The sequence below is a fragment of the Enterobacter sp. MGH120 genome, assembly GCF_001037725.1.
GTDB classification, from domain to species: domain Bacteria; phylum Pseudomonadota; class Gammaproteobacteria; order Enterobacterales; family Enterobacteriaceae; genus Enterobacter; species Enterobacter hormaechei_C.
This window is the reverse complement of record NZ_KQ089940.1, coordinates 56,680-114,350: the sequence shown is the minus strand read 5'-3', so window position 1 is coordinate 114,350 and position 57,671 is coordinate 56,680. Positions and strand designations below refer to the sequence as shown.

49 protein-coding genes, 1 rRNA gene and 2 other annotated features (2 of these 52 only partly in view) are annotated in these 57,671 nt (G+C 55.6%); of the genes, 38 read left to right on the top strand and 12 right to left on the bottom strand.

All coding sequences use genetic code 11. From position 1 onward, the window contains the following. Nucleotides 1-81: a sequence feature (23S ribosomal RNA rRNA prediction is too short), on the top strand (it extends 153 nt beyond the left edge of the window). Between the two features lie 30 nt (nt 82-111). Then, nucleotides 112-984: a sequence feature (23S ribosomal RNA rRNA prediction is too short), on the top strand. Between the two features lie 80 nt (nt 985-1,064). The 5 genes from rrf to aceK all read left to right on the top strand — a co-directional run bounded on the left by rrf (nt 1,065) and on the right by aceK (nt 7,339). Further along, nucleotides 1,065-1,180, top strand: a 5S ribosomal RNA gene (rrf, locus tag SK54_RS00530). Between the two features lie 218 nt (nt 1,181-1,398). Continuing rightward, a complete protein-coding gene (gene metA, locus SK54_RS00525; RefSeq protein WP_017382604.1) occupies nt 1,399-2,328 on the top strand; it encodes a homoserine O-acetyltransferase MetA in 930 nt (309 codons plus the stop codon). 270 nt (nt 2,329-2,598) lie between these two features. Next, entirely contained in the window at nt 2,599-4,200 is a 1,602-nt protein-coding gene (gene aceB, locus SK54_RS00520; RefSeq protein WP_040117081.1) for a malate synthase A, read from the top strand. A 31-nt stretch (nt 4,201-4,231) separates the two neighbouring features. After that, entirely contained in the window at nt 4,232-5,536 is a 1,305-nt protein-coding gene (gene aceA / locus SK54_RS00515) for an isocitrate lyase (RefSeq protein WP_017382606.1), read from the top strand. A gap of 51 nt (nt 5,537-5,587) precedes the next feature. After that, nucleotides 5,588-7,339, top strand: coding sequence for a bifunctional isocitrate dehydrogenase kinase/phosphatase (gene aceK, locus SK54_RS00510; RefSeq protein WP_048246564.1), 1,752 nt, complete (start codon nt 5,588-5,590; stop codon nt 7,337-7,339). Nucleotides 7,340-7,362: 23 nt separating this feature from the next. Here the strand turns inward: aceK and iclR are convergent, their stop codons facing one another. Further along, the gene (gene iclR, locus SK54_RS00505) at nt 7,363-8,190 is read right to left on the bottom strand and encodes a glyoxylate bypass operon transcriptional repressor IclR (protein ID WP_003860353.1); all 828 of its coding nucleotides are present in this window, start codon (nt 8,188-8,190) and stop codon (nt 7,363-7,365) included. A 193-nt stretch (nt 8,191-8,383) separates the two neighbouring features. Here iclR and metH point away from each other — a divergent pair, with 193 nt between their 5' ends. The 5 genes from metH (at nt 8,384) to rluF (ending at nt 15,448) form a co-directional block, all read left to right on the top strand. Further along, nucleotides 8,384-12,067, top strand: coding sequence for a methionine synthase (metH, locus tag SK54_RS00500; RefSeq protein ID WP_032646865.1), 3,684 nt, complete (start codon nt 8,384-8,386; stop codon nt 12,065-12,067). Nucleotides 12,068-12,183: 116 nt separating this feature from the next. Further along, a complete protein-coding gene (locus SK54_RS00495; RefSeq protein WP_003860350.1) occupies nt 12,184-13,815 on the top strand; it encodes a Na/Pi cotransporter family protein in 1,632 nt (543 codons plus the stop codon). A gap of 95 nt (nt 13,816-13,910) precedes the next feature. Beyond that, nucleotides 13,911-14,204 (top strand): type II toxin-antitoxin system CcdA family antitoxin, encoded by a 294-nt coding sequence (locus SK54_RS00490; protein WP_017382609.1) that lies wholly within the window; start codon nt 13,911-13,913, stop codon nt 14,202-14,204. After that, a complete protein-coding gene (locus tag SK54_RS00485; RefSeq protein WP_017382610.1) occupies nt 14,204-14,521 on the top strand; it encodes a CcdB family protein in 318 nt (105 codons plus the stop codon). Before SK54_RS00490 ends, SK54_RS00485 begins: the two co-directional genes overlap by 1 nt. Nucleotides 14,522-14,575: 54 nt before the next feature. After that, nucleotides 14,576-15,448, top strand: coding sequence for a 23S rRNA pseudouridine(2604) synthase RluF (gene rluF, locus SK54_RS00480; protein ID WP_003860347.1), 873 nt, complete (start codon nt 14,576-14,578; stop codon nt 15,446-15,448). Here rluF and SK54_RS00475 read toward each other — a convergent pair whose 3' ends face one another. The 3 genes from SK54_RS00475 to lysC form a co-directional block, all read right to left on the bottom strand. Beyond that, complete coding sequence (locus SK54_RS00475) at nt 15,449-15,721, bottom strand: YjbD family protein (RefSeq protein ID WP_017382612.1); 273 nt, start codon at nt 15,719-15,721, stop codon at nt 15,449-15,451. A gap of 50 nt (nt 15,722-15,771) precedes the next feature. After that, on the bottom strand, nt 15,772-16,716 hold the full coding sequence (panS, locus tag SK54_RS00470; protein WP_015570166.1) for a ketopantoate/pantoate/pantothenate transporter PanS: 945 nt from the start codon (nt 16,714-16,716) through the stop codon (nt 15,772-15,774). A 93-nt stretch (nt 16,717-16,809) separates the two neighbouring features. After that, entirely contained in the window at nt 16,810-18,159 is a 1,350-nt protein-coding gene (gene lysC, locus SK54_RS00465; protein ID WP_006810501.1) for a lysine-sensitive aspartokinase 3, read from the bottom strand. Nucleotides 18,160-18,533: 374 nt separating this feature from the next. Between lysC and pgi the strand changes: the two genes are divergently transcribed. The 6 genes from pgi (at nt 18,534) to psiE (ending at nt 24,913) form a co-directional block, all read left to right on the top strand. Then, nucleotides 18,534-20,183 carry a glucose-6-phosphate isomerase gene (gene pgi / locus SK54_RS00460; protein ID WP_045347966.1) on the top strand — a complete coding sequence of 550 codons (1,650 nt, stop codon included), beginning with the start codon at nt 18,534-18,536 and terminating at the stop codon, nt 20,181-20,183. Between the two features lie 366 nt (nt 20,184-20,549). Beyond that, nucleotides 20,550-20,792, top strand: coding sequence for an exopolysaccharide production protein YjbE (gene yjbE, locus SK54_RS00455; protein WP_003860341.1), 243 nt, complete (start codon nt 20,550-20,552; stop codon nt 20,790-20,792). Between the two features lie 63 nt (nt 20,793-20,855). Further along, on the top strand, nt 20,856-21,494 hold the full coding sequence (locus tag SK54_RS00450) for a YjbF family lipoprotein (protein ID WP_017382614.1): 639 nt from the start codon (nt 20,856-20,858) through the stop codon (nt 21,492-21,494). After that, on the top strand, nt 21,491-22,228 hold the full coding sequence (locus SK54_RS00445; protein WP_032103670.1) for a capsule biosynthesis GfcC family protein: 738 nt from the start codon (nt 21,491-21,493) through the stop codon (nt 22,226-22,228). The genes SK54_RS00450 and SK54_RS00445 overlap by 4 nt, the downstream gene beginning before the upstream one ends. After that, nucleotides 22,228-24,324 carry a YjbH domain-containing protein gene (locus SK54_RS00440; protein WP_017382616.1) on the top strand — a complete coding sequence of 699 codons (2,097 nt, stop codon included), beginning with the start codon at nt 22,228-22,230 and terminating at the stop codon, nt 24,322-24,324. The genes SK54_RS00445 and SK54_RS00440 overlap by 1 nt, the downstream gene beginning before the upstream one ends. A 178-nt stretch (nt 24,325-24,502) precedes the next feature. Next, nucleotides 24,503-24,913: a phosphate-starvation-inducible protein PsiE gene (gene psiE / locus SK54_RS00435; RefSeq protein ID WP_000202963.1), complete on the top strand. Its 411-nt coding sequence runs from the start codon at nt 24,503-24,505 to the stop codon at nt 24,911-24,913. 96 nt (nt 24,914-25,009) lie between these two features. Here psiE and malG read toward each other — a convergent pair whose 3' ends face one another. From malG to malE, 3 genes are all read right to left on the bottom strand, one after another. Further along, the gene (gene malG, locus SK54_RS00430) at nt 25,010-25,900 is read right to left on the bottom strand and encodes a maltose ABC transporter permease MalG (RefSeq protein ID WP_003860332.1); all 891 of its coding nucleotides are present in this window, start codon (nt 25,898-25,900) and stop codon (nt 25,010-25,012) included. A 14-nt stretch (nt 25,901-25,914) separates the two neighbouring features. After that, entirely contained in the window at nt 25,915-27,459 is a 1,545-nt protein-coding gene (gene malF, locus SK54_RS00425) for a maltose ABC transporter permease MalF (protein WP_017694723.1), read from the bottom strand. A gap of 121 nt (nt 27,460-27,580) precedes the next feature. Then, nucleotides 27,581-28,771 carry a maltose/maltodextrin ABC transporter substrate-binding protein MalE gene (gene malE, locus SK54_RS00420; RefSeq protein WP_017382618.1) on the bottom strand — a complete coding sequence of 397 codons (1,191 nt, stop codon included), beginning with the start codon at nt 28,769-28,771 and terminating at the stop codon, nt 27,581-27,583. 371 nt (nt 28,772-29,142) lie between these two features. On the opposite strand from malE, the gene malK reads away from it, so the two are divergent. From malK to ubiA, 5 genes are all read left to right on the top strand, one after another. After that, nucleotides 29,143-30,252: a maltose/maltodextrin ABC transporter ATP-binding protein MalK gene (gene malK, locus SK54_RS00415; protein WP_003860329.1), complete on the top strand. Its 1,110-nt coding sequence runs from the start codon at nt 29,143-29,145 to the stop codon at nt 30,250-30,252. Between the two features lie 42 nt (nt 30,253-30,294). Next, nucleotides 30,295-31,602 carry a maltoporin gene (locus tag SK54_RS00410; protein WP_047728706.1) on the top strand — a complete coding sequence of 436 codons (1,308 nt, stop codon included), beginning with the start codon at nt 30,295-30,297 and terminating at the stop codon, nt 31,600-31,602. 114 nt (nt 31,603-31,716) lie between these two features. Beyond that, nucleotides 31,717-32,655, top strand: coding sequence for a maltose operon protein MalM (malM, locus tag SK54_RS00405; protein ID WP_015570172.1), 939 nt, complete (start codon nt 31,717-31,719; stop codon nt 32,653-32,655). A 172-nt stretch (nt 32,656-32,827) separates the two neighbouring features. Further along, nucleotides 32,828-33,325: a chorismate lyase gene (ubiC, locus tag SK54_RS00400; protein ID WP_015570175.1), complete on the top strand. Its 498-nt coding sequence runs from the start codon at nt 32,828-32,830 to the stop codon at nt 33,323-33,325. A 12-nt stretch (nt 33,326-33,337) separates the two neighbouring features. Then, nucleotides 33,338-34,204, top strand: a complete 867-nt coding sequence (gene ubiA, locus SK54_RS00395; protein WP_015570176.1) for a 4-hydroxybenzoate octaprenyltransferase — start codon at nt 33,338-33,340, stop codon at nt 34,202-34,204. Between the two features lie 92 nt (nt 34,205-34,296). Here ubiA and plsB read toward each other — a convergent pair whose 3' ends face one another. Beyond that, nucleotides 34,297-36,717: a glycerol-3-phosphate 1-O-acyltransferase PlsB gene (gene plsB / locus SK54_RS00390; RefSeq protein ID WP_003860322.1), complete on the bottom strand. Its 2,421-nt coding sequence runs from the start codon at nt 36,715-36,717 to the stop codon at nt 34,297-34,299. Between the two features lie 154 nt (nt 36,718-36,871). Here plsB and SK54_RS00385 point away from each other — a divergent pair, with 154 nt between their 5' ends. From SK54_RS00385 to SK54_RS00370, 4 genes are all read left to right on the top strand, one after another. Next, nucleotides 36,872-37,240: a diacylglycerol kinase gene (locus tag SK54_RS00385; protein WP_017382619.1), complete on the top strand. Its 369-nt coding sequence runs from the start codon at nt 36,872-36,874 to the stop codon at nt 37,238-37,240. A gap of 108 nt (nt 37,241-37,348) precedes the next feature. Beyond that, the gene (gene lexA / locus SK54_RS00380; RefSeq protein WP_003860318.1) at nt 37,349-37,957 is read left to right on the top strand and encodes a transcriptional repressor LexA; all 609 of its coding nucleotides are present in this window, start codon (nt 37,349-37,351) and stop codon (nt 37,955-37,957) included. A gap of 63 nt (nt 37,958-38,020) precedes the next feature. Continuing rightward, the gene (dinF, locus tag SK54_RS00375) at nt 38,021-39,358 is read left to right on the top strand and encodes an MATE family efflux transporter DinF (protein WP_032620641.1); all 1,338 of its coding nucleotides are present in this window, start codon (nt 38,021-38,023) and stop codon (nt 39,356-39,358) included. 119 nt (nt 39,359-39,477) lie between these two features. After that, nucleotides 39,478-39,687 carry a CsbD family protein gene (locus SK54_RS00370; RefSeq protein ID WP_003860314.1) on the top strand — a complete coding sequence of 70 codons (210 nt, stop codon included), beginning with the start codon at nt 39,478-39,480 and terminating at the stop codon, nt 39,685-39,687. A 47-nt stretch (nt 39,688-39,734) separates the two neighbouring features. Here the strand turns inward: SK54_RS00370 and zur are convergent, their stop codons facing one another. Next, entirely contained in the window at nt 39,735-40,247 is a 513-nt protein-coding gene (zur, locus tag SK54_RS00365) for a zinc uptake transcriptional repressor Zur (protein WP_006810484.1), read from the bottom strand. Nucleotides 40,248-40,364: 117 nt separating this feature from the next. On the opposite strand from zur, the gene SK54_RS00360 reads away from it, so the two are divergent. The 4 genes from SK54_RS00360 to pspG all read left to right on the top strand — a co-directional run bounded on the left by SK54_RS00360 (nt 40,365) and on the right by pspG (nt 43,789). After that, complete coding sequence (locus SK54_RS00360; RefSeq protein WP_017382621.1) at nt 40,365-40,853, top strand: cupin domain-containing protein; 489 nt, start codon at nt 40,365-40,367, stop codon at nt 40,851-40,853. Between the two features lie 192 nt (nt 40,854-41,045). Continuing rightward, nucleotides 41,046-42,332: a conjugal transfer protein TraF gene (traF, locus tag SK54_RS00355; RefSeq protein WP_198920890.1), complete on the top strand. Its 1,287-nt coding sequence runs from the start codon at nt 41,046-41,048 to the stop codon at nt 42,330-42,332. A gap of 82 nt (nt 42,333-42,414) precedes the next feature. Then, the gene (dusA, locus tag SK54_RS00350; RefSeq protein ID WP_015570180.1) at nt 42,415-43,410 is read left to right on the top strand and encodes a tRNA dihydrouridine(20/20a) synthase DusA; all 996 of its coding nucleotides are present in this window, start codon (nt 42,415-42,417) and stop codon (nt 43,408-43,410) included. Between the two features lie 136 nt (nt 43,411-43,546). Continuing rightward, a complete protein-coding gene (gene pspG / locus SK54_RS00345; protein WP_017382623.1) occupies nt 43,547-43,789 on the top strand; it encodes an envelope stress response protein PspG in 243 nt (80 codons plus the stop codon). A 184-nt stretch (nt 43,790-43,973) separates the two neighbouring features. Here the strand turns inward: pspG and SK54_RS00340 are convergent, their stop codons facing one another. Then, nucleotides 43,974-44,957 (bottom strand): quinone oxidoreductase, encoded by a 984-nt coding sequence (locus tag SK54_RS00340; RefSeq protein WP_003860300.1) that lies wholly within the window; start codon nt 44,955-44,957, stop codon nt 43,974-43,976. Nucleotides 44,958-45,017: 60 nt separating this feature from the next. Between SK54_RS00340 and dnaB the strand changes: the two genes are divergently transcribed. The 6 genes from dnaB (at nt 45,018) to SK54_RS00310 (ending at nt 50,696) form a co-directional block, all read left to right on the top strand. Next, entirely contained in the window at nt 45,018-46,430 is a 1,413-nt protein-coding gene (gene dnaB / locus SK54_RS00335; RefSeq protein WP_003860298.1) for a replicative DNA helicase, read from the top strand. Nucleotides 46,431-46,446: 16 nt separating this feature from the next. Then, the gene (alr, locus tag SK54_RS00330; RefSeq protein ID WP_023295763.1) at nt 46,447-47,526 is read left to right on the top strand and encodes an alanine racemase; all 1,080 of its coding nucleotides are present in this window, start codon (nt 46,447-46,449) and stop codon (nt 47,524-47,526) included. A gap of 109 nt (nt 47,527-47,635) precedes the next feature. Then, nucleotides 47,636-48,829 (top strand): aromatic amino acid transaminase, encoded by a 1,194-nt coding sequence (tyrB, locus tag SK54_RS00325; protein ID WP_017382625.1) that lies wholly within the window; start codon nt 47,636-47,638, stop codon nt 48,827-48,829. A gap of 268 nt (nt 48,830-49,097) precedes the next feature. Next, the gene (aphA, locus tag SK54_RS00320; RefSeq protein ID WP_015570184.1) at nt 49,098-49,811 is read left to right on the top strand and encodes an acid phosphatase AphA; all 714 of its coding nucleotides are present in this window, start codon (nt 49,098-49,100) and stop codon (nt 49,809-49,811) included. A gap of 112 nt (nt 49,812-49,923) precedes the next feature. Then, the gene (locus SK54_RS00315) at nt 49,924-50,340 is read left to right on the top strand and encodes a secondary thiamine-phosphate synthase enzyme YjbQ (RefSeq protein WP_017382627.1); all 417 of its coding nucleotides are present in this window, start codon (nt 49,924-49,926) and stop codon (nt 50,338-50,340) included. A gap of 2 nt (nt 50,341-50,342) precedes the next feature. Beyond that, complete coding sequence (locus SK54_RS00310) at nt 50,343-50,696, top strand: MmcQ/YjbR family DNA-binding protein (RefSeq protein ID WP_039272020.1); 354 nt, start codon at nt 50,343-50,345, stop codon at nt 50,694-50,696. A 3-nt stretch (nt 50,697-50,699) separates the two neighbouring features. On the opposite strand, the gene uvrA is transcribed toward SK54_RS00310, so the two are convergent. Further along, the gene (gene uvrA / locus SK54_RS00305; RefSeq protein ID WP_015570187.1) at nt 50,700-53,522 is read right to left on the bottom strand and encodes an excinuclease ABC subunit UvrA; all 2,823 of its coding nucleotides are present in this window, start codon (nt 53,520-53,522) and stop codon (nt 50,700-50,702) included. A 251-nt stretch (nt 53,523-53,773) separates the two neighbouring features. Between uvrA and ssb1 the strand changes: the two genes are divergently transcribed. Continuing rightward, nucleotides 53,774-54,304 carry a single-stranded DNA-binding protein SSB1 gene (gene ssb1, locus SK54_RS00300; RefSeq protein ID WP_006177466.1) on the top strand — a complete coding sequence of 177 codons (531 nt, stop codon included), beginning with the start codon at nt 53,774-53,776 and terminating at the stop codon, nt 54,302-54,304. 61 nt (nt 54,305-54,365) lie between these two features. Here the strand turns inward: ssb1 and SK54_RS00295 are convergent, their stop codons facing one another. Beyond that, nucleotides 54,366-54,647 carry a YjcB family protein gene (locus SK54_RS00295; RefSeq protein WP_003860282.1) on the bottom strand — a complete coding sequence of 94 codons (282 nt, stop codon included), beginning with the start codon at nt 54,645-54,647 and terminating at the stop codon, nt 54,366-54,368. A 443-nt stretch (nt 54,648-55,090) separates the two neighbouring features. Between SK54_RS00295 and SK54_RS00290 the strand changes: the two genes are divergently transcribed. Further along, nucleotides 55,091-56,491 (top strand): sensor domain-containing diguanylate cyclase, encoded by a 1,401-nt coding sequence (locus SK54_RS00290; protein ID WP_032103688.1) that lies wholly within the window; start codon nt 55,091-55,093, stop codon nt 56,489-56,491. Between the two features lie 265 nt (nt 56,492-56,756). After that, nucleotides 56,757-57,671 carry the 5' portion of an EAL domain-containing protein gene (locus SK54_RS00285; protein ID WP_015570189.1) on the top strand. 651 nt of this gene lie beyond the right edge of the window, so the window shows 915 of its 1,566 coding nt (coding positions 1-915); its start codon is at nt 56,757-56,759; its stop codon lies beyond the right edge, outside the window.

The following is a 57,671-nucleotide window of genomic DNA, read 5'->3' as shown; positions in this document are numbered from 1 at the left end:
CCGTAACTATAACGGTCCTAAGGTAGCGAAATTCCTTGTCGGGTAAGTTCCGACCTGCACGAATGGCGTAATGATGGCCAGGCTGTCTCCACCCGAGACTCAGTGAAATTGAACTCGCTGTGAAGATGCAGTGTACCCGCGGCAAGACGGAAAGACCCCGTGAACCTTTACTATAGCTTGACACTGAACACTGGTCCTTGATGTGTAGGATAGGTGGGAGGCTTTGAAGCGTGGACGCCAGTCTGCGTGGAGCCGCCCTTGAAATACCACCCTTTAATGGCTGGTGTTCTAACGTGGACCCGTAATCCGGGTTGCGGACAGTGTCTGGTGGGTAGTTTGACTGGGGCGGTCTCCTCCCAAAGAGTAACGGAGGAGCACGAAGGTTGGCTAATCCTGGTCGGACATCAGGAGGTTAGTGCAATGGCATAAGCCAGCTTGACTGCGAGCGTGACGGCGCGAGCAGGTGCGAAAGCAGGTCATAGTGATCCGGTGGTTCTGAATGGAAGGGCCATCGCTCAACGGATAAAAGGTACTCCGGGGATAACAGGCTGATACCGCCCAAGAGTTCATATCGACGGCGGTGTTTGGCACCTCGATGTCGGCTCATCACATCCTGGGGCTGAAGTAGGTCCCAAGGGTATGGCTGTTCGCCATTTAAAGTGGTACGCGAGCTGGGTTTAGAACGTCGTGAGACAGTTCGGTCCCTATCTGCCGTGGGCGCTGGAGAATTGAGGGGGGCTGCTCCTAGTACGAGAGGACCGGAGTGGACGCATCACTGGTGTTCGGGTTGTCATGCCAATGGCACTGCCCGGTAGCTAAATGCGGAAGAGATAAGTGCTGAAAGCATCTAAGCACGAAACTTGCCCCGAGATGAGTTCTCCCTGAGACCTTGAGTCTCCTGAAGGAACGTTGAAGACGACGACGTTGATAGGTCGGGTGTGTAAGCGCAGCGATGCGTTGAGCTAACCGATACTAATGAACCGTGAGGCTTAACCTTACAACGCCGAAGGTGTTTTGGCGAAGAGACAGAAGATTTTCAGCCTGATACAGATTAACAGAATTTGCCTGGCGGCTTTAGCGCGGTGGTCCCACCTGACCCCATGCCGAACTCAGAAGTGAAACGCCGTAGCGCCGATGGTAGTGTGGGGTCTCCCCATGTGAGAGTAGGGAACTGCCAGGCATCAATTAAGAAGAACCCCGTACCGTAAGGTGCGGGGTTTTTTGCTTTGTACGTTCTGAAAAGTCGGGTGGTGGCCCAGCCTTACCCGCCCTACATGCTTTCCCTCCTTGAAACTTTCTCACCTTTCGCTTGCAGACTCGACATTAACCCCGTTTCTGGGTATCGTTAGCTGTCTGGATGTCTAAACGTTTATACGTATGCTGTGAGGATTTAAGGTTATGCCGATTCGGGTGCAGGACGAGCTACCAGCCGTCAATTTCTTGCGTGAAGAGAATGTCTTCGTAATGACAACTTCGCGTGCTTCTGGTCAGGAAATTCGCCCGCTGAAGGTGCTGATCCTTAATCTGATGCCAAAGAAGATCGAAACGGAGAACCAGTTCCTGCGCTTGCTCTCCAACTCTCCGCTTCAGGTTGATATCCAGCTGCTGCGCATTGACGCGCGTGAGTCACGCAACACGCCTGCTGAGCATCTGAATAACTTCTACTGTAATTTTGAAGATATTCGCGATGAGAATTTCGATGGACTGATCGTCACCGGCGCACCGCTGGGCCTGGTGGAATTTAATGACGTTGCCTACTGGCCACAGATCAGGCAGGTGCTGGAGTGGGCAAAAGATCACGTCACGTCCACCTTGTTTGTCTGTTGGGCGGTACAGGCCGCACTGAATATCCTCTATGGCATTCCCAAGCAAACCCGCAGCGACAAACTTTCTGGCGTATACGAACACCACATTCTTCACCCGCATGCGCTGCTGACGCGTGGTTTCGATGACACTTTCCTGGCCCCGCATTCTCGCTACGCCGATTTTCCGGCACAGCTGATCCGCGATTACACCGACCTGGAGATCCTGGCCGAAACTGAAGACGGCGATGCCTACCTGTTCGCCAGTAAAGACAAACGCATCGCGTTCGTTACCGGCCATCCTGAGTACGATCCGCATACCCTCGCGTCAGAGTATTTTCGTGACGTTGAAGCGGGTCTGAATCCGGATGTCCCGTACAACTATTTCCCGAAAAACGATCCGCAAAACACGCCTCGGGCAACCTGGCGTAGTCACGGAAATTTGCTGTTCACCAACTGGCTCAACTATTACGTCTACCAGATTACGCCGTACGATCTGCGCCACATGAATCCGACGCTGGAGTAATCGTCTGCATTAAACGATCCTAAAGCGTTTCAGCTATTCAGATCAGGCACCTTCGGGTGCCTTTTTTATTTCCGAAATCCAACTCAACCCCGTGAAAAACTTTAATGTCATATTAATCAATAGGTTGTGATTATATATAAATTAAAATGGAAATTGTTTTTGATTTTGGAAAAATTATAGATAGTCTTAATTCTGCTGAGCGAAAACTACACAACGATCTTTCGCTCGCGTCGGGGGCGTGATTTTGGATCTTTGATGAGGAGCAGAACGATGACTCAACAGGCAACAACGGTCGATGAACTGACCTTTACCCAGCCGAATGGTGAACAAGAACAGCAAGTTTTGACGGCAGAAGCGGTAGAGTTTCTGACTGAACTGGTGACTCGCTTTACGCCACAGCGTAATAAACTGCTGGCGGCGCGCATTCATCAACAGCAGGAGATCGATAACGGCAAGTTGCCAGGGTTTATTTCGGAAACCGCTTCCATTCGTCATGGTGAATGGAAAATTCGCGGAATCCCTGAAGATTTACAGGATCGTCGCGTAGAGATCACCGGTCCGGTAGAGCGCAAAATGGTGATCAACGCCATGAATGCCAACGTCAAAGTATTTATGGCGGACTTCGAAGATTCCCTCGCGCCGGACTGGCAGAAAGTTATCGACGGGCAGATCAACCTGCGCGACGCCGTCAACGGCACCATCAGCTATACCAACGAAGCCGGTAAAATTTACCAGCTCAAACCGAATCCGGCGGTGCTGATCTGCCGCGTACGCGGTCTGCATTTGCCAGAAAAACACGTCACCTGGCGCGGAGAAGCGATTCCGGGCAGCCTGTTCGACTTTGCGCTGTACTTCTTTCACAACTATAAAAACCTGCTGGCGAAAGGCAGCGGCCCCTATTTCTATCTGCCGAAAACCCAGTCCTGGCAGGAAGCGGCGTGGTGGAGTGAAGTTTTCAGCTACGCAGAAGACCGCTTTGGCCTGCCGCGCGGCACCATTAAGGCCACGCTGCTGATTGAAACCCTGCCTGCCGTATTCCAGATGCATGAGATCCTCCATGCGCTGCGTGATCATATTGTGGGCCTGAACTGCGGCCGTTGGGATTACATCTTCAGCTACATCAAAACCCTGAAAAACCATGCCGACCGGGTATTGCCGGATCGTCAGGTTGTCACCATGGATAAACCGTTCCTCAGCGCCTACTCGCGCCTGCTGATTAAGACCTGCCACAAACGCGGAGCCTTTGCGATGGGCGGTATGGCGGCGTTTATCCCGAGCAAAGATGCAGAGCGTAACAATCAGGTGCTCAACAAGGTGAAAGCCGATAAAGAGCTGGAAGCCCGTAATGGCCACGACGGGACGTGGATTGCCCATCCTGGTCTGGCCGATACGGCGATGGAAGTCTTTAACCGCGTACTCGGCGACAACAAAAACCAGCTGTTTGTCACCCGTGAAGACGATGCGCCAATCGCAGAAGAACAGTTGCTGGCGCCGTGTGCGGGCGAACGCACGGAAGAGGGGATGCGCGCCAACATTCGCGTCGCCGTGCAGTACATCGAGGCATGGATCTCAGGCAACGGCTGCGTGCCGATCTACGGACTGATGGAAGATGCCGCCACGGCGGAAATTTCACGTACCTCCATCTGGCAGTGGATCCATCATCAAAAAACGCTCAGCAACAGCAAACCGGTAACCAAAGCCCTGTTCCGTCAGATGCTGGCCGAAGAGATGCGGGTCATCCAGGACGAACTGGGCGAGCACCGCTTCAGCAGTGGGCGTTTTGACGATGCCGCACGTCTGATGGAGCAAATCACCACCTCTGATGACTTAATCGACTTCCTGACCCTGCCGGGCTACCGCTTCCTGGCGTAATTCACCACATAACAATATGGAGCATCTGCACATGAAAACCCGTACCCAACAGATCGAAGAGTTACAAAAAGAGTGGACCCAACCGCGCTGGGAAGGCATTCGCCGTCCGTACAGCGCAGAGGAAGTGGTGAAATTACGCGGCTCGGTTAACCCGGAATGTACGCTGGCGCAGAACGGCGCGGCGAAAATGTGGGATCTGCTGCATGGGGGGTCTAAAAAAGGCTATATCAACAGCCTCGGCGCGCTGACCGGCGGTCAGGCATTGCAGCAGGCGAAGGCCGGCATTGAGGCTATCTATCTTTCCGGCTGGCAGGTCGCGGCGGATGCTAACCTGGCCGCCAGCATGTATCCGGATCAATCTCTTTATCCGGCGAACTCGGTGCCGTCAGTGGTGGATCGGATCAACAATACCTTCCGCCGTGCGGATCAGATCCAGTGGGCCGCGGGTATCGAACCCCACGATCCGCGTTTTATCGACTATTTCCTGCCGATCGTCGCCGATGCGGAAGCCGGTTTCGGCGGCGTGCTGAACGCCTTTGAGCTGATGAAATCCATGATTGAGGCCGGTGCAGCGGCCGTTCACTTTGAAGATCAGCTGGCGTCGGTGAAGAAGTGCGGGCATATGGGCGGGAAAGTGCTGGTGCCAACCCAGGAAGCGATCCAGAAGCTGGTTGCCGCGCGTCTGGCTGCTGACGTGCTCGGCGTGCCGACGCTGGTGATTGCCCGTACCGATGCTGACGCGGCGGACCTGATCACCTCTGACTGCGACCCGTATGACAGCGAATTCATTACTGGCGAACGTACCAGCGAAGGGTTCTATCGCACACATGCCGGTATTGAACAGGCGATCAGCCGCGGCCTGGCGTATGCCCCTTACGCCGACCTGGTCTGGTGTGAAACCTCCACGCCGGATCTGGCGCTGGCGAAGCGCTTTGCCGATGCGATTCATGCGAAGTATCCGGGCAAGCTGCTGGCCTATAACTGTTCGCCGTCCTTCAACTGGCAAAAGAATCTGGACGATACGACCATCGCCAGCTTCCAGCAGCAATTGTCAGATATGGGCTACAAGTACCAGTTCATCACTCTGGCGGGTATCCACAGCATGTGGTTCAACATGTTCGACCTGGCGCACGCCTACGCGCAGGGCGAAGGCATGAAACACTATGTTGAGAAGGTGCAGCAGCCAGAATTTGCGGCGGGCAAAGAAGGATATACCTTCGTTTCGCACCAGCAGGAAGTGGGAACCGGCTACTTCGATAATGTGACCACGATTATTCAGGGCGGGGCCTCCTCCGTCACGGCATTAACGGGCTCGACGGAAGAAGCACAGTTCTAATCTTTTCCCCCTCTCCCCCCTCGGGGAGAGGGTTGGGGTGAGGGGGAATATATGTCGCGTGGTCTGGAATTACTGATTGCCCAAACTATTTTGCAGGGCTTCGATGCCCAGTATGGCCGCTTTCTGGAAGTCACCTCCGGCGCGCAACAGCGTTTTGAGCACGCCGACTGGCATGCGGTTCAGCAGGCCATGAAGCAGCGTATCCATCTTTATGATCACCACGTAGGTCTGGTGGTGGAGCAACTGCGCTGTATCACCGACGGTAAAAGCCCGGATGCGGAATTTTTACTGCGCGTGAAAGAGCATTACACCCATCTGTTACCCGACTACCCGCGCTTCGAGATTGCGGAGAGCTTTTTCAACTCCGTCTATTGCCGGTTATTTGACCACCGCTCATTATCTCCTGAGCGGTTATTTATCTTCAGCTCCCAGCCGGAGCGCCGCTTCCGTACCATTCCGCGTCCGCTGGCGAAAGATTTCTTTCCCGATCGCGGCTGGGAAAAGCTCCTGCACCGCGTCTTAACGGATTTGCCGCTGCGCCTGCCGTGGGAGAATAAACCCCGGGATATCGGCTATATCCACGCATATCTCAGTGAAACCTTCGGCGAGGAGGTGCTCAGCCGCAGCCATTTGCAGGTTGCCAACGAGCTTTTCTACCGGAATAAGGCTGCCTGGCTGGTGGGCAAACTGGTTACGCCGACAGCCATCGTGCCGTTTCTGCTACCCATTCACCGTACCGACGACGGCGAACTGTTTGTCGATACCTGCCTGACTACCAGCGCTGAGGCCAGTATCGTATTTGGCTTCGCCCGTTCCTATTTCATGGTCTATGCCCCACTGCCTGCCGCCATGGTGGAGTGGCTGCGCGAGATCCTGCCGGGCAAAACCACCGCCGAGCTGTATATGGCGATTGGCTGTCAGAAGCATGCCAAAACGGAAAGTTATCGGGAATACCTGCGTTATGTCACCACGGCTGATGAGCAGTTTATCGAAGCGCCGGGGATCCGCGGCATGGTGATGCTAGTTTTCACACTGCCGGGCTTCGACCGCGTGTTTAAGGTGATTAAGGATAAATTTGCCCCGCAGAAAGAGATGACCGCCGCTCACGTCCGCGCCTGCTATCAGCTGGTTAAAGAGCACGATCGTGTCGGGCGAATGGCCGATACCCAGGAGTTTGAAAACTTTGTGCTGGATAAGCAGCAGATCGATCCGTCGCTGATGTTGCTGCTAATGCAGGAAGCGCCGACGAAAATTACCGATCTTGGCGATAAGATTGCGATTAACCATCTCTATATCGAACGCCGGATGGTGCCGCTAAATATCTGGCTGGAGCAGTCCGAAGGTCAGGCTTTACGAGACGCCATTGAAGAGTACGGCAATGCGATTCGCCAGCTCGCCGCCGCCAATATTTTCCCCGGCGACATGCTGTTTAAAAACTTCGGCGTCACCCGTCACGGGCGGGTGGTGTTCTACGATTACGATGAAATTTGCTACATGACCGAGGTGAACTTCCGCGATATCCCGCCGCCGCGCTACCCGGAAGATGAACTATCCAGCGAGCCGTGGTACAGCGTATCGCCGGGCGATGTGTTTCCGGAGGAGTTTCGCCACTGGCTTTGTGCCGACCCGCGCATCGGGCCGCTATTCGAAGAGATGCATGCCGATCTGTTCCGCGCCAGCTACTGGCGCGGGCTGCAAACGCGGATAAAAAATGGGCACGTGGAAGATGTCTACGCTTACCGCCGCAAGCAGCGGTTTTGCATCCGCTTTTCTCCCTCTCCCTGTGGGAGAGGGCCGGGGTGAGGGCATCAGGCGGCAATGCACGTTTAACGAATCCCACCATACGCCAGCGTCACCTCTTTCGCGGCCTTAATCACCATCGCGCCCAGCTCGGTGACGCGGTCGTCGGTCATACGTGAAATCGGCCCGGAGATGGAGATAGCGGCAAACGGCTCGCGGTGCTCGTCAAAAATGCAGGACGCGAGGCAGCGCAGCCCGAGGGCATGTTCTTCGTCATCAAACGAATAGCCGCGCTTGCGGGTCAGAGCCAGATCTTCTTTCAGATGCACCGGCGACACCAGCGTGGCGTGGGTATAGGCGTGCAGTCCTTTACGGTGCAGCAGCCCCGTTACCTGCTCTTCGCTCAGCTGCGAGAGAAACGCTTTCCCTGCGCCAGAGGCGTGCATCGGCAACTTGCCGCCAATCGGCGCGGACATGCGCATCAGCTGCGTACACTGCACCTGGTCGATAATAATCGCCTGGTGATCGCTCTGATCCAGCACGGCCAGGTTTACCGTCTCGCCGGACTCCTCCATCAGCTTGCGCAGAATCGGGTGGACAATCGCCAGCAGGTTGCGGCTTTGCAGGAAGCTGCTGCCGACAATAAATGCATGCGCCCCCACCGCCCAGTGCCCCAGCTCGCCCACCTGACGCACGAAGCCCAGCTGCTGCATGGTGGTCAGCAGACGGTGCGTGGTGGAGTTCGGCAGGCCAGCCTGCTGCGCCAGCTCCGTCAGGGCCACGCTACCATGCGATTCGGCTATCCATTCCAGCAGCTTCAGGCCGCGCGTCAGTGATTGAACCTGTCCGCCAGGTTGTGCAGCGGTGGTTGCAGCAGGTTTTCTGCCGCGTTTAGCGGGAACGGTCGTAACCATGACGAACTCCTTTTTCTGTATCGTGGAAATCATTTTCGTTTTATTTGGTGGTTTTGCAACCGCTTTCCTGACTGATCGGAGGAGTGATAGTGAACATGTCTCATGTTACCGCTGTGTGACTTTTCGACCCTGCGAGATTATGCCAGTATGGAACGCAGCCTTTTGGCCTTGTTGAGCGTTGTCGGGAGCAAGTGTGAGCAGCAAAGTAGAGCAACTGCGTGCGCAGTTAAATGAACGAATTCTGGTGCTGGACGGCGGCATGGGCACCATGATCCAGGGCTATCGTCTGAGTGAAGACGATTTCCGCGGCGAGCGCTTTGCCGACTGGCCTTGTGACCTGAAAGGGAACAATGACCTGCTGGTGTTAAGCAAACCGTCTGTTATCAGGGATATCCACAACGCTTACTTCGAAGCGGGTGCGGATATTGTTGAAACCAACACCTTCAACTCGACAACCATCGCCATGGCGGATTACCAGATGGAATCCCTGTCGGCGGAGATCAACTTTGAAGCGGCGAAGCTGGCGCGCGCCTGCGCCGACGAATGGACGGCCCGTACGCCGGACAAGCCGCGCTACGTAGCCGGGGTGCTGGGCCCAACCAACCGCACCGCGTCGATTTCTCCGGACGTCAACGACCCGGCGTTTCGGAACATCACCTTTGACCAGCTGGTGGCCGCGTATCGTGAGTCCACTAAAGCGCTGGTGGAAGGCGGCTCCGACCTGATCCTGATTGAAACCGTATTCGACACCCTCAACGCTAAAGCCGCGATTTACGCGGTGAAAGAGGAGTTCGAGGCGCTGGGCGTCGACCTGCCGATCATGATTTCCGGCACCATCACCGACGCCTCGGGGCGCACACTTTCCGGCCAGACAACCGAAGCGTTTTATAACTCCCTGCGCCACGCCGAAGCGCTCTCCTTTGGCCTCAACTGTGCGCTGGGGCCGGACGAGCTGCGCCAGTACGTGCAGGAGCTTTCGCGCATCGCAGAGTGCTACGTCACCGCCCACCCGAACGCCGGTCTGCCGAACGCGTTTGGTGAGTACGATCTGGATGCCGACACCATGGCGGCGCAAATCCGCGAATGGGCCGAATCTGGTTTCCTCAACGTCGTCGGCGGCTGCTGCGGCACCACGCCGGAGCATATCGCCGCCATGAGCCGCGCCGTCGCCGGGCTTCCACCGCGCAAGCTACCCGAGCTTCCGGTAGCCTGTCGTCTGTCCGGCCTGGAGCCGTTGACCATCGGCGACGACAGCCTGTTTGTGAACGTGGGTGAACGTACTAACGTTACCGGTTCTGCGAAGTTCAAGCGCCTGATCAAAGAAGAGAAGTACAGCGAAGCGCTGGACGTTGCTCGCCAGCAGGTAGAAAGCGGGGCGCAGATCATCGATATCAACATGGATGAGGGGATGCTCGATGCCGAAGCGGCAATGGTGCGTTTCCTCAACCTGATTGCCGGTGAGCCGGATATCGCCCGCGTGCCGATCATGATTGACTCCTCCAAGTGGGAGGTCATCGAAAAAGGGCTGAAGTGCATTCAGGGCAAAGGCATCGTTAACTCCATCTCGATGAAAGAGGGCGTCGATACCTTTATCCACCACGCGAAGCTGGTCCGTCGCTACGGAGCCGCCGTGGTGGTGATGGCCTTCGATGAAGTGGGCCAGGCCGATACCCGCGAACGCAAAATTGAGATTTGCCGCCGCGCGTACAAAATTTTGACCGAAGAGGTGGGTTTCCCGCCGGAAGACATCATCTTCGACCCGAACATCTTCGCCGTCGCGACCGGCATCGAAGAGCACAACAACTACGCTCAGGACTTCATCGGCGCGTGTGAAGACATTAAACGCGAGCTACCGCATGCGCTGATCTCCGGCGGCGTGTCGAACGTGTCGTTCTCGTTCCGCGGCAACGACCCGGTGCGTGAGGCGATCCACGCCGTGTTCCTTTACTACGCCATCCGCAACGGGATGGACATGGGGATCGTCAACGCTGGCCAGCTGGCAATTTACGACGATCTGCCAGCCGAGCTGCGCGACGCCGTAGAAGACGTGATCCTCAATCGTCGTGACGACGCCACCGAACGCATGCTGGATCTGGCGGAAAAATACCGCGGCAGTAAATCTGACGAATCAGCCAACGTTCAACAGGCCGAATGGCGCTCCTGGGATGTGAATAAGCGTCTGGAATACTCGCTGGTAAAAGGCATTACCGAGTTTATCGAGCAGGATACCGAGGAAGCGCGTCAGCAGGCCGCCCGTCCGATTGAAGTGATCGAAGGGCCGCTGATGGACGGCATGAACGTGGTCGGCGATCTGTTCGGCGAGGGCAAAATGTTCCTGCCGCAGGTGGTGAAATCCGCCCGCGTCATGAAGCAGGCGGTGGCGTATCTGGAACCCTTTATCGAAGCCAGCAAAGAGAAGGGCTCCAGTAACGGTAAAATGGTCATCGCCACCGTGAAGGGCGACGTACACGACATCGGCAAGAATATCGTCGGCGTGGTGTTGCAGTGTAATAACTACGAAATTATCGACCTTGGCGTGATGGTCCCGGCGGATAAAATCCTCAGGACCGCGCGCGAAGTGAATGCGGATCTGATTGGTCTTTCCGGGCTGATTACGCCTTCGCTTGACGAAATGGTCAACGTGGCAAAAGAGATGGAGCGCCAGGGCTTTACCATTCCACTGCTGATTGGCGGGGCAACCACCTCGAAAGCCCACACGGCGGTGAAAATCGAGCAGAACTACAGTGGGCCGACGGTGTATGTTCAAAACGCCTCGCGCACTGTGGGCGTGGTCTCCGCGCTGCTGTCCGACACCCAGCGCGATGACTTTGTCGCCCGCACCCGCAAAGAGTATGAAACCGTCCGCATTCAGCATGGACGTAAGAAACCGCGCACGCCGCCGGTTTCGCTTCAGGCGGCGCGCGATAACGATCTGGCGTTCGACTGGTCCAGCTATACGCCGCCGGTCGCACACCGTCTGGGCGTGCAGGACGTGACGGCCAGCATCGAAACGCTGCGTAACTACATCGACTGGACGCCGTTCTTCATGACCTGGTCGCTGGCGGGCAAATATCCGCGCATTCTTGAAGATGAGGTGGTGGGCGAAGAGGCGAAGCGCCTGTTTAAAGATGCTAACGACATGCTCGACAGGCTGAGCGCAGAGAAAGCCCTCAACCCGCGCGGCGTGGTGGGGCTGTTCCCGGCGAACCGCGTGGGCGACGACGTGGAAATCTACCGCGATGAAACCCGCACCCACGTGCTGGCCGTGAGCCACCACCTGCGCCAGCAAACCGAGAAAGTGGGCTTTGCCAACTACTGCCTGGCGGATTTCGTCGCACCGAAACTCTCCGGTAAAGCCGACTATATCGGCGCCTTTGCCGTAACCGGTGGTCTGGAAGAAGACGCGCTGGCGGATGCGTACGACGCGCAGCACGATGATTACAACAAAATCATGGTGAAAGCGATCGCCGACCGTCTGGCGGAAGCCTTCGCTGAATATCTGCATGAACGCGTACGTAAGGTGCACTGGGGCTACGCGGCGAATGAGAATCTCAGCAACGAGGAGCTGATCCGCGAAAACTACCAGGGCATTCGTCCGGCGCCGGGGTATCCGGCCTGCCCGGAACACACCGAGAAGGGCACTATCTGGAAGTTGCTGGACGTCGAAGCGCATACCGGCATGAAGCTCACCGAGTCGTTCGCCATGTGGCCGGGCGCGTCCGTTTCCGGCTGGTACTTCAGCCATCCGGACAGCAAGTACTTCGCCGTGGCACAGCTTCAGCGCGATCAGATTGAGGATTACGCTCTGCGTAAAGGCATGAGCGTGTCAGAGGTGGAACGCTGGCTGGCGCCGAATTTGGGCTACGACGCAGACTAACGTCACTTTTCCTTACAACAAACAGGGCACCGCTATGGTGCCTTGTCTCTTTCTTACGTTTAAACCCTTATACTGAACCTCAGGAAAACGAATAACGATAAGGAGGAATACCTACCGTGTTGACGTTGTTACACCTGCTCTCCGCAGTCGCACTGCTGGTATGGGGCACCCATATCGTTCGTACCGGCGTGATGCGCGTGTTTGGCGCACGTTTACGTACCGTTCTCAGCGGCAGCGTTGAGAAGAAGCCGCTCGCCTTCTGCGCGGGTATTGGCGTCACGGCGCTGGTGCAAAGCAGCAACGCTACCACCATGCTCGTCACCTCGTTCGTGGCGCAGGATCTGGTGGCGCTCGCCCCGGCGCTGGTGATTGTCCTTGGCGCCGACGTCGGTACCGCGCTGATGGCGCGTATCCTGACATTCGATCTCTCCTGGCTGTCGCCACTACTGATTTTTATCGGCGTCATTTTTTTCCTCGGCCGTAAGCAAAGCCGTGCCGGGCAGCTTGGCCGCGTCGGTATTGGCCTCGGGCTGATCCTGCTGGCGCTGGAGCTGATTGTGCAGGCTGTCACGCCGATCACCCAGGCCAACGGTGTGCAGGTCATCTTCGCCTCGTTAACCGGCGATATTATGCTGGATGCGCTGATCGGCGCGGTATTCGCCATCGTCAGCTACTCCAGCCTGGCAGCGGTCCTGCTGACGGCGACCTTAACCGCCGCAGGGGTAATTTCCTTCCCGGTGGCGCTGTGCCTGGTGATCGGTGCCAACCTCGGCTCTGGCCTGCTGGCGATGCTCAACAACAGCGCCGCCAACGCTGCCGCCCGCCGGGTGGCGCTGGGGAGTTTACTGTTTAAGCTGGTGGGTAGCCTGATCATTCTGCCGTTTGTGCACCCGCTGGCGAACCTGATGGATAATCTCTCTCTGCCGAAAGCGGAGCTGGTGATCTACTTCCACGTCTTCTACAACCTGGTGCGCTGTCTGGCGATGGTGCCGTTTGCCGCGCCGATGGCCCGCTTCTGCGAGCGGCTTATTCGTGATGAACCGGAGCTGGACGCGCGCCTTAAACCGAAGCATCTGGACACCTCGGTGCTGGATACTCCTGCGCTGGCCATCGCCAATGCAGCCCGCGAAACGCTGCGCATGGGCGACGCGATGGAAACCATGCTGGAAGGGCTGCAAAAGGTGATGCACGGCGAGCCGCGCGAAGAAAAAGAGCTGCGCAGGCTGGCGGACGATATCAACGTGCTGTATACCGCCATCAAGCTCTATCTGGCGCGGATCCCCCAGGACGAGCTGGCGGAAGAGGAGTCGCGCCGCTGGGCGGAAATCATCGAGATGTCGCTTAACCTGGAGCAGGCTTCGGATATTGTCGAGCGTATGGGCAGTGAAATCGCAGACAAATCCCTGGCCGCACGCCGGGCGTTTTCTGTTGAAGGGCTGAAAGAGCTGGAAGCGCTGCACGAACAGCTGGTCAGCAACCTGAAGCTGGCGATGTCGGTCTTCTTCTCCAGCGACGTGCCGAGCGCGCGCCGCCTGCGCCGCAATAAGCATCGTTTCCGCATCCTTAATCGCCGCTACTCACACGCCCACGTTGAGCGTCTGCACCAGCAGAACGTGCAGAGTATCGAGACCAGCTCACTCCACCTGGGACTGCTGGGCGATATGAAGCGTCTCAACTCGTTGTTCTGTGCGGTGGCGTACAGCGTGATGGAGCAGCCGGATGAAGACGATGAGCGGGATGAGTATTAATCTCTGAAAGCGCCTCGCAAAACCCTTTTGTGAGGCGTGACACCTTCTAAAGAGCAATTCATTCTTAAGGCCTTACATTTTTAAGGGAATAGAAAATGCTCGTTTATTACGCTACACTTCGCCAATTCATGCGCATTCCAATGGGGGTTATCATGCGCACTACTAATGGCATTAAAAAATCAGTCAATGTTTCGTTAGCACCAGAAATTCTTGAAGAAGCGCGACGTCTTAAGCTCAATCTCTCTGCTGTACTCACGGCCGCTCTACAGGAGCAGTTTCGTGCGCATCAGCGCGCAGAGTGGTTAGCAGAAAATAAAGCGTCTATAGAGGCCATTAACCAGTGGGTTGATGAAAACGGCTCCTTTAGTGACTTTCAGAGGTCATTCTGATGGAGCAATATTTTGCTTATGCGAATGAAGGTAATGGGAAAAAAGCATATCCATGGCTTATTAATATGCAGCACCCTGTTGCTAATGTGATGAAACATGTACTGGTTGCTCCCGCCGTTGAATTAAGCCAGTTGGGCGGCATTCGTCCGCCTGCGAAAGTGTGCCCTGTCGTTGAAATCGCGGGTAAGTCCTGCGTTGTCATGATGCATATGCTGTCAGGCATCTCTTCAAAAGAGTTAGGTGAACGCGTTGCCGATCTTACTAACAGCAGTGCTTCATTGCGGGATGCACTCGATTTTCTGATCAGCGGTTACTAGGACTTTTTTGTCAGGCGCAAGGTAAGGTATATTTCGCCCTTCACAGGAGAAACTATGCTGCCAACTCAATCAACCCGATTAAACAAATACATTAGCGAGAGCGGGATCTGCTCACGTCGCGAGGCTGACCGTTACATTGAACAAGGTAACGTGTTTCTTAACGGCAAGCGCGCCACCATCGGTGACCAGGTGGTGCCTGGCGATGTGGTGAAAGTGAATGGTCAGGTCATCGAACCGCGTGATGCCGAAGACCTGGTGTTTATCGCGTTGAACAAGCCGGTTGGGATTGTCAGCACTACGGAAGATGGCGAGCGGGACAACATTGTTGATTTCGTGAACCACAGCAGCCGTATCTTCCCGATTGGTCGCCTGGATAAGGACTCTCAGGGGTTAATCTTCCTGACTAATCACGGCGATCTGGTGAACAAAATTCTGCGTGCCGGTAACGACCATGAGAAAGAGTACATTGTTACGGTGAACAAGCCGGTCACGGACGAGTTCATCCGGGGAATGGGCGCAGGCGTGCCGATTCTGGGCACCGTGACGAAGAAGTGTAAAGTCAGAAAAGAGGCGCCGTTTGCGTTTCGTATCACGCTGGTGCAGGGCCTGAACCGCCAGATCCGCCGCATGTGCGAGTACTTCGGTTATGAAGTGACGAAGCTGGAACGCACGCGCATCATGAACGTCAGCCTGTCCGGGATCCCGCTGGGCGAGTGGCGTGACTTAACGGATGACGAGCTGATCGAGCTGTTCAAACTTATCGAGAACTCCTCGTCCGAAGCGAAGCCGAAAGCTAAAGCCAAACCGAAAACGCAGGCGATTAAGCGTCCGGTGGTGAAGGCACCGCAGGCGGAAGAGAAAGGGCGGGGCAAGCCGGGCAACGGAAAACGCTTTACCCAGCCGGGGCGCAAAAAGAAAGGGCGCTGATTAGCGCCTTCCACGGGTTGATGTGCTGGCGGACCAGGAAAAAGTCGCCTCTGCATCGGGTTTATAAGCCTGCTCTTTTTTCAGCTTGCGGGCTTTTTTCGCCGCGGCATCACGTTGCGCCATCAGTTTATCGATGTACTCTTTTTTAACCTGATTGGTTTCGGCGTTCGTCAGCGTGCGGCCATGCGCGATACGGGCGCGGTCGAGTAGCGTTTTCAGTTCGCGCTGCTCGGCTTCGGTCATGTCTTTCTGGGTCAAACGTGGTGTAGCCATTGCTGAAGCCTCCTGATGGGGAGGCTTCAGTGTAAAGCAAGCCGGGTCAATTAACCCTGTTTCACCGCATCTTTTTTCGGTTGGTCATCAATCGGCTTACCGGACCAGTATCCAGCTAACAGCGAACCGGACAGGTTGTGCCAGACAGAGAACAGCGCCCCCGGTAGCGCTGCCAGCGGTGAGAAGTAAATTTTACCCAGCGCCGCTGCCAGGCCGGAGTTCTGCATCCCCACTTCGATCGCCAGCGTGCGGCAGGTGGATTCGTCAAAGCCAAACAGCTTTCCGCCCCAGTAACCGCCCAGCAGACCAATAGTGTTATGCAGCACAACCGCGACGATCACCACAAAGCCCACCGAAGCAATGTGCGATGCGGAACCGGCTACCACGGCGCTGATAATGGCCAGAATGCAGACCATCGAAAACGCGGGCAGATACGGCTCAACCGCTTTCACCACCCGCGGGAAGAGATGGTGGATCACCAGCCCCAGCGCAATCGGGATCACCACGATTTGCAGGATGCTGAGCAGCATGCCCATCACGTCCACCTGGATATGCGCGTCGACGTACAGGCGGGTTAACAGAGGCGTGGCAATCACGCCCACCAGCGTGGAAACGGACGAGATGGTGACGGAAAGCGCCACGTCGCCTTTCGCCAGATAGATCATGACGTTAGATGCCGTACCGCTGGCGACGCTCCCCACCAGCACCATCCCGGCGGAAAGGTCGGGCGGCATCTTAAAGGCCATCGCCAGCAGCCATGCCGCGAGCGGCATCACCAGGTAGTGCAGGAAAATCCCTGCGGCAACCGGCGCCGGGCGAGACAGCACGCGTTTGAAATCGTCAATTTTCAGATGCACGCCCATGCCGAACATAATCAGCATCAGCAGCGTGGTGACCCACGGACCAATGCCCGTGAACGTGGCAGGAGTGTAATACGCGAGTACAGAGAGCAGCAGCGCCCATAACGGGAACAGCCGGGTGATAGCGGAGAGCATAGTGAATTCCTTGCAGTATTGTCGTGTTGTTTTGTTATAAAAAAGCCGGGTCTGTGCCCGGCTTATTGATATTGTTTATCGTGCTAACGAATTTTATTCAAACAAATTCTGATGAAGTTTCTGCACGACCTGCTCGGCCTGATCGGCAGGGACCAGGAAGCAGAGGTTGTAGCTGGACGCGCCGTAGCAAATCATGCGGATATTGAACGGGTCGAGCACGCCGAACACCTCTTTGCCCACGCCGCAGGCGCGCGACAGCTTATTACCGATGATGGCCACCAGCGCCAGATCTTCTTCCACCTCCACGCGGCACAACTCGGAAAGCTCAATCAGCAGCGACTGCGTCAGCAGGGTGTCGCCGGTAGAGGTGGAGCCGGTGGTGTCGAGCGTCAGCGCGATGCTGACTTCTGACGTGGTGATCAGGTCCACGGAGATATTGTGGCGCGCCAGGATGCCAAACACTTCCGCCAGGAATCCACGGGAGTGCAGCATATTATGGCTGTGCAGGGTTACCAGCGTCTGCTTACGACGCAGGGCCAGCGCGCGGAACAGTGGCGGGTTCTCGGTTTTCTTGCAGACCAGCGTCCCGCCCGCCTTTGGATCTTTACTGGAGCCAACGAAGACCGGAATGTCGCTGCGCACGGCGGGCAGCAGCGTGGCCGGGTGCAGCACTTTCGCGCCGAAAGTCGCCATTTCAGCCGCTTCTTCAAAGGCGATCACGTCAATACGTTTTGCCGCAGAGACCACGCGCGGGTCGGTGGTGTAGATACCCGGCACGTCCGTCCAGATATCCACGCGGGTGGCGTGCAGGGCCTCACCCAGCAGGGCGGCGGTGTAGTCGCTACCGCCACGGCCCAGCGTGGTTGTGCGCCCTTTGGCTTCGCTGCCGATAAAGCCCTGGGTGATCACTATGCCTTCATCCAGGCGCGGGGCAAGCTGCTGGTTAGTCAGCTCAGCCAGGGCTTCCACGTCCGGCTCGGCGCGGCCAAAGCGGTCGCTGGTGCGCATCACTTTACGCACGTCGAACCACTGCGCCTGAATATTGCGCTCGCGCATGATCTCAACGAACAGCAGGGTGGACATCAGTTCGCCGTGGCTGACCAGTTCATCGGTCAGTGCGCTGGAGGTGGCCAGCGACGCGGCTTCAGCCAGGGTGGTGATATTTTCCAGCAGGCGTTCCACTTCCTCACGAATGACGTTCGGGTTTTGCAGACGCTCGAGAATGTCGAACTGAATTTTGCGCAGTGCATCCAGCTTCACGAAACGCTCGGTCGCTTCCAGTCCTTCAGACAGGGAAACCAGCAGGTTCGTCACGCCGGCTGAGGCGGAAAGCACCACCAGGCGGGTATTCGGATCGGCCAGCACCACATCGGCGCTGCGGTTCATGGCATCGTAGTCTGCCACACTGGTGCCGCCAAACTTGGCGACCACAAAACTCGTCATAACAACCTCGTGTCAGGGAATGAATAGAGCGACCTTGGCACAAGAATGAAGCGAGAACAGGTGCAGGCGCAAAATACGGCCCTATAAATAAAATGCGGGGGAGGTCCTGTCAATGCTGGGATTATGCGGATTTTTCATGGGGGGGTACCCCTCAGAAACAGGACTTATAACAGGCCCATATTTTATGCTCCTTTTTCCCTCTTTTTGACCAACATTTCGCCACGCCGGAAGGGCGCGACAGCAGCTATACTTTTCGGGTCTTTTCACCTGCGTTTGATGCAGACCAGGGCAATGGCATAAAAACCATCACAATTTTTATTTGCAGGCGCTACAATCGACCGCAGTCACAATTCTCAAATCAGAAGAGTATTGCTATGAAAAACATCAACCCAACGCAGACCGCTGCATGGCAGGCACTACAGAAACATTTTGATGAAATGAAAGACGTCACCATCGCGGAACTGTTCGCGAAAGATGCCGATCGTTTCAGCAAGTTTTCCGCCACCTTCGATGACCTGATGCTGGTGGATTTCTCCAAGAACCGTATCACCGAAGAGACGCTGGCGAAGCTGCAAGATCTGGCGAAAGAGACTGAGCTGGCAGATGCCATCAAAGCCATGTTCTCTGGTGAGAAAATCAACCGCACCGAAGACCGTGCCGTCCTGCACGTGGCCCTGCGTAACCGTAGCAATACGCCAATTATCGTTGACGGCAAAGATGTGATGCCGGAAGTGAACGCGGTGCTGGAAAAGATGAAAACCTTCTCTGAAGCGATCATCTCAGGTAGCTGGAAAGGCTACACCGGCAAAGCGATCACCGACGTCGTAAACATCGGTATCGGCGGCTCTGACCTCGGCCCGTTCATGGTGACCGAGGCGCTGCGCCCGTACAAAAACCACCTCAACATGCACTTCGTGTCCAACGTCGATGGGACTCACATCGCTGAAGTGCTGAAAAAGGTGAACCCGGAAACCACGCTGTTCCTGGTGGCGTCTAAAACCTTCACCACTCAGGAAACCATGACCAACGCCCACAGCGCGCGCGACTGGTTCCTGAAAACCGCGGGCGACGAAAAGCACGTGGCGAAACACTTTGCGGCGCTGTCCACCAACGGTAAAGCGGTGGGTGAGTTCGGTATTGATACCACGAACATGTTTGAGTTCTGGGACTGGGTGGGCGGCCGCTACTCACTGTGGTCTGCGATCGGTCTGTCCATCATCCTGTCCGTGGGCTTTGACAACTTCGTTGAACTGCTCTCCGGCGCGCACGCGATGGACAAACACTTCTCCACCACCGCGCCTGAGAAAAACCTGCCGGTGCTGCTGGCGCTGATCGGGATCTGGTACAACAACTTCTTCGGCGCTGAAACCGAAGCGATTCTGCCGTACGACCAGTACATGCACCGCTTTGCGGCCTACTTCCAGCAGGGCAACATGGAATCCAACGGCAAGTACGTTGACCGTAACGGCAACGCGGTGGATTACCAGACTGGCCCAATCATCTGGGGCGAGCCGGGCACCAACGGTCAGCACGCGTTCTACCAGCTGATCCACCAGGGCACCAAAATGGTACCGTGCGATTTCATCGCCCCGGCGATCACGCACAACCCGCTGTCCGACCACCATCCGAAGCTGCTGTCTAACTTCTTCGCCCAGACCGAAGCGCTGGCGTTCGGTAAATCCCGCGAGGTGGTTGAGCAGGAATACCGTGACCAGGGTAAAGATCCGGCTACGCTGGAGCACGTTGTGCCGTTTAAAGTGTTCGAAGGCAACCGTCCAACTAACTCCATTCTGCTGCGCGAAATCACGCCGTTCAGCCTGGGTGCGCTGATTGCCCTCTACGAGCACAAAATCTTCACTCAGGGCGCTATTCTGAACATCTTCACCTTTGACCAGTGGGGCGTTGAGCTGGGCAAACAGCTGGCAAACCGCATTCTGCCAGAGCTGGGTGACGATCAAGCGATCGACAGCCACGACAGCTCCACCAATGGTCTGATTAACCGTTATAAAGCCTGGCGTGCGTAATAAATATGTCATGAACAATGCCGGCGATATGCCGGCATTTTTTTATCGGATAATTCCTGATGTCTGTTAGTTATCTCAAATTCTGAAGCTGAGTTTAATCCGAAAAAGACGGTAACCCCGTTAATTGCTGAGGTTTATTTTAAGAAAATACGGAGTGATGGTTTAATGTTATTATATTATAAATGGTTGATTTATATTGATTATATATTTCCTTGATTCTTTTTTCCTTCCATTTTTAACCATTAGTCTGAAAACCTCATCCCTATTTACCCCCACGGTAAACCCACTGCTTTAGTTGTGTATACTCGAATCCGCCTGAATTTCTTTTCGGGCAAATCTCCATTCATTCATTGAAGGGAAATTGTTATGAAGAAAGTACTGTATGGCATTTTTGCCATATCTGCGCTTGCGGCGACGTCTGTCTATGCAGCTCCGGTCCAGGTCGGGGAAGCAGCAGGGTCGGCAGCGACGTCTGCGTCTGCGGGGAGTTCGACCGCAGCCAGCACCAGCGCCGTAAGTTCAGCCGTGGGTGTCGCGCTGGCGGCAACCGGTGGCGGTGATGGCTCCAATACCGGAACCACGACCACTACGACGACCAGCACCCAGTAATAACGGGTGTTTTAATCATAACCACACTTCGGTGTGGTTATTTCGCCCCTTCGGAGAAGAGTCGTGAAGCGACCTGCAATCATCCTGATTTGCCTGCTGTTGCAGGCGTGCTCAGCTACCACCAAAGGGCTGGGCCACTCACTGTGGGACAGCATGTTCGGCACGCCGGGCGTGCATCTGACCGATGACGAACTTCAGAACATGCCGTATGCCAGCCAGTACATGCAGCTAAACGATGGTCCGCAACTGTTTGTGGTGCTCGCTTTCGATGAAAACGGGCAGCAGAAATGGGTGACGCAGGATCAGGCCACCATCGTGACGCAGCATTCCCGCATCGTGAAAACGTTGCTCGGCGGCGACAACCTGCTTGAGGTGAACAACCTGGCTGAAGATCCGCTCATCAAGCCGAATCAGATCGTCGATGGCGCAAGCTGGACGCGCACGATGGGCTGGACCGAGCATAAACAGGTGCGCTACGCCACGGCCCGCTCCACCTTCCGCTGGGACGGTACGGACAGTGTCAAAGTGGGCAGCGACGAAACGCAGGTGCGCGTGCTGGATGAAGAAGTGACAACCGATCAGGCCACCTGGCATAACCGCTTCTGGGTGGACGAAGAGGGGCAAATCCGCCAGTCCTTACAGTATCTCGGTGCCGGTTTCTTCCCGGTGAAGGCCACCCTGATCAAGGCGGCGAAATCATGAAAATGTTCATCCACATTGCGCTTCTCGCCAGCCTGACCTCGCCGCTGGCGTGGTCTGCGGGAACGGTACAGGTCTACACCCCGGACAGCGAAAAACCTAAAACCTTAACCAATGCCGGGCATCTGCTCGATCTGGTGGGGCAGCCGAGGCTGGCGAAAAGCTGGTGGACCGGGGCGGTGATCAGCGAGCGTCAGGCGACGATCGTAGCGGAACAAAAACATCAGGCGCTGCTCGCCCGACTGAGCGGGCTGGCACAACAGGAAGATACCGACGATGCCGCGGCCATTACTAGCCTGCGTCAACAGCTTCAGGCGGTTAAGGTGACGGGGCGCCAGAAGGTGAATCTGGATCCGGATGAGGTGCGCGTTGCGGAAAACGGCAATCCGTCGCTGGAAGGGGACTATACCCTGTGGCTTCCGGCTCAACCTTCAACCGTCACCGTGATGGGGCTTCTCAGCAGCCCTGGCAAAAAGCCGTTTGCGCCGGGCCGGGACGTGGCGAGCTATCTCGACGAGCAAAGTCTGCTCAGCGGAGCGGATAACAGCTATGCCTGGGTGGTCTATCCGGACGGGCATACGCAGAAAGCGCCGGTGGCTTACTGGAATAAACGCCATATCGAACCTATGCCAGGCAGCATCATTTTTGTCGGTTTTGCCGACCATTTCTGGACGAAAGCGTATGACGGGCTTAATGCCGATATCCTTCGCTCCCTGATACAGCGGATACCGGAATAATGAAAAAAACCTATCTCTACAGCATGCTTGCACTGTGCGTGAGTGCCGCCTGTCATGCAGAAACGTATCCGGCACCCATCGGCCCGTCGCAGTCCGATTTTGGCGGCGTGGGCTTACTGCAAACCCCAACCGCGCGTATGGCCCGCGAGGGGGAAATCAGCCTTAACTATCGCGATAACGATCAGTACCGTTACTACTCTGCGTCCGTGCAGCTGTTCCCCTGGCTGGAGACCACGCTGCGCTACACCGACGTGCGTACAAAACAGTACAGCAGCGTGGATGCCTTCTCCGGCGACCAGACTTATAAAGACAAAGCTTTCGACGTGAAGCTGCGCCTGTGGGAAGAGAGCTACTGGATGCCGCAGGTCTCCGTTGGTGCGAAGGATATCGGCGGGACCGGCCTGTTTGACGCGGAATACATCGTGGCCAGCAAAGCCTGGGGACCGTTTGATTTCTCACTCGGTCTGGGATGGGGCTATCTCGGCACCAGCGGCAACGTCAAAAATCCGTTCTGTACCTACAGCGATAAATACTGCTACCGCGATAACAGCTACCAGAAAGCGGGCTCCATCAACGGGGACCAGATGTTCCACGGCCCGGCCTCGCTGTTTGGCGGCGTGGAGTATCAAACACCGTGGCAGCCGTTACGCCTGAAGCTGGAGTACGAAGGAAACGACTACTCGCAGGACTTCGCCGGGAAAATTGAGCAAAAGAGCAAGTTTAACGTCGGCGCCATTTACCGCGTCACCGACTGGGCCGACGTTAACCTCAGCTATGAGCGCGGTAATACCCTAATGTTTGGCTTTACCCTGCGCACTAACTTTAACGACATGCGGCCGCACTACAATGACAACCCGCGGCCAAAATATCAGCCGGAGCCGCAGGATGCGATCATTCAGCACTCCGTGGTAGCGAATCAGCTGACGCTGCTGAAATATAACGCGGGCCTGGCGGATCCAAAGATCCAGACCAAAGGCGATACGCTGTACGTCACCGGCGAGCAGGTAAAATACCGCGACTCCCGCGAAGGGATCGAGCGCGCCAACCGGATCGTCATGAACGATCTGCCGGAGGGGATCCGCACGATCCGCGTGACGGAGAACCGCCTCAACCTGCCGCAGGTCACAACCGAAACCGATGTTGCCAGCCTTAAGCGTCATCTTGAAGGCGAACCGCTGGGACATGAAACCGAGCTGGTACAAAAACGCGTTGAGCCGGTGGTGCCAGAGAGCACCGAGCAGGGCTGGTATATCGATAAATCCCGCTTCGATTTCCATATCGATCCGGTGCTGAACCAGTCCGTGGGTGGGCCGGAAAACTTCTACATGTATCAGCTGGGGGCGATGGCGACGGCGGATCTGTGGGTGACCGACCACCTGTTGACCACCGGTAGTCTGTTCGGCAACATTGCTAACAACTACGACAAATTTAACTACACCAACCCGCCGAACGATTCAAAACTGCCGCGCGTGCGTACCCGCGTTCGCGAATATGTGCAGAACGATATCTACGTGAATAACCTCCAGGCCAACTACTTCCAGTACTTCGGCAACGGCTTCTACGGCCAGGTTTACGGTGGCTATCTGGAAACCATGTTCGGCGGCGCCGGGGCAGAAGTGCTTTATCGTCCTGTCGACAGCAACTGGGCGTTTGGGGTTGATGCCAACTACGTGAAACAGCGTGACTGGCGCAGCGCGCAGGACATGATGAAGTTCACCGACTACAGCGTCAAAACCGGCCACCTGACCGCCTACTGGACGCCGTCGTTCGCGCAGGACGTGCTGGTGAAAGCCAGCGTCGGCCAGTATCTGGCGGGTGATAAGGGCGGCACGCTGGATATCTCCAAACACTTCGACAGCGGCGTGGTGGTGGGCGGCTATGCCACCATCACCAACGTTTCGCCAGACGAGTACGGGGAAGGGGACTTCACCAAAGGGGTGTACGTGTCGATTCCGCTGGATCTGTTCTCATCAGGCCCAACCCGCAGCCGTGCGGCAGTGGGCTGGACGCCGCTGACGCGCGACGGCGGCCAGCAGCTTGGACGTAAATTCCAGCTGTATGATATGACCAGCGATAAGAACATTAACTTCCGCTGATGCTTATTTGCCCGGTGGCGCTGCGCTTACCGGGCCTACGAGAGTGTTTTTGTAGGCCGGGCAAACGCAGTGCCGCCCGGCAAGAATGTTCATCTGGACAAAACATAAACAAAAAATATAGATCCCCGTCACATTTTTGCGTTATACAGGAACCTCGCCCTGGAGAATGAGGTGCTGTATGACATCCCTGACGCGTCCGCGCGTTGAGTTTATCTCAACGATACTCCAGACCGTGCTGAACCTCGGTCTGCTGAGCCTTGGCCTGATCCTGGTCGTTTTTCTGGGTAAAGAGACGGTGCATCTGGCGGATGTGCTGTTCGCCCCTGAGCAAACCAGCAAATACGCGCTGGTGGAAGGCCTGGTGGTCTACTTTCTCTACTTTGAATTTATCGCCCTGATTGTGAAGTACTTTCAGTCCGGCTTTCACTTCCCGCTGCGCTATTTTGTCTACATTGGCATCACCGCCATTGTGCGGCTGATCATCGTTGATCATAAATCCCCGCTCGACGTGCTGATCTACTCGGCGGCGATCCTGCTGCTGGTGATCACCCTCTGGCTGTGCAACTCGAAGCGGCTGAAACGCGAATAAAAAAATGGCGGCCCGGAGGCCGCCGAATAACAGTCACAAGTTGGTTCAATACAATACGTCTAAAGTTGAGGGTTGCAGTGGCATAACAAATGAAACTTAACCTTTCACACCGCCCGCCGTCAGGCCGTTGACCAGCCAGCGCTGGGCCAGCAGGAACACCACGGTAATCGGGATGGCAGAGAGGACGGCCGCCGCGGCAAAGTCGCCCCACAGGTAGTTTTGCGGGTTGAGGTACTGCTGCATACCGACGGCAAGGGTGTAGCTGTTCACATCGCGCAGTAGCAATGAGGCGACCGGGACTTCGGTGATGGCCGCGATAAACGACAGGATAAACACCACCGCCAGAATCGGCACCGACAGCGGCAGCAGCACCAGACGGAACGCCTGCCACGGTGTCGCCCCATCCAACGCCGCCGCTTCTTCCAGCGAACCGTCGATGGTTTCGAAATAGCCTTTGATGGTCCACACGTGCAGGGCGATGCCGCCAAGATAGGCGAAGATCACGCCGCCGTGAGTGTTCAGGCCGATGAACGGCACATACTGCCCAAGACGGTCAAACAGGGCATACAACGCCACCAGCGACAGCACGGCCGGGAACATCTGGAAAATCAGCATCCCTTTCAGCAGCGTCGCTTTGCCCGGGAAACGCATACGGGCGAAGGCGTAAGCGCAGGTGGTGGAGAGCGTCACGATGCCGATCGCAGTGATGGTCGCCACCTTCACCGAGTTCCATAGCCACAGCAGCACCGGGAACGGCGGCGGCGTGACGCGGCCATCCGCATGTTCCACGCTGAAGCCCAGCGCGAGCTTCCAGTGCTCCCAGGAGATTTCGTCCGGGATCAGGCTCCCGGTGGCGAAGTTCCCCGAACGCAGGGAGATGGCGATAACCATCAGCAGCGGGAACATGATCGCTGCGATGAAAATCAGCAGGCCTAAGTGCGTCGCGAGGAGGCGCAGTTTCTGAGATTTGGGTTGTACCATTGCCATGTTCAGTGCCCTCCTTAGTCAAATTTCATACGTGTGGCTTTCAGGTTCACAATCGCCAGGGCGCCCACCAGCAGGAAGATCAGGGTGGCAATCGCCGCCGCCAGGCCGAAGTCCTGACCGCCGCCGCCCTCGAAGGCGATGCGGTAGGTGTAGCTCACGAGCAGGTCGGTATAGCCTGCCGGCGTGGTGGTGCCGAGACGGTCCGGGCCACCGTTGGTCAACAGCTGAATCAGCACGAAGTTGTTAAAGTTAAAGGCGAAGCTGGCGATCATCAGCGGCGTCAGCGGCTTAATGAGCAGCGGCAGGGTAATTTTGAAGAAGTTCTGGAACGGACCCGCGCCGTCCATCGCCGAGGCTTCGTACAGATCGTCCGGGATAGCCTTCAGCAGCCCCATGCACAGGATCATCATGTACGGATAACCGAGCCAGGTGTTCACGATGATAATCATCGAGCGAGCGGTGGTTGGGTCGCTGAACCAGGCCGGTTTGATACCGAACAGCGCGCTCAGCATCATGTTGATTTCACCGAAGCTCTGGTTAAACAGCCCTTTGAAAATCAGAATCGAGATAAACGACGGCACGGCGTAGGGCAGAATCAGCAGCACGCGGTAAATCGCTTTGCCTTTCAGGGACTCCCACTGCACGAGGCAGGCCAGCACCATGCCCACGGCCACGGTCAGGATCACGGTTAGCACCGAGAAGACCACCGTCCAGACGAAGATGGCGAAGAACGGTTTCTGGATGCCTTCGTCGGTAAATACGCGGGTGAAGTTGTCCCAGCCGATGGTGACGGTATAGCCCGGGCTGAGTTTGTCGTCGCCCCAGCTGCCGTCGGCATTCACCGACTGATAGAAACCGATATCGTTGTTCGGACGGTACTTCACGCCGCTCTGGTTATTGGTCAGCGTGCCGTCATCCGCCAGAGTATAAAGCGGCTGCGTGCCGGAGAACTGGCGCAGCGAGCTCATGGTCACTTTGCTTTCGTCTGGCAGCACGGCGGTGAGCTGGGTCAGCGCCTGACGATTCTGGGTAATGATACGCAGGTTCGCACGTTCACCTTCCGGCAGGGCCGCAGCTTCTTTTAAGGCCAGCTTCTGCTCGCCGCCAAATTTGAACGCGTCGGAAAGATAGGTTTTGCCGCTCTCACCGTCAGTGAGCGCTAACTTCCACTCGTCACCCGTGGGATACAGGCCGAAGTTAAAGGTTTTACCCGCCTGGTAAGAACGATCCAGAAGCACCTGGGTGGCACGCTCCTGCGCGAGCTGGTTGGTGCTGCTGTAGTTGGTAAAGGCAATCGCGATGGTGCAGATCAGCGGAAAGAGGACAAACAGCCCCATCCCGGCAACGCCCGGGTAGACATAGCGCCAGGCGTACGCTTTACGGTTGGCGAAAATATACAGGCCAACCGAGCTTAAAATCAGCGTCATGATGGCAAACAGGTATTCCCCTTGCACGTACATTAAAACAACAAGGTAACCCACCAGCAGACACAGCAGACCTATCACTGACCACTTCAGTGCGTCGCTTTGCCACCAGTGTTTCTTTTTAATGACATCCATGGGGTTCTTCCTCTACAACGGTGGAAACTTATCGTCAGGTGGCACTGCGCTTACCTGACCTACGGATCGTGCCGTAGTCGTAGGGCGGGTAAGCGCACGCGCCACCCGCCGTTTTTCAGACTTACTTAGTAATACGGCCCTGAGCATCTTTCAGTGCGGCATCGACAGTCTGGCGACCGCTTGCAGCGTTGATGACCGCGGTACGGGTGGCGTACCAAAACGCAGCCATCTGTGGGATGTTCGGCATGATTTCGCCTTTCTGGGCGTTATCCATGGTGGCCGCAATACGCGGATCTTTCGCCAGCTGATCCTGGAAGGATTTCAGCGCAACGGCGCCCAGCGGCTTGTCCTTGTTCACTTCATCCAGACCCTGATCGGTCAGCAGGTAGTTTTCGAGGAACTCTTTCGCCAGCTCTTTGTTCGGGCTGGCGGCGTTGATGCCTGCGCTCAGCACGCCCACGAACGGTTTAGACGGCTTGCCGTTGAAGGTTGGCAGCAGGGTCACGCCGTAGTTGATTTTGCTCTTGTCGATGTTGGTCCAGGCCCACGGACCATTGATGGTCATCGCGGTTTCGCCTTTGTTGAACGCCGCTTCCGCGATGGAGTAGTCGGTATCCGCATTCATGTGTTTGTTCTTGATGAGGTCAACCAGGAAGGTCAGACCCGCTTTCGCACCTGCGTTGTCCACGCCCACGTCTTTCACGTCATATTTGCCGTTTTCAAACTTGAACGCGTAACCGCCGTCGGCAGCAATCAGCGGCCAGGTGAAGTACGGCTCTTGCAGGTTGAACATCAGGGCGGATTTACCTTTCGCCTTCAGCTCTTTATCCAGAGCAGGGATCTCTTCCCAGGTCTTCGGCGGGTTTGGCACCAGGTCTTTGTTGTAAATCAGGGACAGCGCTTCAACCGCGATTGGGTAAGCGATCAGCTTGCCGTTATAGCGAACGGCGTCCCAGGTGAACGGGAACAGTTTGTCCTGGAAGGCTTTGTCTGGCGTAACTTCTGCCAGCAGGCCAGACTGCGCGTAGCCCCCGAAACGGTCATGCGCCCAGAAGATAATGTCCGGACCATCGCCAGTTGCCGCAACCTGCGGGAACTTCTCTTCCAGTTTGTCCGGGTGTTCTACGGTGACTTTGATACCGGTGTCTTTCTCGAATTTTTTGCCCACTTCGGCCAGACCGTTATAGCCCTTGTCGCCGTTAATCCAGATAACCAGCTTACCTTCTTCAATTTTGGCGAGAGCCGGTGCGGAAATCATCATTGCTGCGAGGGCGGACAATGCGAAAACGCGTGCGCCAGTCTTGATCTTCATATCTGCCATCCTTTATTGGTGATGTGCTCGTGGATACATAAGGTGGTTCAACGTGACTCAGTCTCCTTATTTGACATCCTCTTTCCATCCTCCCAGTCCCTACGCCCCACCCCCTGTTTGTGTGATCCCTGTAACATAAATTTAAGTTATGAGTGCTGGCGCACATAAAAACCCACTGAATTTTGCAGGCCGCTTCACGATTTTCGCCTCAGCCCCTCCGCTGCGGTCGCAGAGCCTGCTCTCTCATCCTCCCGCCTCCTCCCCCATAAAAAAGCCGGGGGGTGGAGGATTCACGAAAGTAATGGAACACGCATAGTGAACTTATCTTGAATGTTTCTGTCGGTGACAGGTTGTAACGAAGGGAGAAGGGCATGGCGAGCGTACAGCTGCGTAATGTAACGAAAGCCTGGGGCGACGTAGTGGTGTCAAAAGACATCAATCTGGACATCCACGAAGGTGAGTTTGTGGTGTTCGTGGGTCCATCAGGCTGTGGTAAATCGACTCTGCTGCGTATGATTGCCGGTCTTGAAACCATCACCAGTGGCGATTTATTTATTGGTGATACCCGAATGAACGACATCCCGCCAGCTGAACGCGGCGTGGGCATGGTGTTCCAGTCTTATGCCCTTTATCCGCATCTTTCCGTTGCCGAGAACATGTCCTTTGGCCTGAAGCTGGCCGGCGCGAAAAAAGAGACCATTAACCAGCGCGTCACCCAGGTGGCGGAAGTGCTCCAGCTGGCACATCTGCTGGAGCGTAAACCGAAGGCGCTCTCCGGTGGTCAGCGTCAGCGTGTGGCGATCGGCCGTACGCTGGTGGCCGAGCCGCGCGTGTTCCTGCTCGATGAACCGCTTTCTAACCTGGATGCCGCCCTGCGCGTCCAGATGCGTATCGAAATCTCCCGTCTGCACAAACGGCTTGGACGCACGATGATTTACGTCACCCACGATCAGGTCGAAGCGATGACGCTGGCCGACAAAATCGTGGTGCTGGACGCCGGTCGCGTGGCGCAGGTGGGCAAACCGCTGGAGCTGTATCACTACCCGGCAGACCGCTTTGTTGCGGGCTTCATTGGCTCGCCAAAGATGAACTTCCTGCCCGTAAAAGTGACCGCGACGGCAATCGAACAGGTACAGGTGGAGCTGCCAAACCGTCAGCAAGTCTGGCTGCCGGTCGACAGCGCCAACGTACAGGTGGGGGCCAATATGTCCCTCGGTATCCGCCCTGAGCATTTACTGCCGAGCCACATCGCTGATGTGACGCTGGAAGGTGAAGTTCAGGTCGTCGAACAGCTTGGTCACGAAACACAGATTCATATCCAGATCCCCGCCATCCGTCAGAACCTGGTCTACCGCCAGAATGACGTGGTGTTGGTAGAAGAGGGTGCCACATTCGCTATCGGTTTGCCGCCAGAGCGTTGCCATCTGTTCCGTGAGGATGGCACTGCATGTCGTCGGTTGCACAAAGAGCCAGGCGTTTAAGCATTCCAATTACAAAGAAAAGCAATGATCTCAGGAGATAGAATAATGATTACTCTGCGCAAAGTCCCTCTGGCTGTCGCCATTGCGGCAGGCATCCTGTCTGCCCAGGCGGGCGCCGTAGACTTTAAAGGTTATGCTCGTTCCGGCATTGGCTGGACCGGAAGTGGCGGTGAACAACAATGTTTCCAGGCAACAGGCGCACAAAGTAAATACCGTCTCGGTAACGAATGTGAAACCTACGCCGAACTGAAACTGGGCCAGGAAGTGTGGAAAGAAGGCGACAAGAGCTTCTATTTCGACACCAACGTAGCGTACTCCGTTTCTCAACAGAATGACTGGGAATCCACCAGCCCGGCCTTCCGTGAAGCTAACGTGCAGGGTAAAAACCTGATTGAATGGCTGCCAGGCTCTACCATCTGGGCCGGTAAGCGCTTCTATCAGCGTCATGACGTACACATGATCGACTTCTACTACTGGGATATCTCTGGTCCTGGTGCCGGTATTGAAAACATCGATCTGGGCTTTGGTAAACTCTCTCTGGCAGCGACCCGTTCTTCTGAGTCCGGCGGTTCTGCAACCTTCGCCGATCGTGATGCGGACGGCGACCGTGTTTATGACAATATTGTACCAAACGATGTCTTCGACGTTCGCTTAGCCGGTCTGGAAACCAACCCGGGCGGTACGCTGGAGCTGGGCGTTGACTACGGTCATACCAACATTCCTGACGACTACTACCTGCAACCTGGCGCCTCTAAAGATGGCTGGCTGTTCACCGCTGAACACACCCAGAGCATGATGAAAGGCTTCAACAAGTTCGTACTGCAATACGGTACGGATTCCATGACCTCTAACGGTAAAGGTATTCCACAGGGCGGCAGCATCGATAACGACGGCTCTATGTGGCGCGTGCTGGATCACGGTGCAATCACCCTGGCAGACCGTTGGGACCTGATGTACGTCGGTATGTACCAGAACATCGATCGTGACAACAACAACGGTACCGAGTGGTGGACCGTGGGTGTTCGTCCAATGTTCAAATGGACGCCGATCATGAGCACCTTGCTGGAAGTGGGCTACGACAACGTTAAGTCTCAGAAAACTGACGACAAAAACAGCCAGTACAAAATCACCCTGGCACAGCAATGGCAGGCAGGCGACAGCATCTGGTCCCGTCCGGCTATCCGTGTCTTCGCAACCTACGCGAAGTGGGATGAGAAATGGGGCTACGCGAACAACGGCGATACGGGCTACACCTCTGGCGTAGCGTATAGCGACACCTCCGCGAAAACCTTCAGCCGTGGCGACAACGATGAGTGGACCTTCGGCGCCCAGATGGAAATCTGGTGGTAATTCGTCAAGCCTGACGTAATGACCTGAAAAGAGGGGCGCAAGCCCCTCTCTCCTTAGGGTGCTGCGCGCTATTGCCTGGCCACCGCAGTGCTCACGCTATCAGAGGTAATAACAATGAAAATGAAGAAAAGTCTCGTCGCGCTGTGCCTCTCTGCGGGGCTGTTGGCCTGTGCGCCTGCGGTCACCTTTGCAGATGTGAATTTTGTTCCTCAAAATACCAGCGCTGCGCCAGCTATTCCGGCTGCGGCACTTCAGCAACTGGTGTGGACGCCAGTTGATCAATCGAAAACACAAACTACCCAGCTTTCAGCGGGGGGCCAGTCACTGAACGTGCCGGGTATCAGCGGTCCGGTCGCGGCTTTCAGCGTGCCGGCGAATATCGGCGAGCTGACCCTGACGTTGACCAGTGAAGTCAATAAACAGACCAGCGTCTTCGCGCCTAACGTGCTGATCCTCGATCAGAACATGACGCCATCCGCGTTCTTCCCAAGCGACTATTTCAGCTATCAGGAGCCTGGCGTCATGAGTGCCGATCGGCTGGAAGGCGTTATGCGCCTGACGCCAGCCCTGGGTCAGCAGAAGATTTATGTCCTGGTGTTCACGACTGAAAAAGATCTGCAACAGACAACGAAGCTTGTTGACCCGGCAAAAGCCTATGCGAAAGGCACGGGGAACTCTGTCCCGGATATTCCGGACCCGCTTGCCCGTCATACTACCGATGGTCTGATCAAGCTGAAAGTCTCCACCAACAGCGCCTCCAGCGTACTCGTAGGCCCGCTGTTTGGCTCATCTGGCCCGGGTCCGGTAACGGTGGGTAATACTGCCGCGCCTGTGTACGCCGCGCCAGCCGCAGCCCCGGCCGCAGCCCCGGCCCCGGCGAAAAAAGCCGAGCCCGTGCTTAACGATACTGAAACTTACTTTAACAACGCCATCAAGCAGGCGGTTAAAAACGGCGATGTCGATAAAGCGCTGAAACTGCTTGATGAAGCCGAGCGTTTAGGTTCAACCACTGCCCGTTCCACCTTTATCAGCAGTGTAAAAGGCAAGGGGTAACCGTCTCCCCACAGTGCTGATTTTGTTAGTCGTTTAGTGCGCCTTCACGGGCGCACTTTTTTTGGCTAAGTTGCACCATTGTTGCGATAGTGATCGCTAAATTTGGTTTGTCCGTCCTCATTTTGCCAATCTGCGATACAATGCCTTTACTTTATGTATCGGAGAGTCTGGCATGTCACACCCCGCGCTAACGCAGCTGCGTGCGCTACGCTATTTCGACCAAATACCCGCGCTTGACCCGGAGCAACTGGACTGGCTGCTGCTGGAAGATTCCATGACAAAACGTTTTGAGCAACAGGGTAAAACGGTCACGGTGACGATGATTCAGGAAGGGTTTGTCTCGCCTGCGGAGATTGCCAGCGAGCTGCCGCTGCTGCCGCAGGAAGAACGCTACTGGCTGCGTGAAATTTTACTGTGTGCCGATGGCGAGCCGTGGCTTGCCGGGCGGACGGTGGTTCCTGAGTCTACACTTTCCGGGCCGGAGCTGGCATTGCAACGCCTCGGCAAAACGCCCCTGGGGCGCTATCTGTTCACCTCGTCTGAACTGACCCGTGATTTTATTGAAATTGGTTGCGATGCCGATTTGTGGGGGCGCCGTTCCCGCCTTCGTTTGAGTGGCAAGCCGTTAATACTGACGGAACTCTTTTTGCCTGCATCGCCGTTGTACTAAGAGGGAGAAAAAATGGAGTGGAGTCTGACGCAGAATAAGCTGCTGGCCTATCACCGCCTGATGCGTACTGATAAACCCATTGGCGCGCTACTGCTGCTGTGGCCGACCTTATGGGCGCTGTGGGTTGCCACGCCGGGCGTGCCGCCGCTGTGGATCCTGGCGGTGTTTGTGGCGGGCGTCTGGCTGATGCGCGCTGCGGGCTGTGTGGTTAACGACTATGCTGACCGGAAATTTGATGGACATGTTAAGCGCACCGCGAATCGTCCTCTGCCGAGCGGTCAGGTGACCGGGAAAGAGGCGCGCATTCTGTTCGTGGTGCTGGTGCTGCTCTCATTCATGCTGGTGTTAACCCTTAACACCATGACCATTCTGCTGTCAGTTGCTGCTCTGGCGCTGGCCTGGGTTTACCCGTTCATGAAGCGATACACCCATCTGCCGCAGGTGGTATTGGGTGCGGCATTTGGCTGGTCGATTCCCATGGCGTTTGCCGCGGTCAGCGAGTCCGTTCCGCTCAGCTGCTGGCTGATGTTCCTGGCGAATATTCTCTGGGCCGTTGCGTACGATACCCAATACGCGATGGTCGATCGCGATGACGATCTCAAGATTGGCATCAAATCGACGGCGATCCTGTTTGGTCGTCACGACAAACTTATCATCGGCATATTGCAGGTGGCGGTGCTGGCGCTGATGGTGGCGATTGGTCGCCTGAACGGGCTGAACTGGGAGTTTTACTGGTCCGTACTGGTGGCGGGGCTGCTGTTTGCGTATCAGCAGAAGCTGATCGCGAAGCGCGAGCGTGAAGCCTGCTTTAAAGCGTTTCTGAATAATAACTACGTCGGGCTGGTGCTGTTTCTGGGCCTGGCGATGAGTTACTGGTGATAAAAAAGCCGGGTGGCGGCTTCGCCTTACCCGGCCTACGATTTAGCGGAACATATAGGCCGGGTAAGCGTTAGCGCCACCCGGCTTTAGCATCATTCGCCCTGCGTCGAACTCTCAATCGTCAAACGCACATCCGCGGTAATCAGCTCTGCCAGCATCTGGTAAACCTTCATCGTCTCTTCCGGCTCGGCATCGCCCGTATCGCTAATGTACCCTTCGTCGCGCAGCGTCAGCACCAGGGAGCTGAATACCGCTTTGTCGAAGAATTCCGGGGCGTTAATGCCATGCAGAACGGAAAGGCGCTGGGCCAGCGTCCGGCTCTCTTTTTCCAGCGTACCGCGGTTGATGGACGGATTTGCACTCAGCAACCAGAAGGTAATGGCGTAGCGCTGCAACGTCTCACGCGCACCGGAAGCCAGAAGCTGCAAGGTACGGGAACGTGACGGATTGATATGCAGTTCATCATCACTGATGGTAATCAGCCCCTGACGATGCATCTCTGCCGTCATTTTATCGAGCTCTGCCGCCAGTTCATCCTTACTCCAGCGCAGGAACAGCTCCGCTTTCAGCATTGGGTAGATGGCCTGAATATGGCGCAGCAGCTCCTGACGCGAAATCCGGCGGTGCTGGGTAATAATGGCCGCCATCAGCGACGGCAGCATCAGCATGTGCGTGATGTTATTGCGGTAGTAGGTCATCAGCACGGCCTGCTCGCGCGGCAGAATGATGATGTCACCAATCGTATCTTTCTCGACTTCGAACTTGTTCATCTGCAACGCGTGATCGATCAGCTCGCTGGCGGTGGCAGACGGCACGGTCGAATCAACGGAATACGGCACGTTGCGCATGATATCCAGGTAGCAGTCAATCTGCTCGGTCAGCTGTTCGCGGGTCAGTGAACGCTGGCGGGAGGCCAGAAGCGCAGTACAACACAGGTTCATGGCGTTTGCCGCACCAGCATTGTTGATGCGTACCATCAGCTCGGATGCAATGCCGTTGACCGTTGGCGTCAGCCAGGCCGGACGTACCGCTTCGATAGGATCGATAGACTCGCGCCACTCCGGAACATGATGGTTCAGATATGTCATCAGCGGCAGGGGCTCGCCAAAGTTCACGTAGCCCTGGCCGAGGTTGCGCAGTTTACTCAGTCCACGCAGCATCTGCGGCAGACTCTCTTTCTCTTTGGTCGCACCGCGCAGCTCTTTCGCGTAGGTGCCCACCTCCATCACGTGTTCATAACCGATGTAAATAGGCACCAGCGTGATAGGACGCGTACCGCCACGCAGCATGGCCTGAATGGTCATCGACAGCGTGCCGGTCTTCGGATCGAGCAGACGACCGGTACGCGAGCGACCGCCTTCAACAAAGTACTCCACGGAATAACCGCGGCTGAACAGCTCGCCCAGATACTCCCTGAAGACGGTGGAGTAAAGCTTGTTACCCTTAAAGGTACGACGAATAAAGAACGCACCCAGACGGCGGAAAATCGGGCCTGCTGGCCAGAAGTTCAGGTTGATACCGGCAGCAATATGCGGCGGCACCAGCCCCTGGTGATAGAGCACGTAAGAGAGCAACAGGTAGTCCATGTGGCTGCGGTGGCAGGGCACATAGACAATCTCGTGGCCGTCGTGCGCTAACTGACGTACGCGCTCGGCGTTGTGGACGTTAATCCCCTGATAGAGGCGGTTCCACGTGAAGCCAAGGATACGGTCAGAGAGGCGAATCATCTCGTAGGAGAAATTCGCGGCGATCTCTTCCATCAGCGCTATCGCGTTCTGCTGAGCTTTCTCGTGCGAAATTTTCTTGCTGCGCGCTTCGTCTTCTACGGCACGGGCAATCGCTTTGGAAGCCAGCAGCTTGTTGAACAAATCCTGACGTGCCGGGAGACGTGGTCCAACGGCCGCCAGACGCTGACGTGCAAAGTGCATACGCGCAACGCGCGCCAGCTTTTGCGCAATGATTTTGTCAGTGCCGTGTTCATCCGCCATGCGGCGCAGTGAAACGGAAGGTGAGAAGCGGACAAAGCTGTCGCGTCCTAGCCAGGAGACGGCGAAGAACTTCTGAATGCCGTTGAGCATACGCAGCGGCGGGTTCTCTTCCCCTTTTTCGCGCCCCGGACGACGGCCAAACATCACCGACACCGGCACCATCTGCACGTCCAGATCGGGGTTGCTGCGGTGCAGATCGAGGTAATCATGGAACAGCTTAATGGACTCTTCTTTCGGCGTGTAATAGGTGAACACGCGCGGCCCGCCATGGATGAACACGTAGCGCGGCAGCAGCGTACCGTCGACTTCCAGCGGTTCAAGCGGGTCAGGTAAATCGTGCGCCAGACATTGAGCGCGAAGCGTCAGCAGGTCTGCCTTCGAGTTATAAGGCAAAACGTACATAATAGGGCGCGACGTATCGAGCCCTAATTCCAGCGCAGGTTCTGCTGGGATAGACTTACTTTTTACCAGGACGCTTAATGGTAAATTAAGTAATTTGTAGTAAATTCGTGGCCAGCCGGACATAAACGATGTAAAGCCTCTGGTTAATAATGCAATTGCGGCGCAAGGATAACAGAAAGCGCGCAAAATTTCTGTTGTTACCCGTCATACTTCAGGTTGCAGCAAAACGCGCTGCGGCTTTAGTTACAGACGCTATTTATCATAAAAGGTTCTTTTAATGGCCAATAATACCACTGGGTTAACTCGAATCATTAAAGCTGCCGGTTATTCATGGAAAGGTTTCCGCGCGGCATGGGTTAATGAAGCCGCTTTCCGCCAGGAAGCGGTTGCCGCAATCGTTGCCGTTGTCATCGCCTGCTTCCTTGATGTTGATGCTATCACCCGCGTACTGCTCATCGGATCTGTCCTTCTGGTGATGATAGTGGAAATTCTGAATAGCGCTATTGAGGCCGTAGTTGATCGAATCGGGTCGGAATTCCATGAACTGTCTGGCCGGGCGAAAGACATGGGTTCCGCTGCCGTACTGCTGGCGATTATCACTGCGGCGATCACCTGGGTCACGCTGCTTTGGTCGCATTTCCGATGAGCCTCGAGGAATAATTAAGTCCCTGGTTTTTTGTGCAGTTTTTGGTTCCAAAATCGCCTTTGACTGTATATACTCACAGCATAACTGTATATACACCCAGGGGGCGGTATGAAAGCGTTAACGACCAGGCAGCAAGAGGTGTTTGATCTCATTCGGGATCATATCGGCCAGACGGGTATGCCACCCACGCGTGCAGAAATTGCGCAGCGTCTGGGCTTCCGTTCTCCTAATGCTGCCGAAGAGCACCTTAAAGCGCTGGCGCGTAAGGGCGTGATTGAGATTGTTTCCGGCGCCTCACGCGGCATTCGTCTGCTTGTGGAAGAAGAGAGCGGTATTCCGCTGGTGGGCCGCGTTGCCGCAGGTGAACCTCTGCTGGCGCAGCAGCACATCGAAGGGCACTATCAGGTTGACCCAGGCATGTTCAAGCCGAGCGCCGATTTCCTGCTGCGCGTTAGCGGAATGTCCATGAAAGATATCGGTATTCTGGATGGCGATCTGCTGGCGGTACACAAAACGCAGGATGTGCGTAACGGGCAAGTCGTGGTGGCGCGCATTGATGATGAAGTGACGGTTAAGCGCCTGAAAAAACAAGGCAATACCGTGCAGCTTCTGCCTGAAAATAATGAATTCTCCCCGATTGTGGTGGATCTCCGCGAGCAGAGCTTCTCTATTGAAGGGCTGGCGGTCGGCGTTATCCGCAACGGTGAATGGCTGTAATCTCTTCCTGACAGGCTGTAGTTCCTCTACAGCCTGGCCTGTTTTCTGATTCCGGTAATTTCCATGGCATTGCTAACTTCTGCCGATAAGGCGTTGTGGCGTCTTGCGCTACCGATGATTTTTTCCAATATTACCGTTCCTCTGCTGGGGCTGGTGGATACGGCGGTTATCGGGCATCTCGATTCGCCGAATTATCTTGGCGGCGTCGCGATCGGCGCAACGGCGACCAGCTTCCTCTTTATGCTGCTGCTTTTTCTGCGCATGAGTACGACAGGCCTGACGGCCCAGGCGTATGGTGCAAAAGATCCCCTGCGTCTGGCGCGTGCGCTGGTTCAGCCGCTCATTCTGGCATTCGGTGCCGGCGCGTTAATCGTTCTGTTGCGTACGCCGCTGATTGATCTTGCGCTCCATATTGTAGGCGGCAGCGATGCCGTACTGGAACAGGCCCGGCGGTTCCTCGAAATTCGCTGGCTCAGCGCGCCCGCTTCACTGGCAAACCTGGTCCTGCTGGGCTGGCTGCTGGGCGTGCAGTACGCCCGCGCGCCGGTGATCCTACTGGTGGTGGGCAACCTGCTTAATATTGTGCTCGATCTCTGGCTGGTGATGGGGCTGCACATGAACGTCCGGGGCGCGGCGCTGGCCACGGCGATTGCCGAGTACGGTACGCTGCTGATCGGTTTGGGGATGGTCTGGCGCGTGCTGGCGATGCGCGGTATCACCCTGGATCTGCTGAAATCGGCCTGGCGCGGCAACATTCGTAAGCTGCTGGCGCTTAATCGCGACATCATGCTCCGTTCGCTTCTGCTGCAACTCTGCTTTGGTGCATTAACCGTTTTTGGTGCGCGTCTTGGGCCTGAGATCGTTGCCGTCAACGCAGTGCTTATGACATTACTGACCTTTACCGCTTACGCGCTGGATGGTTTTGCTTACGCCGTGGAGGCGCATTCAGGGCAGGCCTATGGCGCGCGTGAAAGCGGCCAGTTACGTGAAGTCTGGCGTGCTGCCTGTCGTCAGGCGGGCCTGGTAGCGCTGGTCTTTGCTCTGGTGTACGCCTGTTTTGGTGGGCATATTGTCGCGCTACTCACCTCGTTGCCCGCGCTACGTGAGCTGGCCGATCGCTACATCCTCTGGCAGGTAGTATTACCGGTGGTGGGCGTGTGGTGCTATTTGCTGGACGGCATGTTTATTGGTGCGACGCGAGGGGCGGAGATGCGCAACAGCATGGCCGTCGCGGCGGCGGGGTTCGGCCTGACGCTGCTAACCCTGCCGTATCTCGGCAATCATGGTCTGTGGCTGGCGCTGGCGGTGTTTCTCTCACTGCGTGGCCTTTCGCTGGCCGTTATCTGGCATCGTCACTGGCGAAACAATACCTGGTTTCCAGCCCCGCACGATATATCGTAACGGTTAAAGATTCCGAATATAAAAACAACTGCCGAATCCTTAACTACAATAATAATCACGTCCAGCAGAAAAGAACGAAGCGGACGATACTCATAGACGCTTAACACGAGGACACGATTATGAATAAAGACGAAATCGGCGGCAACTGGAAGCAATTCAAAGGTAAAGCGAAAGAACAGTGGGGTAAGCTGACAGATGACGATATGACCGTCATTGAAGGTAAGCGCGATCAGCTGGTAGGTAAAATCCAGGAGCGCTACGGTTACGAAAAAGATCAGGCGGAAAATGAAGTCAAAGACTGGGAAACCCGTAACGACTACCGCTGGTAACCGGCACTATCCCCAAGGGCGGCCCTGAGCCGCCTTTTTCTTTGGCTTTAACGCGGCTTTTTCTTCACCAGGATAGAGTGATCGTGCTGACAGGCATCCTGATGGCGGCATGACTCAACCTCCACGCAGGCAGAACATAAGCCGTGGGCTTCAATCACGTTATGGCGCAGCGCAAAGCCCATTCTGGCTGCCAGCGTATGCATAATATCTTCCACACCTTCCGCACACTCTTCCTTCACCACACCACAGCGATCGCAGATAAACATGGCGGACGTGTGAGTTGGCTGGTCAAAAAGATGGCACAGCACATAGCTGTTTGTTGATTCCACTTTATGCACAAACCCTTGCTCCAGCAGAAAATCCAGCGCCCGATAAACGGTCGGCGGTTTTGCCTGCGGCTCGCTTTCACGCAGCAGATCGAGCAGATCGTAGGCGCTGATGGCACCCTGTTGCAGGCTCATCAGACGCAGTACCTCAAGGCGCTGCGGGGTCAGGCGCACATTGCGTTGCGCGCACAGCTTTTCAGCTTGCGCTAACAGCTCTTTTGTGGACTTGTCCATCGGGCACCTCGGATATGGTAAGGGGTGAAAACATTCACTTTATCATGTTCTGCTAAAAACACCGAGATCCGCCAGGCTGTGCTATACCTGACGCATCGCAAATCAGGAGATCGCAAAATGAAAAGACCTGACTGTATTCGGCACTGGCGGGACGTGGAAGGCGCTGATGACGCAACGTATCCTGACAGTAACGAACGTTTTTCTGTTGGCGCGCCGCTGGCCCGCAGGCTGGGTCTCGGCCGCATTGGTATTCACCATGAACGGCTGCCACCCGGACGCCGTACGTCTTATCCGCATGCGGAAAGCGACGAAGAGGAGTTTGTTTACGTTCTGGAGGGTTACCCTGAGGCCTGGATCAATGGCTATTTATGGAAGCTCGAACCCGGAGACAGCGTGGGATTTCCAGCCGGGACGGGCGTGTGTCATACCTTTATCAACAATACCGATGAAGAGGTGCGCTTACTGGTGGTGGGTGAGGCCAATAAAAAACATAACCGCATCTACTATCCGCTCAATCCGGTGTATGCCGCGACGCGCGAAGACCGCTGGGTCGACCATCCGCCTCAGTTTTTTGGGCCGCACGATGGAAAACCTGGGCGAAAATAATTTCCTCTTCTATAAATATTGATGGTCGTCACATATTACAACAGGCCGGGATGGAATTTAACTTAAGGAAATAGCGGGTCTTTTTGCACTTATTCACAGCAATAGTTCGTTCCTGTTTGGGTGATAACAGACAGGGTTAACTAATAACAAACTATTTACGAGCACACTGTGAAAAAACATTTTAAATTTTCGATGGTTAGCATCGCTGTCTCCTTTTTTATGGCAAATCAGGCGGGAGCAGCCAATACCTGGACGGAAGCGCGTAGCGACGCAATGGGCGGAACGGGTGTCGCGGCAGGGAGCTATGGCAGCGGGGCGTTAATCAACCCCGCGTTACTGGCAAAATCTAAGCCAGAGGATGATGTGACGGTCATTTTGCCGTCCGTTGGCGTGCAGGTGACCGATGAAGACAATCTTCAGGACGAGATTGATACCATTAACGACAAAATCAATCATTACAAGGATGTGGTTGATAGTCTGACCCCCATTGAAGTTATCACCAATCCATTAGGTTCGATCAATCAGTTCCAGGGCGCAGCGAAAGATCTCGCTGATGAACTGGACTACCTGAAAGGCAAGACCGCACACGCCACCGCAGGGGCGGGGATTGCCGTCAGTATCCCTAACGATATTCTTTCCGTGGCCTTTATGGCAAAAGGCTATGCCCATGGCCGGGTCAGCTCTTCAATCGATCAGCAGGACATTGATTATCTGCGCGGTATACAACGAAGCGATGCGGTGGCTGCCGGTGTGGCGCTGGATGCCGCGCTAAACGGTACCGATCAGATCACCAAAAACCTTAACTCTACGGCGTCTGGTCGGGCGGCGATTGTGTCCGACTACGGTATTGCGGTGGCCCGTCAGTTCGATCTTGGCGGCGTTCCGGTTTCCGTTGGCGTCACGCCGAAGTTGCAAAAAACCTGGCTCTATAACTACACCACTTCAATCTACGATTACGACAGTAATAAGTGGAACGACAGCCGCTACCGTACCGACGACACTGGCTTCAACGTCGATGCCGGTATTGCTGCTGATTTCGGTGAAAACTGGACGGTCGGCGTGAGCGGGCAAAACCTGATGTCGCGCGATATCGATACCAAAGATATCCGCATCCGCAACGGGCGTACGGGAGAGGTGGTGAGTTATAAAGACACTTATCAGATCCGTCCGCTGGTCACTGCCGGGGCCGCCTGGCACAACGATCTGGTCACGCTGACCGCAGATGGCGATCTGACCGAAACCAAGGGCTTTAAAAGCGAAGACACCTCCCAGTACGTTGGCGTCGGTGCCGAAGTCACGCCACTGAGCTGGCTGGCAGTACGTGCCGGTTATCGTGCGGATATGAAAGGGAACGACAGCAACGTCTTTACCGGCGGTGTCGGTTTCGCGCCGTTCAACTCCGTCCACGTTGACCTGATGGGGCTTTATGGCGAAGACGAGACCTGGGGTGCAGGGGCACAGTTGAGCATGACGTTCTAAAGTACACCGGAGGCGCTGCGCCTCCGGCTTTTCTTTGTGCTATAGTAGCGCCCCTTTTCCACCAGATGCTTAAAACTTCGCCATGTCGTCAGAATTCCAGACCGCTTTCCCTGCACACCGTTTCTCCATTGCGCCAATGCTCGACTGGACGGACAGACACTGCCGCTATTTCCTGCGTCAGCTCTCCCGCCATACGCTGCTGTACACCGAAATGGTCACTACCGGCGCAATTATTCACGGCAAGGGCGATTATCTGGCGTACAGCGAAGAGGAGCATCCGGTTGCGCTGCAACTGGGTGGCAGCGATCCGGCTGCGCTGGCGCAGTGCGCGAAGCTGGCTGAAGAACGCGGCTATGACGAGATTAACCTCAACGTCGGTTGCCCGTCCGACCGTGTGCAAAACGGTATGTTCGGCGCGTGTCTGATGGGTAATGCACATCTGGTGGCGGACTGTATCAAAGCGATGCGCGACGTCGTCTCTATCCCGGTTACGGTCAAAACCCGTATCGGCATAGACGACCAGGACAGCTACGAGTTTCTGTGTGATTTCATCAACACCGTATCAGGGAAGGGTGAATGCGAGATGTTTATCATCCACGCCCGTAAAGCCTGGCTCTCTGGCCTCAGCCCGAAAGAAAACCGCGAGATCCCGCCGCTGGACTACCCGCGCGTGTACCAGCTAAAACGCGACTTCCCGCACCTGACCATGTCGATCAACGGCGGTATTACGTCGCTGGACGAGGCCAAAGCGCATCTCGAACATATGGATGGCGTGATGGTCGGACGCGAGGCGTATCAGAATCCGGGCATTCTGGCGACGGTTGACCGGGAAATCTTTGGCGTTGACGGTGCTGACACCGATCCCGTGGCAGTAGTGCGCGCCATGTATCCGTACATTGAGCGCGAGCTGAGTCATGGTACGTATCTGGGCCACATTACCCGCCATATGCTTGGCCTGTTCCAGGGCATTCCTGGTGCGCGGCAGTGGCGTCGTTATCTCAGCGAAAACGCGCATAAGGCCGGTGCGGATATTGAGGTCCTGGAACACGCGCTGCGTCTGGTTGCGGATAAACGTTAAATTTCGCTAAAAGATGGTCAAATACGCCACGCCCTGCAACACATTGCGGGGCGTTTTGCTTTCAGAACAACGACTTATTTTTGGCATGTTTCTTGTAACGATCGCAGCATCATTCGGGAACTCGTGGGAGAGCACCATGCTGGAACTACTTTTTGTGATTGGCTTCTTTATCATGCTGATGGTCACGGGCGTATCGCTGCTCGGTATCCTGGCCGCGCTCGTCGTGGCCACGGTGGTGATGTTTGTTGGCGGTTTATTTGCCCTGACGATTAAACTCTTGCCGTGGTTACTTCTGGCGATTGCGGTGGTATGGGCGATACGGGCGATTAAATCACCAAAACTGCCCACTTATCAGCGTAATAACCGCTTCCGTTACTAAGGTATTGAGGTGTACGTCACATACCTGCAACTTTTCCGGCAGCAATCCTTAGAACAGAATAGGATTTACTTATCGAATCTGTCACTATGGCTGCCGCTAAAGAATTCATCGAGCTGTACCCTACATACAGCCGAACTAAAAAAAGAAAGGGCTTCCCACGGGAAGCCCAATTTCTTTTTATGGCTCAGGGAATTAACAGACTTGATCCCTGCGTTGCCCGGCTCTCCAGCACCTCATGCGCGCGCTGCGCATCGGTCAGCGGATATTTCTGCGCCTCTGCCACATCCACTTTAATTACCCCACTGGCGATCAGCGAGAACAGCTCGTTGCTGGCTTCCTCAAGTTCTTCCCGGTTGGTGATGTAACCTTGCAGGGAAGGGCGAGTGACATATAGCGACCCTTTCTGATTCAGAATGCCCAGGTTGACGCCGGTGACTGCCCCGGAGGCGTTACCGAAGCTCACCATCAGCCCGCGACGTTGCAGGCAGTCCAGCGAAGATTCCCAGGTGTCTTTCCCCACCGAGTCATACACCACGCGGACCTTTTTGCCGCCAGTGATCTCTTTCAGCCGCTCAACGATGCTCTCTTCCCGGTAGTTGATCACCTGCCATGCGCCCGCGTCCAGCGCGCGCTGCGCTTTTTGCGCGCTGCCTGTGGTGCCGATCAGCTTCGCGCCCAGGGCTTTCGCCCACTGGCAGGCAATCAGCCCCACGCCACCTGCGGCTGCGTGAAACAGGAACTGCTCGTCAGGCTTAATTTCGTAGGTTTTGCGCAGCAGATAATAGACCGTCAGCCCTTTCAGGAATGAGGCGGCAGCCTGCTCGAAGCCGATCGCATTTGGCAGAAGCGCCGCTTTCTCGGCCGGAACGTTATGGATGGAGCTGTAAGCGCCCAGCGCCGACTGCGCGTACACCACGCGATCGCCTTCCTTAATGTGCTTAACCGCGCTGCCCACTTTGCTGACGATACCGGCCGCCTCGGTGCCCAGTCCGCTTGGCATCGACGGAGGCGGATAGAGGCCGCCGCGAATATAGGTATCGATGTAGTTAATGCCGATCGCTTTGTTTTCCACCTGGATTTCGTTCTCGCCAGGCGCAGCGGGGGTAAATTCCACCGCTTTGAGTACGTCAGGGCCACCATGCTTGTGAAATTCAATACGTGTTGCCATGCTTCCTCCAGAATGTGGTAATCTTTCGACCCACTCTTTATCTCGGTAACTCCATTCACTATGGCAGGAAACAAACCCTTCAACAAACAGACTGAACCTCGTGAGCGTGATTATCAGGTCGCCGGGTTAAAAGTCCCGCCGCACTCGATTGAAGCGGAACAGTCGGTGTTGGGCGGTTTAATGCTGGATAACGAACGCTGGGACGACGTCGCCGAGCGCGTTGTCGCGGAAGACTTCTATACCCGCCCGCACCGCCACATCTTTACGGAAATGGCGCGTTTGCAGGAGTCGGGCAGCCCTATCGACCTGATTACGCTCGCAGAATCGCTGGAGCGTCTGGGACAGCTCGACAGCGTCGGCGGATTTGCCTATCTGGCAGAACTGTCAAAAAACACGCCAAGTGCCGCGAACATCAGCGCTTACGCTGATATCGTTCGTGAACGTGCCGTTGTCCGCGAGATGATCTCGGTGGCGAATGAGATCGCCGAGGCCGGTTTCGATCCCCAGGGGCGCACCAGCGAAGATCTGCTCGACCTGGCGGAATCCCGCGTCTTTAAAATCGCCGAAAGCCGTGCGAACAAAGACGAAGGCCCGAAAAATATCGCCGATGTGCTCGACGCCACGGTTGCGCGTATTGAGCAGCTTTTCCAGCAGCCGCACGATGGCGTGACGGGGGTGAACACCGGTTATGACGATCTCAACAAGAAAACGGCAGGTCTTCAGCCATCGGATTTGATTATCGTCGCGGCGCGTCCGTCGATGGGTAAAACGACATTTGCGATGAACCTCGTCGAAAACGCGGCGATGTTGCAGGATAAGCCGGTGCTTATCTTCAGTCTTGAGATGCCCTCTGAACAGATCATGATGCGTTCTCTGGCGTCCCTGTCGCGTGTGGATCAGACCCGCATCCGTACCGGCCAGCTGGACGATGAGGACTGGGCGCGGATCTCGGGCACCATGGGGATTTTGCTGGAAAAACGGAACATCTATATCGATGACTCCTCCGGCCTGACGCCGACGGAAGTGCGTTCCCGCGCGCGCCGTATCGCCCGTGAACACGGTGGCATCGGCCTTATCATGATCGACTACCTTCAGCTGATGCGCGTTCCGTCGCTTTCCGACAACCGTACGCTGGAGATTGCCGAGATTTCCCGCTCGCTCAAGGCGTTAGCAAAAGAGCTGCACGTGCCGGTGGTGGCGCTATCGCAGCTTAACCGCTCTCTGGAACAACGTGCAGACAAGCGCCCGGTCAACTCCGACCTGCGTGAATCCGGCTCCATCGAGCAGGATGCCGACTTAATCATGTTCATCTACCGTGATGAGGTTTATCACGAGAACAGCGATCTGAAAGGGATCGCCGAAATTATTATTGGTAAGCAACGTAACGGCCCCATCGGTACGGTACGTCTGACCTTTAACGGCCAGTGGTCGCGTTTCGACAACTATGCCGGTCCTCAATATGATGATGAGTAATTTCTAAGGAATTCAAATGCAAGCGGCAACTGTTGTTATTAACCGCCGCGCTCTGCGACACAACCTGCAACGTCTGCGAGAACTGGCGCCCGCCAGTCAGCTCGTTGCAGTCGTGAAAGCGAACGCTTACGGACACGGTCTTCTTGAGACCGCGCGAACGCTCCCCGATGCCGACGCTTTTGGCGTCGCCCGTCTCGAAGAAGCTCTCCGCCTGCGCGCAGGTGGAATTACACAACCGATACTGCTCCTGGAAGGCTTTTTTGAAGCCTCGGACCTGCCGACCATTGCCGATCAGCACCTGCACACGGCGGTGCATAACGAAGAACAGCTGGCCGCGCTGGAAACGGCTGAACTGAGCGAGCCGGTCACCGTCTGGATGAAGCTCGACACGGGCATGCACCGTCTGGGCGTGCGGCCGGAAAGCGCGGAGGCGTTTTATCAGCGTCTGAGTCAGTGCAAAAATGTGCGTCAGCCAGTGAATATCGTCAGCCACTTTGCCCGCGCCGATGAGCCTGAATGCGGCGCAACGGAACAGCAGCTTGATATCTTCAACACCTTCTGCGAAGGCAAACCGGGGATGCGCTCCATTGCGGCGTCCGGCGGGATCCTGCTATGGCCGCAGTCGCACTTCGACTGGGCGCGTCCGGGCATCATTCTTTATGGCGTTTCGCCGCTGGAGAACAAACCCTGGGGGCCGGACTTTGGCTTTAAGCCGGTTATGTCGCTGGTTTCAAAGCTGATTGCCGTGCGTGAGCACAAAGCGGGAGAGCCGGTGGGTTACGGCGGCACCTGGACCAGCGAGCACGACACGCGTCTTGGCGTGGTGGCGATGGGCTACGGCGACGGCTATCCCCGCGCCGCGCCAACTGGGACGCCGGTGCTGGTCAATGGACGCGAAGTCAAGATTGTCGGTCGCGTGGCGATGGACATGATTTGTGTTGATCTTGGGCCCGACGCGCAGGATAAAGCGGGGGACGATGCGGTGATGTGGGGTGAAGGCCTGCCGGTAGAGCGTATTGCTGAAATAACAAAAGTGAGTGCTTACGAACTTATCACGCGCCTTACTTCAAGGGTCGCAATGAAATACGTCGACTAAGCATGAGCGGGATGCGATGCATCCCGCTTCTGTTAACATCCCCTCGATCTTCTTCCGCTTCCGGTTTATTGTTGAATGCCCTGCCTCATAATAATCCGGAGAACATCGCGTGTTTCAGAAAGTAGACGCCTACGCCGGCGACCCTATCCTCTCCTTGATGGAGCGTTTCAAAGAAGATCCTCGCAGCGACAAAGTGAACCTCAGCATTGGTCTTTACTACAACGAAGACGGCATCATTCCTCAGTTGAAAGCCGTTGCCGAAGCTGAAGCGCGTCTGAACGCAACCCCGCACGGTGCTTCGCTTTATCTGCCGATGGAAGGATTAAACACCTACCGCAACACTATCGCGCCGCTGCTGTTTGGTGCGGACCACGCGGTGCTCGCGCAAAAGCGCGTGGCGACTATCCAGACGCTGGGTGGCTCGGGTGCGCTGAAGGTAGGCGCAGATTTCCTGAAAAAGTACTTCCCGGATTCCGGCGTGTGGGTCAGCGACCCGACGTGGGAAAACCACGTTGCGATCTTCGAGGGCGCGGGCTTTAAGGTGGCGACCTATCCGTGGTTCGACAGCGAAACCAACGGCGTGCGCGTTGATGCGCTGCTGGAAAAACTGAACACCCTGCCGGAGCGCAGTATCGTATTGCTGCATCCGTGCTGCCATAATCCGACCGGTGCGGACCTCACCAATGCCCAGTGGGATGCGGTGATCGAGATACTGAAGGCGCGTAACCTGATCCCGTTCCTCGACATCGCCTATCAGGGCTTTGGCGCGGGCATGGAGGAAGACGCCTATGCCATTCGCGCGATTGCCAGCGCGGGGCTTCCCGCTCTGGTCAGCAACTCGTTCTCAAAAATCTTCTCCCTGTACGGCGAGCGCGTTGGCGGCCTGTCCGTGGTGTGTGAAGACGCCGAAGCCGCGGGACGCGTACTCGGTCAGCTGAAAGCGACGGTCCGCCGTATCTACTCCAGCCCGCCGAACTTTGGTGCGCAGGTGGTGGCGACAGTTCTCGGTGACGAAACGCTGAAAGCGTCCTGGCTTGCGGAAGTGGAAGCGATGCGTAAGCGCATCCTGTCGATGCGTCAGGAACTGGTTAACGTCCTGAAAGAGGCCGTGCCTGGGCATAACTTTGATTATCTTCTCAAGCAACGCGGGATGTTCAGCTACACCGGACTGAGCGCAGCGCAGGTCGATCGCCTGCGCGAAGAGTTCGGTGTCTACCTGATCGCCAGCGGCCGTATGTGCGTGGCGGGTCTGAATGCCAGCAACGTCCAGCGCGTGGCGCAGGCGTTTGCATCCGTAATGTAAGCATTCACTTACTTGCATACTGTATGTAGGCCGGGTAAGGCGTAGCCGCCACCCGGCTTTTTTGTTCGCGTCGGTGCCAGTCATTGCCCGGTGGCGCTTCGCTTACCGGACCTACACGTTTCTTCTGCGCTTTGTGATCGTCTTCTTTTTATTCAGCCCCATAAGTAAAAACTCCTTTCCTTCCCCTACCGCTGGGGTTATGGTCGGATAGTTTTTTGACCATCCGCTCAAAATAAAAAGATAACAAACTGAATATTCAGGGGAAAATATGCGCAAGATCACACTGGCGCTCAGCGCCGCCTGCTTATTGTTCTCGCTTAATAGCGCCGTTGTTGCACGGGCTTCTGCACCCACGCCGCTTTACACCGGCACCACCGCCGCCATTCTTGCCGAACAGGCCCCCATTCACTGGGTTTCAGTGGCACAAATCGAAAATAGCCTGACGGGTCGCCCGCCGATAGCCGTGGGCTTCGATATTGACGATACCGTTCTCTTCTCCAGCCCCGGTTTCTGGCGCGGCAAAAAAACGTACTCCCCGGACAGCGAAGCCTATCTGAAAAACCCGGAATTCTGGGAAAAGATGAACAACGGCTGGGATGAGTTCAGTATCCCGAAAGAGGTTGCCCGCGCGCTGATCGCCATGCACGTAAAGCGCGGCGACAGCATTTACTTCGTGACCGGACGTAGCCAGACCAAAACCGAAACCGTCTCGAAAACGCTACAGGATGATTTCCTGATCCCGGCGGCCAGCATGAACCCGGTCATTTTTGCCGGGGACCACGAAGGGCAAAACACCAAAACCCAGTGGCTGGAAAAGAAAAATATCAAAGTGTTCTACGGGGATTCAGATAACGACATCACCGCGGCGCAAGACGTGGGAGCCAGAGGCATCAGGGTGTTACGCGCCTCGAACTCCACCTACCGACCGCTGCCGATGGCCGGAAAATTTGGTGAAGAGGTGATCGTTAACTCTGAATACTGACGCATTAACGGCGGGGTGAATGCTTTTTTAATCAAATCTCGCTGCGCGGGTTTTACCTTTCGCTTTCTTGCTGCACACTTAGAAAGATTCACCTTTCATAATGGAGCAGCACATGTGGTACCAACAGACCCTGACCTTAAGCGCTAAACCACGCGGATTTCACCTTGTGACGGACGAAGTCATCGGGCAAATCCGCGACCTGTCGCGCGTCAAAACGGGTTTACTGCATCTGCTGCTTCAGCACACGTCCGCCTCTCTCACGCTCAATGAAAATTGCGATCCCACCGTCCGGTCCGACATGGAGCACCATTTTCTGAAGAGCGTCCCGGATAACGCCCCGTATGAGCATGATTACGAGGGGGCGGACGATATGCCTTCGCACATCAAATCCTCTTTGCTGGGCGTCTCGCTGATGCTGCCGGTCCACAACGGACGGCTACAGCTGGGAACGTGGCAGGGGATCTGGCTGGGAGAACATCGCATTCACGGTGGTTCGCGTAAAATTATCGCAACGCTACAAGGGGAATAAAGATGACAATTTCGGAGATACTTCAGTACTGCATGAACAAGCCGGGTGCGGAACAAAGCGTTCACAGCGACTGGAAAGCCACGCAGATCAAAGTGGGTGATGTGCTGTTCGCGATGGTGAAAGAGGTGGATGCGCGGCCTGCGGCATCACTGAAAACCAGTCCGGAACTGGCCGACTTACTGCGCCAGCAGCACGATGATGTCAGGCCAAGTAAGCATCTGAATAAAGCGCACTGGAGTACGGTGTTTCTCGACGGCTCGCTGCCAGATTCGCAAATTTACTACCTGGTGGATGCGTCGTATCTACAGGCGGTTGAACTGCTGCCGGAAACGATCCGACAGCAGCTCTCCGTGTGACGATTACAGCAACGGTTTGAGGAAGCGCGCGGTGTGCGAGGCTTCGCACTCTGCAACGGTCTCTGGCGTACCGGAGACGAGGATTTCACCGCCGCCGCTGCCGCCTTCCGGGCCGAGATCGACAATCCAGTCAGCGGTTTTAATCACGTCCAGGTTGTGCTCAATCACCACGATGGTGTTGCCCTGATCGCGCAGCTGGTGCAGCACGTCCAGCAGCTGCTGGATATCCGCAAAGTGCAGGCCGGTGGTCGGCTCATCCAGAATATACAGCGTCTGACCGGTACCGCGTTTGGACAGCTCACGCGCCAGCTTCACGCGCTGCGCTTCACCGCCGGACAGCGTTGTCGCTGACTGCCCCAGACGAATATAGGTCAGACCCACATCCATCAGGGTTTGCAGCTTACGCGCCAGCGCAGGGACGGCGTCAAAGAACTCGCGCGCCTCTTCGATGGTCATATCCAGCACTTCGTGGATGGTCTTGCCTTTGTACTTAATCTCCAGCGTTTCGCGGTTATAACGCTTACCTTTGCACTGGTCGCACGGCACGTAGATATCCGGCAGGAAGTGCATCTCAACCTTGATTACGCCGTCGCCCTGGCACGCTTCACAGCGGCCGCCGCGCACGTTAAAGCTGAAACGGCCTGGCGTATAGCCGCGTGAACGCGCTTCCGGCACGCCGGCAAAGAGTTCACGTACGGGCGTAAAGACGCCGGTATAGGTCGCCGGGTTGGAACGCGGCGTACGGCCAATCGGGCTCTGATCGATGTCGATAACCTTGTCGAAATGCTCCAGCCCCTGAATGTCGCGGTACGGCGCAGGCTCGGCCAGCGTCGCGCCGTTCAGCGCCGTCTGCGCAATCGGGAACAGCGTATCGTTGATCAGCGTCGATTTACCGGAACCGGACACGCCGGTGATGCAGGTAAACAGCCCGACAGGCAGCGTCAGGGTCACGTCCTTCAGGTTGTTGCCGCGCGCCCCGGTCAGCTTCAGCACTTTTTCCGGGTTCGCCGCCACGCGCTGTTTCGGCACTTCAATTTTGCGCTTGCCGCTCATGTACTGGCCGGTCAGCGACTCGGGCACCGCCATGATGTCTTTCAGCGTCCCTTCCGCGACCACCTGGCCGCCGTGTACGCCTGCGCCCGGGCCGATATCGATCACGTGGTCCGCGGCGCGGATCGCATCTTCGTCGTGCTCGACCACGATTACCGTGTTGCCGAGGTTACGCAGGTGAACCAGCGTGCCGAGCAGGCGTTCGTTGTCGCGCTGGTGCAGGCCGATAGACGGCTCATCCAGCACGTACATCACGCCGACTAAGCCCGCGCCAATCTGGCTCGCCAGACGGATACGCTGGGCTTCACCGCCGGACAGCGTTTCAGCCGAGCGGGAAAGCGTCAGGTAGTTCAGACCGACGTTCACGAGGAACTTGAGGCGATCGCCGATCTCTTTCAGCACTTTTTCAGCGATTTTCGCGCGCTGACCGGAGAGCTTCAGGTTGTTGAAGAAGTCCATCGCGTGGCCGATGCTCATGTCTGAGATGGTCGGCAGTGCCGTGTTTTCGACAAACACGTGACGCGCTTCGCGACGCAGACGTGTACCCTCGCAGGTGGCGCAGGAGCGGTTGCTGATGAACTTCGCCAGCTCCTCACGCACCGCGCTGGATTCGGTCTCTTTGTAGCGGCGCTCCATGTTGTGCAACACCCCTTCGAACGGGTGGCGACGCACGGAAGTGTCACCGCGATCGTTCATGTACTTGAACTCAATATTCTCTTTGCCGGAACCGAACAGGATCACTTTATGTACGTTCGCGCTCAGGCTGGCCCACGGGGCTTCAACGTCGAACTTATAGTGCTCAGCCAGCGATTTCAGCATCTGGAAGTAGTAAAAATTACGCTTATCCCAGCCGCGAATAGCGCCACCCGCCAGCGACAGTTCCGGGTTTTGGATCACACGGTCCGGGTCGAAATACTGCTGAACGCCCAGGCCGTCACAGGTCGGGCACGCGCCCGCCGGGTTGTTGAACGAGAACAGGCGCGGTTCCAGCTCGCGCATGCTGTAGCCGCAAATCGGGCAGGCAAAGTTGGCGGAGAAGAGCAGCTCTTCCGCTTTCGGGTCGTCCATATCGGAGACCACGGCCGTGCCGCCAGAGAGTTCCAGCGCCGTTTCAAAGGACTCCGCCAGACGCGTCGCCAGATCTTCACGTACCTTAAAGCGGTCAATCACCACTTCGATGGTGTGTTTCTTTTGCAGCTCCAGCTTTGGCGGATCGGACAGGTCACACACTTCGCCGTCGATACGGGCGCGGATATAGCCCTGGCTTGCCAGGTTCTCCAGCGTTTTGGTGTGCTCGCCCTTACGCTCTTTAATGATCGGCGCCAGCAGCATCAGGCGTTTGCCTTCCGGCTGCGACAGTACGTTATCCACCATCTGGCTGACGGTCTGGGCCGCCAGCGGGACGTCGTGGTCCGGGCAGCGCGGCTCGCCCACGCGCGCATACAGCAGACGCAGGTAGTCATGGATTTCGGTAATGGTACCGACCGTGGAGCGCGGGTTATGCGATGTGGATTTCTGCTCAATGGAGATAGCAGGGGACAACCCTTCAATGTGGTCGACATCCGGTTTTTCCATCAGCGACAGGAACTGACGCGCGTACGCCGAGAGCGATTCAACGTAACGACGCTGTCCTTCGGCATACAAAGTGTCGAAAGCCAGTGAGGATTTGCCAGACCCCGAAAGCCCGGTCACGACGATGAGTTTGTCGCGAGGGATTATGAGGTTGATATTCTTGAGATTATGGGTGCGGGCGCCCCGAACTTCGATCTTATCCATTCACCTTTCCCGGTTGGAACACGGATTGCCTGATTTGTTTGAAGGACAAACGGCTGTCAGAAACGGCTAATTATGACACAAAATGACCTGTTTGAATATACAGTATTGGAATGCATTTTCTGATTCACTGTGTAACAATGTCGAGTTCGCGGGAGAACTCTGGAACGTGCTACGCAACTATCAAAGTGCAGCATGGAAATGGTACACTCGCGCGTTTACACTATTAAGAAACGTATTCAGGAGACACGAACATGGCCAGCAGAGGCGTAAACAAGGTGATTCTCGTCGGTAATCTGGGCCAGGACCCGGAAGTACGCTACATGCCGAGTGGTGGCGCAGTTGCCAACATTACGCTGGCTACTTCCGAATCCTGGCGTGATAAAGCGACCGGAGAAATGAAAGAGCAGACCGAATGGCACCGCGTTGTGCTGTTTGGCAAACTGGCCGAAGTGGCCGGTGAGTATCTGCGTAAAGGTTCTCAGGTCTATATCGAAGGCCAGCTGCGTACCCGCAAATGGACCGACCAATCCGGCGCTGAGAAGTACACCACGGAAGTGGTGGTGAATGTGGGCGGCACCATGCAAATGCTGGGTGGCCGTCAGGGCGGTGGCGCACCGGCAGGTGGCGGTCAGAATCAGCAGCAGGGTGGTTGGGGTCAGCCTCAGCAGCCTCAGGGCGGCAACCAGTTCAGCGGCGGCGCGCAGTCCCGTCCGCAGCAGCAGTCTGCTCCGGCACCGTCTAACGAACCGCCAATGGATTTCGACGACGATATCCCGTTCTGATATCCAGACGCGTGAAAAACAAAAAACCCAGACAATGTCTGGGTTTTTTTATAACAGGCTATCAGGTAATCACCATCGGCCAGTCTGGCGGAGTGTGGCTCATGGCTTCAACCATCACCACTTTAATGTTTTCCCAGACGGCGGCAATGTCTACCAGCGTAATGCCAAGCAAACCTGTCGCGAACCAGCATGCGGCGCCCAACCCTAACAGGGTGCTAATCACAGCAAGACCTGCATAGTCGGACTTTCGAAACTGAATGTTTAACGTGCTGGCCAGGAACATCAAAACCGCGCTCAACAACGGCCAGCGCAGGAGCACCATGCTGGTGGTAATGGTTGCCATAAAACCCATCCTCGACAAAACAGACGAACTGGAATGAAACAATGTTTCTCGTTACATAAGATGTGTGAACTATATCACATTTGCTGTTTTATTCGCCAGTATCCGCGTGAGGTAAAAGTGGGATTATTGCCGGGGAAAATATATCGTCGTCGCTCAGAACGACGTCTGGTCGGAATTTTTATTTTTATTTCATCCAGATAGTAAAACCTTTGCAAAACGCCATCGGCTGTATAGCGTTTACAGCAGTATATCTATGGATTATGCTTGTGTGGAACAATAAATGTACCCGCAAAAATAATTCATCGCATTGAATTAATTGACTTTTTTGGATTTTGTATTCTTTGTTTTACACTCGGCATGCTCTTTGATTTCGTGGTCTTATTCTTTTATTCAGATATGAATTATTGCGGTTGCTCTCTCGATTAATGACCTGCGAAAAGATAATGAAAGAAAAAAGACGCGAGATTATTAACGACAGCATGCAGGCGCTGCACGCCCTGGCGAAGCTGATGCCGCAACTCAACGCGCAGTGTTCTCCGGTTGAAATGCTGGAAATTATCAACAGCGCACTGGGGGCAAATCTCTCATGGGTCAGTGTCGAATCCGCAGACGGGCCGCGCGTGGTTTGTGCCGGCGACGTGACGTGTCACGCCTTTAACGTGGCGGATTTTCTTGCCAGCACCCTGTTGCAGCGGCATCACCGCGCCTGGCGGGTGATCTACTGGAAAGAGCATATTGGCCGGGCGGTATTTTCCCCTCAGCACCCAGGCTATGCGCGGCTGCAAAGCGGCGTGCTGTGTAAATTCTCAGCGCATGGCAGACAGTGCAGTGGTTATTTCTTTTTGGCTTTTAATGAAAAACTGACCTCGTTGCCGATATTGAAAAATATCGTGGTGGTATTGGTTGAGAAGCTAAAAGATTATTTTGATGACATCATCGTGCGGGAAAAAACGGCGCAGGAAATGCAGCGCGTCGTCACGCAATATAAAACCTTATTTGAGCGTGCTCCGGTATTAATGAACGCCTTTGACAGGCATAACCGGTGTGTATTGTGGAATGCCGAATGCGAAAAAGTCTTTGGCTGGAGTATGACTGAAATCGGCGAGCATCCCGATCCGCTGGCCCTGTTTTACCCGGATCCTGAGGAGCGACAGCGCGTGCAGGAGTCGGTTCGTTTCGCACCACTTAAGGATATGTACGAATGGCACCCGGTGCGTAAAGACGGGACGCAGTTAACCATTCTCTGGTCAAACATCCTTTTGCCGGATAACTCCATTCTCAACATTGGCCTGGATATCACCGAACGTAAAAAAGCAGAACAGCAGCTGACCGTCAAAGCCACCACGGACGATCTGACGGGCTGTCTGAATCGCTCGACAATCTTACAGCGTCTCAAAATAGCGCTGGCAGCCAGTTCGCCGCAGGATGTCAGTAGCCACTTCTGTCTCCTGATGTTCGATCTCGATTATTTCAAGCAGATCAACGATCGGTGGGGACATCAGGTTGGCGATGCGGCATTGATCCACTTTTGCGACCGTATTCGCGAGGTGAGCCCGGCCGGGTCGGCGCTGGGACGGGTGGGGGGCGAAGAGTTTGTTCTTCTGCTGGCGCACACGGATGGTATGGCCGCTACGTTGCTCTCTTCCCGGCTGCGTGCCGCGCTGATCTCAAAACCGCTGCGTGTGGGCGATAAAACGCTGGTACTCTCTTTCAGCGCCGGGGTGGTTGAAGTCTGTCAGGGGCAACGGGATACTTCTGCCATACTGATGCGTGCCGATAAGGCATTATATGACGCCAAGCGTACGGGAAGAGGAAAAACGGTCCTGGCGTCTGATTATTTATAAATCAGCATAAGAACAAAGAGCAGGCTATTTCAGCCAGCGAATTTTCCACACCTGTCGCGGGTAATTATTTTCCTTATCAGAAACGAAATGAATACTTTTAGTTTGGCTTACGGGAAAATATTATCGGCATCACGAATTTTAGGATTTTTAATACCAAAAGTCAGTTGCTAACTTCCCATGATTCATGCAACGTAATCACCTGTTTATCAAAGCAGCCGGTCTTCATTGCTACAGGCGTACAACATGCAGGGATACAGAGCGGGAAATGAATCGTAGCGCGCTGCGCAACATGCTCAAAGTGGTCGGGATTATCATGGTAGTTATGCTGCCGGTGATGCTTGCGCTATGGTTTGCCCAGCTTAGAGCCGTGTCGGAAATCAGCGCCCAGCTGCGCACGTTTGCTGAACTTGCTTTAAACAAAACTGAACGGGTTATTCAACAGGTTGATCTGGCCCGGGAAGACGCGGAAAAATATCAGGGAAAAGTGTGTACGCCGGAGCATCGTCAATATATGTTGAACGTTTCCCGCGGTCGTCTTTTTGTTGCCGATTTAATTTATGCTGAAGGCCAGTCGTTTCTCTGCTCGACCCTTTTTACGCCGGATCATCCTTACACCATTCCCGCTGCCAATTACACACGTAAACCCGACGTTGCTATCTATTATTTTCGCGATACGCCATTTTTTGATGGTTATAAAATGATATATATGCAGCGCGGAAATTATGTCGCAGTGGTCAACCCGCTTTCGTACAGTGAGGTGATGTCAGACGATCGTTCCCTGTCGTGGGGGGTGTATGACACCGTCAGCAATGCATTCTTTTCTGTAAGCCAGAAAGCCAATATTTCTTTATTGCATTCGATGCTTCGACATCAGGAAACGACTTTTCAGAAAGGTGACCGTTTTTATACGATCGTGAAATCCGGGCAGCGGCCGATTGCGGCCATCGTTTCAACCTCCAGCGCCCGTTTTTATAAAACGCTTTATCATCAGGCTACCCTGACGCTACCGCTGGGGATAATTTGCAGCATTATTATTCTGCTGGTGTGGTCGCGTACACACCGTGAATTCAATTCGCCTGGCCGACTTCTGCACCGGGCGCTGAATAAACGCCAGCTGTGCGTCCATTATCAGCCCATTATTGATATTAAAAATAACCAGTGCGTGGGGGCAGAGGCGTTG

Bases quoted from the DNA above. Each gene is read 5' to 3' on its own strand.
- metA (WP_017382604.1), top strand. From the start codon at position 1,399: ATGCCGATTCGGGTGCAGGACGAGCTACCAGCCGTCAATTTCTTGCGT.
- aceB (WP_040117081.1), top strand. From the start codon at position 2,599: ATGACTCAACAGGCAACAACGGTCGATGAACTGACCTTTACCCAGCCG.
- aceA (WP_017382606.1), top strand. From the start codon at position 4,232: ATGAAAACCCGTACCCAACAGATCGAAGAGTTACAAAAAGAGTGGACC.
- aceK (WP_048246564.1), top strand. From the start codon at position 5,588: ATGTCGCGTGGTCTGGAATTACTGATTGCCCAAACTATTTTGCAGGGC.
- iclR (WP_003860353.1), bottom strand. From the start codon at position 8,190: ATGGTTACGACCGTTCCCGCTAAACGCGGCAGAAAACCTGCTGCAACC.
- SK54_RS00490 (WP_017382609.1), top strand. From the start codon at position 13,911: ATGCTCGTTTATTACGCTACACTTCGCCAATTCATGCGCATTCCAATG.
- SK54_RS00485 (WP_017382610.1), top strand. From the start codon at position 14,204: ATGGAGCAATATTTTGCTTATGCGAATGAAGGTAATGGGAAAAAAGCA.
- rluF (WP_003860347.1), top strand. From the start codon at position 14,576: ATGCTGCCAACTCAATCAACCCGATTAAACAAATACATTAGCGAGAGC.
- SK54_RS00475 (WP_017382612.1), bottom strand. From the start codon at position 15,721: ATGGCTACACCACGTTTGACCCAGAAAGACATGACCGAAGCCGAGCAG.
- panS (WP_015570166.1), bottom strand. From the start codon at position 16,716: ATGCTCTCCGCTATCACCCGGCTGTTCCCGTTATGGGCGCTGCTGCTC.
- lysC (WP_006810501.1), bottom strand. From the start codon at position 18,159: ATGACGAGTTTTGTGGTCGCCAAGTTTGGCGGCACCAGTGTGGCAGAC.
- pgi (WP_045347966.1), top strand. From the start codon at position 18,534: ATGAAAAACATCAACCCAACGCAGACCGCTGCATGGCAGGCACTACAG.
- yjbE (WP_003860341.1), top strand. From the start codon at position 20,550: ATGAAGAAAGTACTGTATGGCATTTTTGCCATATCTGCGCTTGCGGCG.
- SK54_RS00445 (WP_032103670.1), top strand. From the start codon at position 21,491: ATGAAAATGTTCATCCACATTGCGCTTCTCGCCAGCCTGACCTCGCCG.
- SK54_RS00440 (WP_017382616.1), top strand. From the start codon at position 22,228: ATGAAAAAAACCTATCTCTACAGCATGCTTGCACTGTGCGTGAGTGCC.
- psiE (WP_000202963.1), top strand. From the start codon at position 24,503: ATGACATCCCTGACGCGTCCGCGCGTTGAGTTTATCTCAACGATACTC.
- malG (WP_003860332.1), bottom strand. From the start codon at position 25,900: ATGGCAATGGTACAACCCAAATCTCAGAAACTGCGCCTCCTCGCGACG.
- malF (WP_017694723.1), bottom strand. From the start codon at position 27,459: ATGGATGTCATTAAAAAGAAACACTGGTGGCAAAGCGACGCACTGAAG.
- malE (WP_017382618.1), bottom strand. From the start codon at position 28,771: ATGAAGATCAAGACTGGCGCACGCGTTTTCGCATTGTCCGCCCTCGCA.
- malK (WP_003860329.1), top strand. From the start codon at position 29,143: ATGGCGAGCGTACAGCTGCGTAATGTAACGAAAGCCTGGGGCGACGTA.
- malM (WP_015570172.1), top strand. From the start codon at position 31,717: ATGAAAATGAAGAAAAGTCTCGTCGCGCTGTGCCTCTCTGCGGGGCTG.
- ubiC (WP_015570175.1), top strand. From the start codon at position 32,828: ATGTCACACCCCGCGCTAACGCAGCTGCGTGCGCTACGCTATTTCGAC.
- ubiA (WP_015570176.1), top strand. From the start codon at position 33,338: ATGGAGTGGAGTCTGACGCAGAATAAGCTGCTGGCCTATCACCGCCTG.
- plsB (WP_003860322.1), bottom strand. From the start codon at position 36,717: ATGTCCGGCTGGCCACGAATTTACTACAAATTACTTAATTTACCATTA.
- SK54_RS00385 (WP_017382619.1), top strand. From the start codon at position 36,872: ATGGCCAATAATACCACTGGGTTAACTCGAATCATTAAAGCTGCCGGT.
- lexA (WP_003860318.1), top strand. From the start codon at position 37,349: ATGAAAGCGTTAACGACCAGGCAGCAAGAGGTGTTTGATCTCATTCGG.
- dinF (WP_032620641.1), top strand. From the start codon at position 38,021: ATGGCATTGCTAACTTCTGCCGATAAGGCGTTGTGGCGTCTTGCGCTA.
- SK54_RS00370 (WP_003860314.1), top strand. From the start codon at position 39,478: ATGAATAAAGACGAAATCGGCGGCAACTGGAAGCAATTCAAAGGTAAA.
- zur (WP_006810484.1), bottom strand. From the start codon at position 40,247: ATGGACAAGTCCACAAAAGAGCTGTTAGCGCAAGCTGAAAAGCTGTGC.
- SK54_RS00360 (WP_017382621.1), top strand. From the start codon at position 40,365: ATGAAAAGACCTGACTGTATTCGGCACTGGCGGGACGTGGAAGGCGCT.
- traF (WP_198920890.1), top strand. From the start codon at position 41,046: ATGGTTAGCATCGCTGTCTCCTTTTTTATGGCAAATCAGGCGGGAGCA.
- dusA (WP_015570180.1), top strand. From the start codon at position 42,415: ATGTCGTCAGAATTCCAGACCGCTTTCCCTGCACACCGTTTCTCCATT.
- pspG (WP_017382623.1), top strand. From the start codon at position 43,547: ATGCTGGAACTACTTTTTGTGATTGGCTTCTTTATCATGCTGATGGTC.
- SK54_RS00340 (WP_003860300.1), bottom strand. From the start codon at position 44,957: ATGGCAACACGTATTGAATTTCACAAGCATGGTGGCCCTGACGTACTC.
- dnaB (WP_003860298.1), top strand. From the start codon at position 45,018: ATGGCAGGAAACAAACCCTTCAACAAACAGACTGAACCTCGTGAGCGT.
- alr (WP_023295763.1), top strand. From the start codon at position 46,447: ATGCAAGCGGCAACTGTTGTTATTAACCGCCGCGCTCTGCGACACAAC.
- aphA (WP_015570184.1), top strand. From the start codon at position 49,098: ATGCGCAAGATCACACTGGCGCTCAGCGCCGCCTGCTTATTGTTCTCG.
- SK54_RS00315 (WP_017382627.1), top strand. From the start codon at position 49,924: ATGTGGTACCAACAGACCCTGACCTTAAGCGCTAAACCACGCGGATTT.
- SK54_RS00310 (WP_039272020.1), top strand. From the start codon at position 50,343: ATGACAATTTCGGAGATACTTCAGTACTGCATGAACAAGCCGGGTGCG.
- uvrA (WP_015570187.1), bottom strand. From the start codon at position 53,522: ATGGATAAGATCGAAGTTCGGGGCGCCCGCACCCATAATCTCAAGAAT.
- ssb1 (WP_006177466.1), top strand. From the start codon at position 53,774: ATGGCCAGCAGAGGCGTAAACAAGGTGATTCTCGTCGGTAATCTGGGC.
- SK54_RS00295 (WP_003860282.1), bottom strand. From the start codon at position 54,647: ATGGCAACCATTACCACCAGCATGGTGCTCCTGCGCTGGCCGTTGTTG.
- SK54_RS00290 (WP_032103688.1), top strand. From the start codon at position 55,091: ATGAAAGAAAAAAGACGCGAGATTATTAACGACAGCATGCAGGCGCTG.